Source organism: Kitasatospora sp. NPDC004240 (assembly GCF_053603215.1).
The window spans coordinates 55,786-108,354 of the sequence record NZ_JBSGFD010000006.1 but is presented as its reverse complement, the minus strand read 5'-3'; the positions used below and the strand labels follow the sequence as shown (position 1 = coordinate 108,354).

Below are 52,569 nucleotides of genomic sequence, written 5' to 3'. Positions count from 1 at the left end.
CTGTCCGTCGCCCGCCCGGCCCGCGGGCCCGCGGCAGCTGCCGGGCGCCCCGGCCCACTTCGTCGGCCGCCAGGACGAGCTGGAGCGGATCGCCGCCCTGCTGGACGACCCGGACGGCCGCGCGGTGGTGATCGCCGGACCGCCCGGCATCGGCAAGACCGCGCTGGCCGTCCGGGCCGCCCACGACCTCGCCGGGCGCTTCCCCGACGGCGCCCTCTACCTGGAGCTCGGCGGCGCCCGCAAGCCCCGGCCGGCCGCCGAACTGCTCACCCGGGTGCTGCGCGACCTCGGCGCCCGGGACCTCCCCGCCGACCCCGGCGACCTGGCCGTACGGCTGCGCGAGCTGACCGCCGACCGCCGGATCCTGATCGTCCTCGACGACGCCCACCAGGAGGGTCAGCTGCTGCCGCTGCTGCCCGGCACCGGCCGCAGCCGGCTGCTGGTCACCGGCCGCGGCCGCCGCCTGGCCGCCGACCCCGGACGACTGCTCGACCTCGGCCCGCTCGCCCCGGACGACTGCCACGAGCTGTTCGCCCGGACGGTCGGCCGCCGCCGGGCGGGCGCCGAACCGGCCGCCGTCCGGGCCGTGCTGGCGCACTGCGCCGGGCACCCGCTGGCCGTCCGCAGCGCCGCCGCCCGGCTGGACTCCCGGCCCGACTGGCCGATCCGCACCTTCGCCGACCTGCTGACCGACGCCGAGCGCCGCCCGGAACGGCTCGGGCTGGACGACCCGGAGGTCGGCCGCCACCTGGAGGACGCCCTGCACCCGCTGGTCGACCGGCCGGAGTGGCTGCTGCGCCGGCTGCGGCGGCTCGGCCCGGAGGAGTACGAGCTGGCCGCGACCGCGCACGCGCTCGGCCTCTCCCCCGGGTACGCCGAGACCGTGCTGGAGCTGCTGGTGGACGCCCGGCTGCTGGAGTCCCCGGAGCCGGGCCGCTACCGGCCGGCCGGACTGCTGCGGGTGCTCACCGCGGGCCCGGCGCCGATCCGGGCCACCACCGTGCCGAGGATGCGGTCGGCCGGGAAGTAGCCCCACTGCCGGGAGTCCTCGCTGTGCTCGTGCTCCCCGGTCACCAGGATCCGTCCCGGCGGCACCACCGCCCCCGGGGCGGAGCCGGTGACCGCGAGCAGCTCCGGCGGTACCGGGTCGCCGGCGGCGGCCACCACCCGCTTCACGTACCAGCGGGCGTCGCCGGGGCCGCGCGGCACCGGCCCGGCCCAGCCGGCGCCCGGCTCGGGGCGCTGCAGGACCAGCTGCTCCCCCGCCCCCGGGCGCCGGCGCAGCCGGCTGACCAGCAGCCGGTCGCCGGGCATCAGCACCGGGCTCATGCTCAGGCCCCGGACGGTGACCAGGACGAGCGAGCGGCGCAGGCCCAGCAGCAGCGCGGCACCGGCCGGCAGGGCGAGCCCGGCGACGATCGCGAGCGCGGTCATCACGCCACCGCCCCGGCGTAGCCGGCCGCCTGCAGCCGGAACAGCCGGGCGTACTCGCCGCCGACGGCCATCAGCTCCTCGTGCGAGCCGGACTCGGTGATCCGGCCGCCGGCCAGCACCACGATCCGGTCGGCGCCGCGCACCGCCCCCAGCCGGTGGGAGATCAGCAGGCTGGTGACGCCCTCGCGGTGCCGGCGCAGCTGCTCGTGGATCTCCTGCTCGGCCTCGGCGTCCACCCCGGAGCTGGGCTCGTCCAGGATCAGCAGGTCGCGTCCGGACCGGAAGTAGGCGCGGGCCAGCGCCAGGCGCTGCCACTGGCCGCCGGAGAGCAGGGCGCCGGCGGCGGCCTCCTCCTCGGGCAGGTCCGGGTAGAACACCCGGCTGAGCAGGGTGTCGTAGCCGCGGGGCAGCCCGGCCAGCTTCGGGTGCAGTCCGGCGCGGGCGGCGGCGCCCTCCACGGCGGCCCGGTCGCCGGCCCGCGCCAGGTCGCCGAGGGCGATGTTCTCGGCGGCGGTGAGGTCGTAGCTCATGTAGTCCTGGAACACCGCGCCGAGCCGCTCGCGCAGCGCCTCGTGCGGGACCTCCCGCAGGTCGGTGCCGTCCCAGTGGATGCTGCCCCGGGTCGGCTCGTAGAACCGGCAGAGCAGCTTGACCAGGGTGGACTTGCCGGCGCCGTTGAGCCCGACCAGGGCGAGCGAGCCGCCGTACGGGATGGTCAGGTCGACGCCGCTCAGCACCCAGGGGCCGTCCTCGGTGTAGCGGAACCAGACGTCGCGCAGCTCGATCCCGGCCCGCAGCGGGGGCAGCTGCGCGGGTCCGGCGGCGGCCGGCGGGGCCGGGGCGGTGACCAGGTCGTCGTAGTGCCGCTGGAGCAGGACGCCCTGGTGGACGGCGGCGGCGTCGACGGCGAGCTGGGCGAGGCCGGTCTGCAGGCCGGCCAGCGCGGCGGTGAAGGCGGTCAGCCCGCCGAGGGTGAGCATGCCGTCGGCGACCCGGCCGACCGCCCAGAGCAGGCCGAGCGCGGAGAGCAGCGCGGTGGCCAGGGCGAGCGGCGCCTGCTGGCGCAGCACCCGCAGCTCCAGGGCGCGCTGCTCGCGGTGGACGGAGTGCTGCTCGGCGCTCATCCGGGCGCGCAGGAAGTCGCCGAGCCCGAACAGCCGGACCTCCTTGATCGCCTGCAGGTCGGTGAGCAGCCCCTGGTAGAAGACCTGGCGGCGGATCGCGTTGCCGGTGGTGACCATCAGCCGCACCATCCGGGTGGCGTTGCGGATCCGGGCCACCGCGGCGGGCACCGCGGCCACCGCGGCGGCCAGCGCGAGCAGCGGGCCGATGGCGAGCAGCACGCCGAGCAGGCCGGCCACCGTGACGGCGGTCCGGGCCACCCCGAACAGCGCGCCGAGCACCTGGCCGGGCACGGTGGAGCCGGCCTGCTGGGCGAGCCGGAGCCGGTCCAGGAAGGCCGGGTCCTCGAAGGGGCCGAGGCCGGGGATCCGGTTGACGGCGGCGAACAGCTCGTCCTGGACGTGGGCGGCCAGCGCCCGGGTGATCTGGTCCTCCAGGTAGCCCTGGACGTGCGGCAGGACGGCCTGCAGCACCCCGATCACGGCGAGCGCCGCGAGCGCGGGGGCGACCGCGGCGAGTCCGCGGCCGTCGGCGAGCCCGTCCATCAGGACCTTGAGCTGCCAGGCCAGCCCGGTGGGCACCAGGCCGAGCAGGACGGTCAGGGCGAGGTTGGCGGCGCTGGCCCCGGGGGCCGCGCGGCGCAGCAGCAGCAGGACGCGGCCGAGGGTGCGGATCCGGCCCGCCGGGGCGGCGGTCATGCGGCGGTGAACGCCGGCAGGTCGGCGAGGGTGACCGCGGAGTGTGTGACGTGCCCGTGCTCGTCCAGGAGGGCGAAGCCGGGCAGCAGGTCGACGGCCAGGCCCCGGCCGATCTCGCCGTTCGCCGGCTCGGTGACCGTCCGGGCCACGCCGGTGAGCCGGCCGGCGAGCGCCGCGGCCGCGTCCGGCTCGCCGGAGACCACGGCGAGGACCCGCTCGCGCCCGCCGGGGAAGTGCTCGGCGGCCTCCAGGAAGGAGGGCAGCGCCTCCTCGCAGCTGGGGCAGGTGGTGGAGAAGTAGCCGAGCAGGGCGGGCCGGCCGTGGAAGTCGGAGCCGGCCACCGGGGTGCCGTCCACGGTGATGGCGGTGAAGCCGGGCAGCGGGGTGCCGGGCCGGATCGGGACGGGCGCCGCGCTGTTGCGGTTCAGCGCGCGGCCGAGGTCGGTCTCGAACTGCCGCATCCGGCGCACCAGCAGCAGGGTGCAGAGCATGCTGGCGACGGCGATCAGGCCGACCAGGACGAGGGCGGCGACCAGAACGGGCATGGGAGCTCCAGGGGTTGTGCTCGGGCGAGCCTCAGCGAACGGGGCGGGCGGGCCGGAGCAGCTCGGCGGCCTCGTCCAGGAAGACGACGGTGAGGGTGGGCAGGGCGGCGGCGCCGAGCGCGAGCAGCAGCACGGCGGGCTCCGGCGCTCCCCCGGCGCCGGCGCCGGCCAGCGGGACGGCCAGGGCGGCCGCGAGGAGCGCGAGGTTGCGCACCACGTGGCGCGGGGCGACCGGTGCGGTGGCCCGGCCGAAGCAGGCGCAGGCGATCTGCCGGCCGGCCCGCAGCACCCGGGCCAGCAGGGCGACGAAGACGGCCATCAGCAGGACGGCGCCGACGGCGGCGACCGTCCGCAGCGGCGGGGCCAGCAGCGCGGCGGCGAGCACGGCCTCGGCGGCGGTCAGGGCGGCGGCGAGCGGTGCCACGGCGCGTCCGGTCAGCCCGGTGAGGGCGCGGACGGCGTCGCGGGCGGCGGCCCGGTCGCGGAGCTTGCCGAGCGCGGACGCGGCGAACACCCCGGACAGGGTGAAGGCGCAGCTCAGGACGATGAGTTGGCGGATCACGCGAGGACCTCTCCCCCGACGGGGGTGCCCCCGGCCCGGCCCAGGCGACCGGACCGGGGGCACACCGGTGGGTCAGGCGCAGACGCCGTAGTACTTGTAGTAGCTGGTGCCGACGCAGGTGGGGCTGATGACCCACCAGCGGCAGAACTTGCGGCCCACGCTGTCGCAGTAGCAGTCGTTGGTGGCCCAGTAGCTGCGCGGGGTGCAGGCGGCGGCCGCCTCGGTGCCCGGCACGAGCAGCGCGGTCAGCTTCTCGACGATGCGGTTCACGGTGTTCTCCCTCGGATTCGGACGGACTTCGGGCCGCGGAGCGTCAGGAGCAGGCGCCGTAGAACTTGTAGCCGAGGGAGTGCGCGGTGCAGTTGGCCGCGACGTACATCTTCTTGCAGTACTTGCGGAACATGTTGTCGCAGTAGCAGTCGCTGGTCCAGTACTCCTGGTAGGCGCAGCCGGCCTGGGCCTCGGTGGTCGGGACCAGCAGCGCGGTGAGCCTGGCGGCGATGCGGTTCACGGGGTTCTCCTCGCGACGGGATCCGGCCCAGTGGTCTGGACCAGTGATCGTGATCCTGCCGAGCCCGGCTGCAGCCGCCCTGCCCTCCGTGTGCAGACCGGCGCACGGGGGCGTGCAGCCCGGGTGCAGCACCCCGGCGTACGCGGGCGCGCCCGCGCGGGGGCGCGCCCGTCCGGAATGCGGAAAGTTCTGTCATTTCCGGTGACATGGCTCACGTCATGCTCTACATTTCGTCGCCGTACTGACTGCCGATCACCAGGGGTGCTGCTCGGCGGGTCCGGGGGGTGTGCGGTCCCTCCGGGCTGCGGCGCCACCGGGGTGAGCCCTTGGGACGGAGCCGAACATGTCCGCAGATGCGCAAGCCCCAGAACCTGTCATGCCCGAGCCAGCCGAACCGGTGCCGGCCGTGACGCCGGAGCGCGTGCTGGCCGCGCTCGCGCTGCTCGTGCCGGTCGTGGCGATGCTGTGGGTGTCCTCGTACGACAAGGCGGAGCCCGAACTGGGCGGGGTCCCCTTCTTCTACTGGTACCAGCTGCTCTGGGTGCCGGTCTCGGCCGTCTTCACGGTGGCCGCCTACCTGCTGGTCAACCGGGACGAGAAGGCCCGGCGCGCGGCGAAGGCCGGAGGTGCCCGATGAGCGACGTGAACGTCCCCGCCCTGACCGTCTTCGTGCTGTTCTTCGTCCTGGTCACCGTGATGGGCTTCCTGGCCTCCCGGTGGCGCAAGGCGGACAACGCCCTGCACCTGGACGAGTGGGGCCTCGGCGGCCGCAGCTTCGGGACCTGGGTGACCTGGTTCCTGCTCGGCGGCGACCTCTACACCGCGTACACCTTCGTCGCCGTGCCGGCCGCCGTGTACGCCACCGGCGCCGCCGGGTTCTTCGCGGTGCCGTACACGATCATCGCGTACCCGCTGGTGTTCCTCTTCCTGCCCCGGCTCTGGTCGGTCTCCCGGGTGCACGGCTACGTCACCCCGGCCGACTTCGTACGCGGGCGCTACGGCTCGCGGCCGCTGGCCCTGGTGGTCGCGCTGACCGGCATCCTCGCCACCATGCCGTACATCGCGCTCCAGCTGGTCGGCATCCAGGCGGTGCTGGACGTGCTGGGGGTCGGCGGCGGGGAGAGCACCAACTGGTTCGTCAAGGACCTGCCGCTGTTCATCGCCTTCGGCGTGCTGGCGGCCTACACCTACTCCTCCGGGCTGCGGGCGCCGGCGCTGATCGCCTTCGTCAAGGACACCCTGATCTACATCGTGATCATCGTCGCGGTGATCTACATCCCGATCCGGCTGGGCGGCTACGGCCACATCTTCGACGCGGTGGGCGAGAAGTTCAGCGCGCCCAAGTCGGCCGGCTCGCTGATCGTCCCCGAGAACAAGCAGTGGACGTACGCCACGCTGGCCCTCGGCTCGGCGATGGCGCTGTTCATGTACCCGCACTCGGTGACCGGCGTGCTCGCCTCGAAGTCGCGCAACACCGTGCGCCGCAACATGGCGATCATGCCCGCCTACTCGCTGATGCTCGGCCTGCTGGCCCTGCTCGGCTTCATGGCGATCGCGGCGGGCGTGGGCAAGGGCGTGCCGGGCTTCAACGCCCAGCTGTCCGTGCCGCAGCTGTTCGAGGACATGTTCCCGGACTGGTTCACCGGCGTCGCCTTCGCGGCGATCGGCATCGGCGCGCTGGTGCCGGCCGCGATCATGTCGATCGCGGCGGCCAACCTCTTCACCCGCAACGTCTACAAGGAGTACCTGCGGCCCACCGCCACGGCGGCCGACGAGACCCGGGTCGCCAAGATCGCCTCGCTGCTGGTGAAGGTCGGCGCACTGGCCTTCGTCCTGACCATGGACAAGCAGGCCGCGATCAACCTCCAGCTGCTCGGCGGCATCTGGATCCTGCAGACCTTCGTCACCATCGTCGGCGGCCTGTTCACCCGCTGGTTCCACCACTGGGCGCTGTTCGCCGGCTGGGCGGCCGGCATGGCCTACGGCACCTGGAAGGCGTACGGCATCGCCAGCCCGGCCACCAAGCACTTCGGCGGCTCGGCGGCCGAGATCCCGGGGATCGGCGAGATCGGCTACATCGGGCTCACCGCCTTCGTGCTCAACCTGGTGGTGGCCGTGGCCCTCACCCTGGTGCTGCGGGCCCTGAAGACCCCGGAGGGCCCGGACGAGACCCGGCCGGCCGACTACGGCGCGGACTCCGGCCGCGGCGACGAGCCGGAGAACGCGCCGGAGCCCGTGGCAGCGCACTGATACGCCCCGCGCGCGCCCTGTGATCGCGCCGCCTCCTCCGTGAACACTGGAGGAGACGGCGCGATCATATGTATGAACGACCGCCCGCCGAGGGACCACATGACGGGGACCACCTTCACGGGGACCGACGACCACGGGGACCACGACCACGGGGAGCAGCGGCATGGCAGACGGAACCACCGGCAACACCGGCACCGGCCTCAACGGCGACACCACCCTCACCACCGGAACCACGCTCACCGCCGGAACGACCTTCACCGCCGGCGGCCCGCTCAACGGACGGCACCGCGGGGCCGGCCGGCTGCCGTCCGTACTGATCGCCACCCGGCACGGCGAATCCACCGCCAACGTGGAGTTCCAGCTCGCCGAGGCCACCGGCGCGCTCAGCGTGCCGATCAGCTGCCGGGACGCGGACATCCCGCTGTCCCTCCACGGCCAGCAGCAGGCCCACGCGCTCGGCCGCTGGTGGGCCGCCCTGCCCAGCGCCGACCGCCCGCGCAGCGTCTGGTGCTCGCCGTACGTGCGCACCGCCGAGACCGCCCGGATCGCACTCGCCCAGGCCGCCGGGCTCGGCGCGGTGCCGATCTCGATCGGCATCCGGTACGACGAGCGGCTGCGCGACCGCGAGCTGGGCGTGCTGGAGATGCTGCCCAAGGCGGCGATCGAGGCCAGGTACCCCGAGGAGGCGGCGAGACGCCGCAAGATGGGCGAGCTGTACTACCGCCCGCCCGGCGGCGAGTCCTGGTCGGACGTCGCCCTGCGGATGCGCAGCCTGCTGCGTGACCTGGGCGAGGAGGAGGCCGGGCGCCCGGTGCTGCTGGTGGCGCACGACTGCACCGTCCTGATGCTCCGCTACGCGCTGGACCGGCTCACCGAGGGGCAGCTGCTCGGCCTGGACCAGGTCCGCAACTGCTCCGCCAGCGTCTGGCGGGCCGAGGACGGGCGGCTGCGGCCCGACCTGTGGAACGACACCGGGCACCTGGCCGCGGACGACTGAGCCGGGTCCTCGGGCGCGGGCCGGATGCGCTCGGCCCGCTCGCGATGCGCTCCGGATGCGCTCCGGATGCGCTCTAGATCCGCTCGGCCCGCTCGTCCGGGCCGACGCCCGCGAAGCACCGCCGGTAGGCCAGCGGTGTGGTGCCCAGCCGGCGCCCGAAGTGGTGGCGCAGGGTCGCCGCGTTGCCGAAGCCGGTGCGCGCGGCGACCGCGTCCACCGGTTCGTCGGTGCTCTCCAGCAGCCGTTGGGCGAGCAGCAGCCGCTGGCCGGTGATCCAGCGGTGCGGGGTGGTGCCGGTCTCCTGGTGGAAGCGGCGGGCGAAGGTGCGCGGCGACATGTGCACCCGGGCGGCCAACTGCTCGACCGTGGCCTCCTCGTGCAGGTGGTGGCGGAGCCAGTCCAGCAGCGGGCCGAGCGACTCGCCGCCCCCGTCGGGCATCGGCCGGGCCACGAACTGGGCCTGCCCGCCCTCGCGGTGCGGCGCCACGACCATCCGGCGGGCGATCGCGCGGGCCACCTCGGCGCCCTGGAGCTTGCGCACCAGGTGCAGGCAGGCGTCGATGCCGGCCGCGGTGCCCGCCGAGGTGAGCACCGGGTCCTCGTCGACGTACAGCACGTCCGGGTCCACGTGGGTGCGCGGGTAGCGCTCGGCCAGGTCGGCGGCGAACCGCCAGTGGGTGGTGGAGCGGCGGCCGTCCAGCAGCCCGGCGTCGGCCAGCACGTAGGCGCCGCTGCAGATGGAGAGCACCCGGGCGCCGCGGTCCACGGCCGCCCGCAGCGCCGCGGTCAGCGCCTGCGGGAAGGAGTCCCGCTGCCCGGTCGCGGTCACCACCACCAGGTCGGCCTCGGCCAGCCGTTCGGGGCCGTGCGGGACGTCGACGGAGAACCCGGCGTGCGTGCGGTGCGGCCCGGGGCGGACCCCGGCGATGGCGAAGTCGTACACCGGCAGGCCGTCCGCGCTCCGGTCCAGGCCGAACACCTCGCAGGCCACGCCCAGTTCGAAGGGGTGGACCTCCTCCAGCACCACGGCGACCACGTTCCTCAGCATGCCGCCCAGGATGCCGTCCGGGGCGCGGGGAACGCCAGGGCCGGGATGGCAGTTTTTCGATGCGATCGGTCATTGCTGCCACTCGTGGCCGCCCCGGCGTCGGACGAGAGTGGAGTCATGGACTCCGACACACTCGCAAGCGCGCTCGCCCTGCTCGGCACCGTCGGCGGATTCGGCCTCCTCGGCGTACTGGTCGGGCGCGACCTCGACCGCAACCGCACCGGCCGCGACAACTGGCACCGGCCCGGCGGCTACCCCCGCGACCCGCTGCTGGACGACCGGCTCTCCGCGCCCCGGGCCGCCGGCCTGCCGCGCACCGCCGTGCCCGCCACCGCGCCCACGACCCTGCCCACCGGCCTGAACGCCCGTCCGGGCAGACTGTCCGTATGGACATCGTCATCCGCCGGGCGCTCGACTCGGACCTCGCCGCCGTCGGAGCCGTCACCCACGAGGCCTTCGTCGGTGACGGGCACAGCCCGGCCGACGGCCCGTACGCCGCTCAACTCCTCGACGCCCGCCCCCGGTTCGAGCAGGCCGAGCTCCTCGTCGCGGTCGACCCGGGTGACGGACGGCTGCTCGGCTGCGTGACCTTCGCGGTCGGCGGGACGCCGTTCGCCGACATCGCCGCGCCGCACGAGGGCGAGATCCGGATGCTCGCCGTCGGCCGCGCGGCCCGCGGCCGGGGCGCGGGCGAGGCGCTGGTCCGGGCCTCGATCGCGCGCAGCCGCGAACTCGGCCTGGACGGCATGGCCTTCTCCACCAAGCCGTCGATGACCTCCGCGCACCGGCTCTACGAGCGGCTGGGCTTCCGGCGCGCCCCGGAGCGCGACTGGGAGGTGCGCCCGGGGATCGTCCTCTGGGTCTACACGATGGACCTCTGACGGAGCACGGCCCGCCTCCGACGGACCACGGGACGCCGGGCCGCGGCGCTCCGGTCGGCCGGCTCCACCACGGGGCGCCGGACGGCGGTCACTTGTGCTTGTCGTACCCCGGCGCCACGTAGATGGTGTAGCGCCCGTGCTCCCCGCTCCGGACCACGGTGACCACCCGGTAGCCGGCCGCCTTCAGGGTGGGCTGCACCGCGCGGTCGATGTCCGGGGTCTGGGTGAAGTCCAGGACGACGACCTTCCACTCGTGCGCCTGGATGCCCGCCTGGATGGCCTCGACGCCGACCTGGGCCTTCCCGGTGGCCGGGTCCTTGCGGTAGACGCCGACCAGGTCCTTCCACTGCTGCCAGTTGGCCTGCTCGCGCAGGTAGTACGCGGGCACGTTGTAGTTCTCCACCAGGTACCGGTCGGCGCCCTTGACCACGTACGGCTCCAGCGCGGCCACGAACTCCTTGGAGTCCGACCACTCGCCGAACATCTCCCGGCCCTGGGCCGCCCCCGCCCAGCCGAGCGGGCCGAGTACCAGGGCGGCGACCACGATCCCCGCCGTGACGTGCAGGCGCTCGCGCAGGGCGAGGACCGTCCTGGCCAGCAGGGCGCCCACCACCACGCAGGAGAACCAGGCGCCGAAGTCGACGTGCTTCTGCAGCGACAGCCAGGTGTGGATGCGGATCTGGTTGGCCGGCGCCAGCACGCCGGCGAGCAGCAGCAGCGCGGCGAGCCAGAACTCGGGCCAGGCGTCGCCGCCGCGCCGGCGGGCGGCCACGAACTGAGCGACCATCCCGATCAGCGCCAGCACCAGCAGCGCGCCGACCCACTTGGCGGCCTCCTCGGCCACGTAGGAGTAGGCGTCGTGCCCGGGGGCGCGCTTGAGCGTGGTGTGGTTGAAGCCGTTGACGTACCGCTCACCGGCCAGCAGGGCCGCCGCGGCGAGCGCCAGCACGAAGGTCAGGGTGAGCAGCAGCCCGCGCTTCCAGCGCCACCAGGCCAGCACCGGACCGCCGGGCCCGGCGAGGACCGCGATCCCCGCCACCACCGGGACCCAGAGCAGCGCGGCGTACTTGGTGCAGCCCGCCACCGCCAGCAGCAGACCGGACAGGACCAGGCTCGGGTGGCCGCCGCCGGTGGTCAGCCGCACCGCCAGGTAGCCGGCCCAGGCCAGCAGCGCCAGCGCCATCGAGTCGTAGGTGGCCAGCCCGCCCAGGAACTGGGTCGGGCCGAGCGCGGCGAAGGCCGCCGCCGCGCAGAAGGCCGCGAGCGAGCCGTGCAGCCGCCGGGTGGCCAGGTGCACCGCGACCGTGGCGGAGAGCATGAAGGTCAGGCTCAGCAACCGGGCGCCGGTCAGCCCGCCCGCCATGTCGGCCAGCGAGACGATCACCGGGTAGATCAGCGGGGAGCCCGAGAAGAAGGTCTCGTAGGTGGCCACCGGGCTGCCGTCCACCAGGTTCGCGAACTCCTGGTAGCCGGCGTAGATGTAGGTGCCCTCGTCGACGAAGGCGGTGTTGCTGCCGAGCAGGTGGAAGGAGAGCGCCCCCTGCACCAGCAGCACCGCGAGCAGCGGCAGCAGGTCGGTGCGCAGGGCGGGCCTGGGCATCCGGGCCACCGGCTCGGGCCGCCGGCGGCGGGTGCGGGACGGGCCCTGCGCCTGACCGGGCACCCCGGGGCCGCGGTCGGCCACCCCGGCCGGCCGCGGGGTGAGGACCGGCATGCGGGTGGACTCGGGGCGGATCCAACGGCCGTCCGCGCTCATCAGGTACTGCTCCTCGTTCGGGACGCCGCGCCCGGGCGCGGCGGCGGGCCGGGGCCGCGGTCGGCCCGGCCCGCCCGGGAATTCTCGTGGTGCCGGCCCGGCCGACCGGCCGGTCAGCCGGTCAGCCGGGCGGCCGATCAGCCGGTCAGCCAGGCGGCCGCGGGCGGGAGCGACGGCGGGGAGCTCGGGCCGGCGACGATCTTGACGATGTCGGCCTCCGGCAGCACCTGGCTCCAGGTCTGGATGTCGGCGACGGCGCCGTGCCAGGGGTCGCTCCACTGCGAGTTGGAGCTGAGCCGCCCGATCTGCAGCGTGTCGGCGCCGCTGGCCTTGACCCCGGCCGCCTTCTCGGCGCTCTGGGCCGCGCCGTTGATGTACAGCGTGATCTGGCCGGCCGCCGCGTCGTAGACCCCGGTGAGCAGGGCCCACTGGTTCACCGGCGCCTCGCCCTTGGACCACGCCACCGCGGAACCGCCGCCGGGCAGCTGCACCTTGAAGTACCAGAGGTTGCGGCCGTCGGGGGCGGCCGCCCGCCCGAGCGAGTACGAGTAGTAGGGGCCGTCGCCCTGGCTGACCGCGCTGCGGTTGCCGGTCGGCACGTCGACGAAGACCCGGGCGGAGACCGTGAAGCTCTTGTCGGTGTCGACCACCTGGTCGGCGCTCTGGGCGAAGGAGTTCTGCCCGCTGGGGAGCTTGAGGACCTGGCCGGGGTAGCCGGGCATGGTCCCCTGCTTCGCGTCGGAGCCGAGGCCCAGCGCGACGGTGCCCTTGGCCGCCGGGATGCTGCCGACGGTCGCCGGGCCGGGGATGCTCTTCGGTGTGCCGCTCGCCGTCGGGGCGGGGCTCTTGGGGCTCCCGGTCGCGCCGCCGCTGGCGCTCGCGGTGGGCGAGCCGTTCGCGGACGGGGTCCCGGAGTTGTCCTTCAGCAGCACCAGGCCGGCGGCCGTCCCGCCGGCGAGGACCACGACGGTCGCCACGGCGATGATCATCCGCATGCGGCGCTTCTTCTTCGCGTCCGCCTCGTTGCGGTTCGCCAGCGCCTCCCAGTCGGGGGTGCCGGCGGGGGGCGACGGGAGGGTGGCCTGCTGCCACGGCTGCTGGGGCTGGGGCTGCGGCACGACCGGCTGAGCCTGCGTCGGCCCGACCGGCTGGGGCTGCACGGGCTGCGGCTGCTGGGGCTGCGGGACCGGCTGGCCCTGAGGCTGCGTCGGCTGGGGCTGCGGCGGCTGAGGGACCTGCGGCGCAGCCGGCACGGGCGCACCGGGCGCCGCGGGCGGCGGGCCGAAGCTGGGGGCCGGGCCGAACGCGCCGCTCGGGGACGCCTGCGGGGGCACCCCCGGGGCCGGTGCGGCCCCGCCGGCCGGTGCCTGCTGCGGGGGCCACCCCGGGGTCTGACCCGGCTCGCCACCCGGTACCGGTCGATCGCTCATGTGTCGGAATGCTAGGGCATCAACCCCGCCACGCCCATGGGGGGTGCGGTGACGGAGAGTACGGCCACGCACGATTCGACGACTGTTCGACTACTGGGCGCGCCCGTTGTACGGGAGCTTCCAGCGTTGTGAGACCACGTCGGCGCAGGCCCTCAGGAGCACCGGCGTCCCGTCCGCGAGGGTGCCCCCCGTGGTGCCCAGGCACAGGCCCGACTCCTGGTGGACCAGGCTCTGGCCGGTCCCGGCCGCCCAGCGCTGCCCGGTGCCGCCCGTGCAGCGGGCCAGGGTGATGCCGTTCCCGCTGCCGGACGGGGCCAGGCAGGCCGCGCCGCCGCGCAGCGAACCGTCGTTGCCCACCGTCCAGTTGGTCGACACGGCCAGGTCGCCGCAGGAGCCGACGGTCACCGGGGTGCCGGCCAGGCCGCCGCCGCCGTGGCGCAGGCAGATCCCGGGCGCCCCGGCCGGTACCTCGCCGGCCGGCAGTCCGACCCGGTTGTGGAAGGCGAACGACCCGGCGCGCAGCCCGGTGCCGCCGCTCCAGATCTCGAAGCCCGCCTGCACCCGGCACAGGTACGAGCCCGGCGGGACGTAACCGCGCATCAGGGCGTCGGCGGTGAAGAGCCGCAGGTTGAGCCCGCGGGCGGTGTGGGTGGGCTCGGTCCGCACGTAGCTGATGACGCTGTGCGGCCCGGTGATCGGCGCCTCGTACACGTCCCAGGCGGCGTCGCCGATGATCTGGGCGTCCGTCACCTTCCTCCCGGCCGGCTTGACGCTGTCGGTGGCGTCCAGCCAGATCATCAGCTCGGCGCTGTCGCCCGGGACGCAGTTGTCCGGGCTGGAGCCGTACCAGAGGTCGTAGGAGAGGTTGAACGAGCCGGTCGCCTTGCCCGCCGCCTCCCAGTCGCTGGTGGCGTCGCCGAGGGCACTGACCGGGACGGGCAGTCCGCTCGCGCCGGGCGCGGTGGAGATGTTGGGGTAGGCGCCCGGGGCCAGCGGGGTCTTCGGCACGAAGTCGCGGGTCTCGGCCACCGTGAAGCCGGTGTCGCCGGGGGTGTCCAGGCAGACGGTGCCCGCGGTGTTCCACGGGTTCGGCTCGATGATCTTCGTCCCGCCGTCGACCGGCCGCTTGGGGAAGGGCTCCTGCGGGGACGAGCACAGGCTCTGCGCCGGGCTCTCCGGCGCCGCCGCGGGCACCGTGGCCGACGCCACGGGGCCGGCCTGCGTGCGGTCCGCCCCGTCGGTGCAGCCGACCAGCAGCACGGCCGCCGTGCCGTACGCGACCACCGCCCGCACCCCGCGTACGAGCCGTGCGGCAGCGCCCGCGCCGCCCATCCCTCTAGCCATGAACCGTCCGTACCGTCCGATACCGAGCCGGTCCGTCCGCACGGCCCGGCGAGCGCCTAACCGTACACAGGCCCTCCGCCCCCAACACGATCGGTGCAGGACAGCGGTTCCGGACAGGCCCTCAACCGAACCGGACGCGAAACGGTCAGCGACCGTCCCGTACGATCCTGGGGTCCACGCGGCCCCCCGACCGGCCGCGCGGGACCGCCGATCACACGTCAATACGGTTTCCGGGGGAGAGAGCCACGTGACCGTCACCGAGGGCACCCGCGTCGCGGGGAGCCGGCGGGCACCCGCCTCACGCCGCCGGAGCCGGCGCGACCCGGCCGCGCGCACCCAGTGGGGGCTCCTGCCGCAGCCGCCGGACAACACCGAGAAGTACTCCTACACCCGCAGCCGGCTCTGGGTGCTGACGGTCTTCTCCCTGATCAGCTTCGCCTGCATGGTCGCCAGCGAGATCGGCCTGATCACCGCCACCCCGTGGTTCTGGGTGTTCGTGCCGCCGCTGGGCTTCACCGTCGTCTACTACCTGATATCCCGTTGGGTGCACGGCTTCAACGAGACCTTCGACCTCAAGCGCCACCGCGCGCTGGTGAAGGCCTGGCGGCCGGAGCGCTACCCGACCGTGGACGTCTTCCTGCCCGTGGCCGGCGAGCCGATCGAGGTCCTGCACAACACCTGGACCCACGTCGCCCGGCTGCGCGACCAGTACCCGGGCGAGGTGACGCCCTACGTGCTGGACGACAGCAACAGCCCGCAGCTGGCCCAGATGGCCGTGGACTTCGAGTTCGTCTACGGCACCCGCGACAACCTGGGCTGGTTCAAGAAGGCCGGCAACCTGCAGTTCGGCTTCCGCAACTCCGACAGCGACTTCATCCTCATCCTGGACGCCGACTTCGCGCCCCGGCCGGACCTGCTGGACGAGCTGCTGCCGTACATGGCGGACAACCCGAAGCTCGGCATCGTGCAGTCCCCGCAGTTCTTCCGCATCCTCGACACCCAGAACTGGATCGAGCGCGGCGCCGGCGCGGTGCAGGAGCTGTTCTACCGGACCGTCCAGGTCTCCCGGCAGCGCAGCGACGGCGCGATCTGCGTGGGCAGCTGCGCCGTCTACCGGCGGGCCGCCCTGGAGCAGAACGGCGGCACCACGCTGATCGGGCACTCCGAGGACGTGCACACCGGCTTCGACCTGCGCCGGCTCGGCTGGGACCTCCAGTACGTGCCGGTCGCGCTGGCCGCCGGGGTCTGCCCGGACAACGTGGGCGGGTTCTTCAACCAGCAGTACCGCTGGTGCACCGGCTCGATGAGCCTGCTGGGCAGCCGCAAGTTCTGGGAGACCAAGCTGCGGCCGGTGACCCGGATGTGCTACCTGTCCGGCTTCTTCTACTACATCCACACCGCGCTGTTCACCCTCGTCTCCCCGATGATCCCGATCGTGCTGCTGCTGATGCGGCCCGACCTGATCCGCTGGGAGAGCACCGTGCTGGTCCTGCCCGGGCTGCTCTACGCGACCGTGGTCTTCCCGTACTGGCACCGCAACCCCTACCGGTTGGAGGCCTGGGCGGCCCGGATGATGTACGGGTGGGCGCACGTCTTCGCCATCTGGGACATCCTGCGGCGCAACCGGATGGCCTGGCAGCCCACCGGGTCCAGCGGCGCCAAGAAGAACAAGACCCGGCGCTTCTGGGTCGGCATGATCGGCTGGGGCGGCGGCACCGCCGTCCTCTGGGTCGGCGGTGCCATCTGGCGGATGCTCACGATGGGCCCGCTGAACTTCGCGCTCGTCCTCGCGTCCGGCCTCTTCTACGCCACCATCGTGGGCCGGGTCCTCGTCCAGCCGCGTCCCTCGGAAGCTGTGTGATCACGATGTCCGCCCCCTCCCGGCCGGCCGGCCGGCGCCGGCTGCTGCTCCCGGTCGCGGCCGCCGCGCTGCTGCTGGCCACCGCCTGCGGCCCCCAGGACCCGGGCTTCGCCATGATCGAGGCCGCCGACCCGGGCCCGGCCGCCGTGCCCGCCGCCGGCGCCTCCCCGGGGGCCCCCGGCGGGCCGGCCGCCCCTGGGGCCACCGCGGCCGCCAGACCGAAGGCCGCCCCCACGAACATCCCGTACGACGTCACCCCGCTGCTGCGGCCCGCCCGCAAGTACCTGGGGGCCGCGCTGCCCGACGTCCCGCAGTCGATGGACGCGCTGCCCGCCTACACCTCGGCGATCGGCAAGCAGCCGAACGTGCTGGAGTACTACGCGGGCTGGGGCGACGGCTTCGACACCGTCGGCGTGCGCCGGATCCACGAGGCCGGGGCGCTGCCGTTCATGGCCTGGGAGCCGCACACCCCCTCGATGGCGGCCATCGCGAACGGCGAGACCGACGACTACGTGAAGAGCGTGGCCAAGGCCGCCGCCAAGCTCAACCTGCCGATCGCGATCAGCATCGCGCACGAGATGAACGGCGACTGGTACCCGTGGGGCCGGCAGGCCGCCAGTGCCGAGGACTTCGTCCGCGCCTGGCGCCGCGTCCACGACATCTTCGACCGGGCGGGCGCCACCAACGTGATCTGGGTGTGGAGCCCCAACATCACCGTCCCCGCCCCCAACACCCGGCTGGCGCCGTACTACCCCGGCGACGCCTACGTGGACTGGGCCGGCATGACGGGCTACTTCACCCAGCACGGCCCGAAGACCTTCGAGACCCTGTACGGCCCGACCATGGCCGAGATCCGCGCCTTCTGCAAGAAGCCCTTCTTCATCAGCGAGACCGCCGCCGAGCAGGGCAAACGGCAGCGCGCGGACGTCACCGAGCTCTTCAACGGACTGGCCGCGCACGACGACATCGTGGGCTTCGTCTGGTTCAACATCGTCAAGCGGGCGGACTGGCGGGTCGAGGCCGTCCCCGCGACCCTCACCGACTTCAGGCAGCGCGTCTCCGACCCCCGCTACGGCTTCGACATCCGGAACCCGAGATGACCACTGAGACCGACTCCTTCCCGGGCCCGCGCACACCGGCGGCCGGGGACTCCGGCACCACCGGCGCCGCCCCGGCCGCGGGCGGCCACCGGGACGCCGACCACCGGGACACCGGCCACCACGCCGACGGACAGCACGCCGACGGACACCGGGGCACCGGCCACCGCGCCGACGGGCGGCCGCCGGTCGACGACTCCCGGGTCGTGGAGCTCGCGCCGTACACCATCCCGGAGGTCCCGGCGATCGGCTGGGACCCGGCCCCCAGCCCCCGGCGCCGCTGGATCGCCCGCGCCCTGCTGGCCGGTGTGCTGGCCATCCAGGCGGCGCTCTCGCTGCGTCTGCTGGCCGCCGCACACCCCGACGAGGCGGCCGCCATGGTGGCCGGCCGCCAGCAACTGGCGCACCTCACCGACGGCGCCGCGGTGACCACCGACCTGCTCGGCCGGATCCCCGGCTCGCCCTGGCTGTACCCGCCGCTGGCCGGCTGGACTGCGAACGCCAACGGCATCTGGGGCACCCGGCTGCTCAGCCTGGGCTTCGCCCTGGTCACCACCGTGCTGCTGTACTCGATCACCCGCCGGCTGTTCAACGAGCGGGTGGCGATCTGCAGCGCCGGGGCGTACGCCGTCCTCCAGTCCACCGTGGTCGTCGGCTTCTACGCGGCCCCGGACGCCCCGGCGGTCATGCTGGTGGCCTGCGCGGCCTGGGTGGTGGTGCACACCGCCCGCCGGCCGGTGGCGCTCGTCCTGGTGGCCGCCGTGCCCCTCGCGCTCGCCGCCGCCACCGCGTACGCCGCGGCCGTCGCCGTGCCCGCCCTGCTCGCCCTGGCCCTGGTCACCGCCCGGCCGCACCGGGGCCTCGGCCAGGCGGCGGTGCGCGTCCTGCTGCTGGCCGCGGGCACGGCCGGCGCGCTGCTCGGCGCCGGGCTGCTGGACGAGATCGCCGCGTGGTCCCCGGCCCTCGGCCACGGCGCCCGGCCGCGCACCGAGATCCTCCTCAACGCACTCCAGTGGGGCGGCCTGTTCACGGTGCTCGCCGTCGCCGGGGCGGTCGCCTACGTGCGGCGCGAGCAGATGAACGAGTCACCGGAGAGCGACTTCGTCCCCACCACCAGGGGGCACCGCGCGGCGCTGGGCGCGACCCTGGTCGCGACGGCGCTGCTGGTCCCCGCGATCCACCTGTGGCTGGGCACCCCCGGGGTGCTGTTCCGGCACCTGGGCCTCGGCATGCTGCTCGCCGCGCCGCTGGCCGGGGTGGGCATCACCCGCCTGGTCGGCGCGCACTTCCGCAACCCCCAGCTGGGCATCCTGGTGTGGGTGGTGCTGCTCGCCCTCGGCCTGGAGCAGTCCTCGGCGCGCTACCAGGACGGCCCCGACGACGGCCGGCTGCTCGCCGTGCTGCGGGTGCACGCCGAACCGGAAGGTCGCTACCTGACGGCGGTCGACGGCCTGCCAGAGTACTACCTCGGCAAGGTCAGCCGCCCCGAACAGTGGGTGTCGGCCCGCAAGGGCACCGAGTACCACGCCGCCTCCGGGGTGACCCTGCGCGGCGACGCGGGCAGCGCGGCGGCGATCCGGGACGGCTGGTTCACCCTGGTCGTCCTCGACAGCACCGCGCCGGCCGCCACCGACCGCGCGCTGAGCGCCGCGCTGTCCTCCAGCGGGCACTACCGGCTGATCGCGCAGTTCACCTCGCCGACCGGCGATTCGAGCACCTACAAGGTTTACCTGAAGTACGCCTGAGGGGCGCTCCCGGGGCGTTGACGGGGCGTCCGCCCAGGACGGGCTCCGGGGTCTCCACAGGGCCGTCACAGGGCCTCCCGGAGGCCTTCCGAAGGCCTCCCAGAAGCCTCCCGGAGGCCTCCCGGAGGCCTTCCGGGGTGCCGACACGCCGGGCTGACCAGCGGGACGTACGACACACCGGCCACAACATATGGTGCCGCAAAAGTCAGCCGCCACTACATGTATGCTCACTCCTGCTGTCGACGCAGGGGAACCCGGTGGGAGTCCGGGACTGCCCCGCAGCGGTGTGCGGGCGGCCCACCCGGGGGCCCGTGAGTCCGATGACCTGCCGACCGCGTGCCACACGGCCTCCCCGCAGAGGCCTTGCAGCACGGCAGTACCTTCCGGGCCTCGCGGGCGGGCCGGGGATGTCACCGTCACGCGATGCCGCAGGGCGATCGCGTCGTGCTCCCCTGCCCCGAACGGTCCCGGCCGACCCGATCCACCGCCGCCGATCGCCGCCAGGAGAGAGCGCCTTGACCACCGCTGCCTCAGCCACCCTGCCCACCCAGGGTTCCAGCTCCGCCCCCGCCGACCCGACGGTCTCCGACCCCGGCGGCGCGCTCCTGCGGCTGCTCACCGACCGCAGCGTCGATCTCCTTCAGGTGGACCCCGGCCATGTCGCCGCCGCCGCGCTGCGCGGCCGCCACGCCGGCTCCGACTTCGCCGAGCTGCGCGGGCTGGCCGTGGAGGCCGCCGCGTCGATGATCGCCGAGGACCCCCAGTACTCGAAGCTGGCCGCCCGCCTGCTCGCCCTGGAGATCGTGGACGAGGCCGTCAGCCAGGGCTCGGTCACCTTCGCCGACTCGATCACCGTCGGCCACGCCGAGGGCCTGATCGGCGACACCACCGCCGCCTTCGTCGCCAAGCACGCCGACGCGCTGAACGCGCTGATCGACGCTCAGGGCGACGACCGCTTCGAGTACTTCGGCCTGCGCACCGTGCAGTCCCGGTACCTGCTGCGCCACCCGATCACCCGCAAGGTCGTCGAGACCCCCCAGCACTTCCTGCTCCGCGTCGCCTGTGGCCTGGCGGTCGGCGACAACGAGCAGTCGGTCGCCGAGGTCGCCGAGCTGTACCGGCTGATGAGCCGTCTGGAGTACCTGACCAGCTCCCCGACGCTGTTCAACTCCGGCACCCGCCACCCGCAGATGTCCAGCTGCTACCTGCTGGACTCGCCGCTGGACAACCTGGACTCGATCTACTCGCGCTACGCCCAGATCGCCCGGCTCTCCAAGCACGCCGGCGGCATCGGCCTGTCCTACTCGCGCATCCGCTCGCGCGGCTCGCTGATCCGCGGCACCAACGGCAAGTCCAACGGCATCGTGCCGTTCCTGCGCACCCTCGACTCCTCGGTCGCCGCCGTCAACCAGGGCGGCCGCCGCAAGGGCGCGGCCTGCGTCTACCTGGAGACCTGGCACGCGGACATCGAGGAGTTCCTGGAGCTGCGCGACAACACCGGCGAGGAGGCGCGGCGCACCCACAACCTCAACCTGGCGCACTGGATCCCGGACGAGTTCATGCGCCGGGTCAACGCCAACGAGGACTGGTCGCTGTTCTCCCCCGCCGACGTCCCCGAGCTGGTCGACCTGTGGGGCGCCGACTTCGACGAGGCGTACCGCAAGGCCGAGCTGGCCGGCAAGGCCGTGCGCACCATCCCCGCGCAGACCCTGTACGCCCGCATGATGCGCACCCTGGCGCAGACCGGCAACGGCTGGATGACCTTCAAGGACGCCTCCAACCGCGCCGCCAACCAGACCGCCCTGCCGGGCCGCACGGTGCACTCCTCCAACCTCTGCACCGAGATCCTGGAGGTCACCGACGACTCCGAGACCGCGGTCTGCAACCTCGGCTCGGTCAACCTGGGCGCGCACGTCGCCGACGGCGCCGGCGCCGGCGACCTGCTGAACGCGATGGACTGGGAGCGGCTGGACGCCACCGTGCGCACCGCCGTGACCTTCCTCGACCGCGTGGTGGACATCAACTTCTACCCGACCCCCGAGGCCGGCAACTCCAACAACCGCTGGCGCCCGGTGGGCCTCGGCGTGATGGGCCTGCAGGACGTCTTCTTCAAGCTGCGGATCGACTTCGACTCCGCCGAGGCCGCGCGCCTGTCCACCCTGATCTCCGAGCGCATCATGCTCACCGCCTACGAGCGCTCCGCCGACCTGGCCGAGCAGCTGGGCCGCCACGAGGCGTACGGCGAGACCCGCGCCGCCCGCGGCGAGCTGCACATCGACCACTTCCCGACGGCCGCGCCCGAGTGGGCGGACCGCTGGTCGGCGCTGCGCGAGCGGATCGCCGTCACCGGCCTGCGCAACTCGCTGCTGCTGGCGATCGCGCCGACCGCGACCATCGCCTCCATCGCCGGCGTGTACGAGTGCATCGAGCCGCAGGTGTCCAACCTGTTCAAGCGCGAGACGCTGTCCGGTGAGTTCCTCCAGGTCAACCCGTACCTGGTGCGCGAGCTCAAGGAGCTCGGCGTCTGGGACCAGCAGACCCGGGACGCGCTGCGCGACGCCAACGGCTCGGTGCAGGAGCTGGGATGGCTGCCCGCCGAGGTCCGCTCGCTGTACCGCACCGCGTGGGAGCTGCCGCAGCGCGCGCTGATCGACCTGGCGGCGGCCCGCATGCCGTACATCGACCAGAGCCAGTCGCTGAACCTCTTCATGGCGGCGCCGACCATCGGCAAGCTCAGCTCGATGTACGCGTACGCCTGGAAGGTCGGTCTGAAGACCACCTACTACCTGCGTTCGCGCCCGGCCACCCGGATCGCCCAGGCCGCCTCGGGTGCCGCCCGTACGGCCGCGCCGGTGGCCGCCCCGACCGTGGGAGCCCCGACCCTCACCCCGGAGGAGGAGGCCGCGCTGGCCTGCTCCCTGGAGAACCCCGAGTCCTGCGAGGCCTGCCAGTAATGCCCACCGCCGACGACCGCAAGATGCTGCTCGACCCCGGGTTCGAGCTGACCCTGCGCCCGATGCGCTACCCGTCGTTCTACGACCGGTACCGGGACGCGATCAAGAACACCTGGACCGTGGAGGAGGTGGACCTGCACTCCGACGTCGCCGACCTCGCCAAGCTGAGCGAGGGCGAGCGGCACATGATCGGGCGGCTGGTCGCCTTCTTCGCGACGGGCGACTCGATCGTCGCCAACAACGTGGTGCTGAGCCTCTACAAGCACATCAACTCGCCGGAGGCGCGGCTCTACCTGTCGCGGCAGCTGTTCGAGGAGGCCGTGCACGTCCAGTTCTACCTGACGCTGCTCGACACCTACCTGCCCGACCCGGACGACCGCGCGGCGGCCTTCGCGGCGGTGGAGAACATCCCCTCCATCCACCAGAAGGCGCAGTTCTGCTTCAAGTACATGAACGCGGTCGACCACATCGACTCGCTGCAGACGAAGGAGGACAGGCGGGCGTTCCTGCTCAACCTGATCTGCTTCGCGGCGTGCGTGGAGGGCCTGTTCTTCTACGGGGCGTTCGCCTACGTGTACTGGTTCCGCAGCCGCGGCCTGCTGCACGGGCTGGCGACGGGCACCAACTGGGTGTTCCGCGACGAGTCGATGCACATGGACTTCGCGTTCTCGGTGGTCGACACCGTCCGCGAGGAGGAGCCGGACCTCTTCGACGAGGAGATGGCGAAGCAGGTGACGGAGATGCTGGAGGAGGCCGTCGAGGCCGAGCTCCAGTTCGCCCAGGACCTGTGCGGTGAGGGCCTGCCCGGCATGAACACCGAGTCCATGCGCCAGTACCTGGAGGCCGTGGCCGACCAGCGCCTGGCCCGCCTGGGTCTGCCCATCCGCTACGGGTCCACCAACCCGTTCGGCTTCATGGAGCTCCAGAACGTCCAGGAGCTGACCAACTTCTTCGAGCGCCGCGTCTCGGCGTACCAGGTCGCCGTCGAGGGCTCGGTCTCCTTCGACGACGACTTCTAGGAACGAAGGACGGAACGACGACGGCCCCCGCGGACACCTCCGCGGGGGCCGTCGCCCGTTCCGGGGTTCAGACGGACGGTATCTCCCCGTCCCTGACCGCCGCGACGAACGACTCCCAGGCCTGCCGGTCGAAGACGAACACCGGCCCCGTCGGCGCCTTGGAGTCCCGAACCGCCACTCCCCCGCCCTCGATCCGCGTCTCCACGCAATCGCCGGCCTGGGCGCTATAGCTGCTCTTGTACCAAGCCTGGCCGACGGACTTAAGAACGCTCATGCGTGTCACATCCCTTGTCTGCCACCGCTGCCCCCGCGGACACCTCTGCGGGGGCAGCGCCATTCCGGTCAGAAGGACGACATCGTTCCATCCTTGACCGCCACGATGAAAGATGCCCAGGCCACCGGCGAGAACCTGAGCACCGGCCCGGACGGGTCCTTCGAGTCCCGGACGGGCACGGCGTCAGGCGCATCGACGGCGATCTCCACGCACTCACTCTGCGCACCCGAGTAGGACGACTTGCGCCAGCAATCGCCAGCTGGGTCAACGTTCAACACGGCACTCATGACCTCTCGACCTTCTCCTTGGCAATGCGTTCGATGAGGGTGGCCGATTCCGTCCGAGGCAACGACTCCGCCAAGGCCCGACGGAACAGAGCCGCGTACTTCCGCACTTCATCCGGCTCTTCCATGTACAACGTGCTGAGCAGACTGTCGACATAGACGACGTCGGTCTCGGTGGAATCCGGGAAGCTCAGTATGGTCATCGGCCCGAACAGTGCCGCGTGCACGTCCGAGGCTTCGGGAAGCACCTGAATGTTGATGTTCGGCTGTTCGGCAGCTTCAACGAGGAACCGCAGCTGCTCCTGCATGACATCAACACCCCCGATCTGGTGCCTGAGCGCCGACTCCGACAGCACAGCCCAAACCCGCAGCGGCATCTCGCGTGAAAGCACGGCGCGACGCTCCTGCCGGACCGCGGTCAGAGTCTCAACCTGCTCCGAGGTTGCATCCTCGATCTGAGCCCGAACAACCGCGCGTGTGTAGTCCTTCGTCTGCAGGATTCCGGGTACAACAAGCGTCTGAATGCTGTACATGTCGGCCGCGTCGGCTTCCAACGAGATGTAGTCCGCGTACAGCGGCGACAGGGTGTCCGAGTATCGATCCCACCAGCCGCGAGTCCGCCCTTCGCGGGCCAAATCCTCCAGTTGCGCCCGGGTCGCGGTGTCCGTCACGCCGTACAGGTCCAGCAACAGCCGGAGATCCACCAGCCGGACACCCGACTGCGCGGCCTCGATCCGGCTGATCTTGCTCTCGGCGCAGGCGAGGTGTCTCGCCGAGTGGGCGATCGTCAACTTGGCGGCAACCCGGAGCTCCTTGAGCGTTCGGGCGAGCCGTCGCTGTCGGACCGTCGGATTCCTGTTGACCGGCACGCGCCTGACCTTCCGTCGGGTATGTGGGTTGCCAGTCTGCCGCGCCCTGCCCGCAGCAACAATCTTTGAACCCTTCCAAAGTGGGGACTTGCACTCTGGAAGTCAGCAAGAGCATGCTACTCAACGTAGCCGCCATGTCATCACATAGTGATCATGGCGTCGCTACCCGGGCATTCCTTTGCCCTCAGCCGCTCTCATCGCACCCACACACCCGGAGGTGGCTCCGCCGTGCCCGAAATCGCCACGACCACTCCCCCCGCCCCGACCGAACACACCTGCTGGCTCCCGCGCAGCGTTCGCTCGCCGGGGATCGCCCGGCAGCAGCTCCGCGCGTTCCTCTCCGGTCTCCCGGGCGGCGAACTCCTGCTCCCCACCGGGGAACTGCTGCTCTCCGAGCTGGTCACCAACGCCGTCCGGCACGCCGCCGTCCCGCGCGGGCGCCTCCTCTACCTCCGGCTCCAGCTCGCCGGCGGGCTGCTCCGCATCGAGGTGCACGACGCCTCGACCACGCCCCCCGCCGCTCTCCCCCGCCCGGCCGCCCACGCCGAGTCCGGCCGCGGCCTGCACCTCGTGCGCGAACTCGCCGTCCAGTGGGGCTGGTCGCCGCGTCCCGGCGGGGTGGGCAAGTTCGTGTGGTGCCACGTCGCCGCCGAGTCCGCCCCGTGAGCGTCGTCCGGGCCAGAATCACCGGCCTCATGGCGCCCGTCCTGTTCCCCAGCCTCGACCACGCGCTGCCCGTTCTCTGGGAACGGGTGCGCGCCCTGCCCGTCCGGGAGGCCCACCGGGACTTCGTCCGCCTCTGCATCGGGCCGGGCAACAGCGGCGGCGTCGCCCGCTGCCTCGCCCGCCACGGCCACTGGAGCGTCACCCTCTACATCGGCGACCTCACCACCTGGACCGCCCACCCGATCACCATCACCACCCATCGCCCCTGAGCCGCTCCCCCGGCCCGGCACGAGCGCCGGGCCGGGGAAGCCACAAACCATCAGGTGGTGAGACCGGTCCTACCAGGGTCTTCACATCGGCCTGCCGCCGTGCCGTTGCCTGCCATGCCGGGTCCTGCCCGGTTCGCCGGTGTGAGCGTGGCGCTGCTATTCGCCATGCTCTGCGCGATGGCGCTGGAAGAGGGCCAGGGCAGCGATGGAGGGGGCGTCCTTGAACCGGCTCTCGGCTATGAGCTGCCACACCTCCGCTTCGGAGAACCAGCGGCTGATCAGACCTGCCTCCGTCTCATCGAGGTGGGTCTCGCCGGCGGTGAGGTCCGTTGCAAGGAGAACGTGGAAGCCCTGGTCGCAGAATCCGTATGCCGCGAACAGGTGCCCCAGCGGCGTCATGGCGCCGGCGGTCAGCCCGGTCTCCTCGGCGAGTTCACCGCGGGCGAGGGCGAGCGGGTCCGCCTCCGGCTTGTCCTCCCAGGAGCCTTGGGGGAACTCCCAGTAGCGCCCCTTGACCGCGTACCGGTACTGCTCGACAAGATGGAACCCGCCGTCGGCGTACGGGACGATCAGCGCGAAGTCAGGCTTCTCCACCAGACCGTAGATGCCCTCGGCACCATCGTGCCGCAGAGTCGTGTCCTCGCGTACGGTCATCCAGCGGTTCGTGTAGACGACGGTGGTGCTGGTGGTTACCAGTTCATGCTCGGGCAGTGCCGGTTGAGAGGTCTCCGTATGCATGGCTCGGACGCTAGCCGATCGGCCCACTGCGTTCCGGCGGTTCACGTGGCTTCACAGGGATCGAAGCTGCACGAGTGGTGTTTGAACTTGTTGACGGCTCAGCCCGGACGAGTACGAGGCGAAGCACTAAACCCACCGGGCGACGGTCGAACCAGTGGCCGTCGAACCACCCACACCGTCCTGACCAGGTAATGACCACCTCCCGCGCAGCCGGGGGAAGCTCACTTCCCGGTCTGGGCTTGTTGAGCCCGCTCGACGAGCATGCGCGTGAACTTGTCCAGGTCAGCAGTCTCCGGCCTGGGGCCATAGGAGTCGGAGGGAAACAGCCGGACCTCGACAACGACGGTTCCCGCTCGTACGAGGGCTTCCTTGTCGCTGCCGTTCTCCGTGGCGATCGACTGGTCGCCGAGGGCTTTGACCTCCAGCAGCTTGCGATGCTTGGGAGTGGCTGTGTACGCGGCGGCCGCGTCCCCCTCGGTCGAGTAGGCCGTCGCGGTGAATTCCACGATGGCGGGGATCTTGACGTGGGCCGATTCGGCCGTCCGGTATCTCACGTACGAGAGGCCGACCACGCCGCGGCACAGCTGGTCGATTCCGCTGGTGCACTCTTCGGCCGACTTCGTGTAGCCGGGGGTGGTCGGGTCGATCTCCCAACCGGCGGGCAGGTCCTGCTGGGCGGGCAGAACGGCCTGGACCGCGCGGGCGTCGCTCAGCGGATTGCTCTCGGCCGACGACGGGGCCAGCAGCCGATTGCCTCCGTAGACGGCCGCTACCAGGAGCAAGACGATGACCGCGGAGAGAATCACCAGGGTGGTGCGGTCACCGCTGCGGATGTTGTTGATGATCTGGTCCCGGCCGGCGAGATTACCCCGGACCTTGTTCCCGCTCCCCTGGATGGTGACGCCCCCGCCGGACGCCACGTTCGCCGGCGCCGTCTGCGCCGACCCCGCTGCGGTCTCCGGCGCCGGCATGACGCTGGTCAGGTAGACGACGAACGGTTGGTCTGCGGCCAGCACCGCGACCAAGGCACCGTGAAGAGCTGCCTGGGCGGTGGGGTCCTGCGGGGCCGACTCGAATGCGGCCACCGTCTGGCCCTGGCCCGCGCCGGTCAGCCGGCTGCGGACCAGGTCCCCCACCATGGTCGCCGCAGCGGTTCCGGTACCGGTGGCTGCTGCTGTGCCCGCAGTCGACAACAGCTGAACCACCGTGGACGCAAGATCGTCTAACGCGTTCATCGAAGAAGTCCCCCCATGGACGATGACGTCATGCCCATGCTCCCTGGCGGCGCGCCATCGAAACGCGAAGACATCCAACCGCAACCTTCAACCACAGCCTGCGCCATCACCTTGGAGACACCTCGATCACGCGCTGCCCGTCCTGCGAGAACGGGTCCGCACACTGCTCGACCGGGAGGCCCACCGGGACTTCGTCCGCCTCTGCATCGGACCCGGCAACAGTGGCGGCGTCGCCCGCCGCCTCGCCCGCCACGGCCACTGGAGCGTCACCCTCTACATCGGCGACCTCACCACCTGGACCGCCCACCCGATCACCATCACCACCCATCACCCCTGAGTTCCGGCGGGCCCCTGCGACTCGCAGGGGCCCGCCGACCAAGGCCCCGGCCCGATCGCCGAAGTCTCGTTCAATCGTTCGAAGTTGGACCGGTTTCCAGTACCGGAAACATGCACCTCTTGCCGATGCCCGACCCGGTTCGGGAGCATCGTCACTACCCCGATCCAGGAGGCGACCGTACGTGACCACCTCACCCAAGACCCTCGGAGACTGGTTCTCGGAGTTCAACCGCGAGGCCTTCCGGCTGGAAACACTGGACGACTACAGCCAGTCCGGCGGAGTGAGCGCGTATCACGCCTTCCTCTCCGGCGAGGAACAGCCGGAGGACTTCAAGGCCGCCGACTGGGTCACGACGGTGGCCGATGCCACTCGGGCCGGGAGGCGCATGTACCGGGTGCACGTCCTAGCGCGCCCGCTCACCGAGTACCTCCGGTTCGAGCTCGGCTGGGGGTACCACCGGAACATGGAAGCCGGCGAGGAGTTCTTCATCCTCGACGTCACCGACCGGGAGAATCCCGTCGCCGGGGCGCCGGACTTCTGGCTCTTCGATGACGAGACCGGTGCCGAGATGAACTACGACGGCCACGGGAAGTACCTCGGGGCTGATTTCACCACCGGCGACCGGGTCGCCCTGTTCAAGAAGTACCGTGACATCGCTCTGGCCAACTCCGTCCCGTTCACGGACTGGTGGGCCGAGCACGGCGAGTGAACAGAACACGGCTCGGGGCGGCATGCGGGAACTCCCGCAGGCCGCCGGCGAGGAGACCGCCTACGGCCCGGCGGGCCGTAGGGAGCATCGGCCCGGACCTGTCCTCCGACAACTGGAATCACACCATTGTCCGAGGCGACGAACACAGGAGACCATGTGCTCAAGGGTGAAGACTTCAGCCGGCTCTTCGAGACGTTCGAGCGGACGGCATTCCGGCTCGAAACCTTGGCCGTCTACGACGTGGACGAGGAGCGCGAGGAGTTCGAGGATTTCCTCGCGGGCAAGGGCCTGCCGCCCGAGTGCTCCGACAACCCGTGGGTTCGCTCCATGACGGATCTGGGCAAGCAGGTGGGGCGCGTGCATGTCCTCCGCTCTCCGCTGTCGGACTACCTCCGGTACGAGTTGGCCGCGTACCCCGGCAACATCACGGCCGGCGAATCGATCGGCATCATCGACACGGCCCAGCAGACCGTGGCCGGACTGCCCGACCACGACTTCTGGATGTTCGACGACACCCGGGTCTACCGGATGCACTACACCGACACCGGGCAGTTCATCGGCGCCGAACTGCTGCCCGACGACCGTCTGAACGAATACCTCCGGTACCGGGACATCGCCCAGGCACACGCCGCGCCCTTCGGGGAGTACCAAGCCATCTGAACGGAGAACGACCCAACCACATGGGCAGATCCTGCGGCCAACAGAAAGCCGAAGAGGTGTGATGGACGACAGGTCCGATTCAGCAGCGACCGTGCAGGTGGAATGGCAGGATTCCAGGACAATCCTCCGCAAGGGAACGGACAGGAAGCAGACCGAGCTGGAAACCCTTGAAAGGGGGTCGACCGAGCTCCGGTACTTCCTGCCTGCCATGATCACCGGGCTGCTCTCAACCCCGGAGTACACCAGCGCCAGTCTGGCGATGATCCCCGGCGACCACTCGAAGCTGATCGCCAGGAAGCTGGAGCGGCAGACCGTGCTCCGGGACACCACGAAGCACTTCACCTTCGTCCTGACGGAGCAGGCCTGCCTCTGGCCGCTGGCACCGGCTCAGACCATGGCCGCGCAGCTCGACCACCTCGCAGCGGTCTCGCTCCTGCCGAGCGTTCGGCTTGGAGTGATCCCGTCCGCCGGCCATCTGCCGCTCCCCCCGATGAACGTCTTCACCGTCTACGACTCTGCCCTGGTCACCGCTGAGGTGGCCGCAGGCGTCCTCGTGTTCCGTGATCCCGGTGACGTCCGTGTGCACCTTGACGCCTTCCGCACCTTCGAGGGATATGCGATCTGGGGCGACGACGCACGGGCGCAGCTTCGTGACTGGGCTTTCCGTCATCGGGATGCCCCGTAGGGACAATTCCGCTGGCTACTGCGCAGGAAGTCGGCCAGGCCGACTTCCTGCGCGGCCGACTTCGGCCTGCTCAGACCGGCCCGGGAGGAGTTCTTTCGGGGACGGGAAAGCGTGCGCAATTGGGCTCTCCGGCCTTCTAGCGTTGGGCTCCGCCGTCCGGAATCCCGGGCGGGGTGGGGCCGTTGCGTGCCCCTCCACATCATCGGAAGGTGCAGGCGATGACCGAGCGCGACCTCTACGAACTCGACCTCTCCCGGATCCACTTCAGCCGTGCGTGCGGTGGCAATCAGGGTGGGGGTGACGACACCGAGACGTGCGTGACGCTCGGGGCCGTGCCGGACTCCCCGGGGGTCTTCGCGCTGGGTGACAGCAAGCGGCCTGATCGCGGGCCCCTGCTGTTCACCACGGAGGAGCTGACACGCGCCGGGATCGACCCGGCGCGGTTCGGCCTGTCGGTCTGACATCCCGACCACCCTCCCGGCTGGCCGCACCCGCGTGCGGGCAGCCGGACCTCCAACGCCCGCGAGGAGATGCACCTTTGCAGCACTACCACGGCTACGAGTGGGCCGGGGACGGCCGGCTGATGGCGAAGGAGTCGGAGCGCCGGCCCGTGGACGCCGGACGCGTTCCGGCTCTCCGAACTCCCGCCGATGATGACGGGCTGGTGGCTGCTGCGGCCGGCCTCACAGATCCGGGGCACCTGGCGCACCGCCCCCGCCGCGGCGGACTGGCTCGTCGGGCAGTACGAGGCGCACACTCCGGGCGGCGACCCCTGGCTCCCCACCGAGACCCGGCGGCTGCACGCCATCGAACGACTGGAGAACGCCGCCGATGTCGTCTGGGCCCGCTGGACCTCGGACAGCCGCTGGACCGGCCACTACGTGATCGCCTGCCCCAACGCCGCCCACCCTGGCATCCCCTGCCCGCGCTGACCGGGCGAGAACCCGGCCACTGCCCATCACCGCCACCTGCACCACCGCGCTGAGCGTCATCGCCAGCCAGATCCCGTCCACTCCGAGCAGCCGCGACAGGCCGTACCCGGCGAGGAGTTGGACCCCCAACCCGAGCACCGTCGCCGTGACCAGCACCCGGCCGCGGCCCGACGCCTGGAGCACCCCGCCGAGCGCCACCGCCAGGGCGTACGGGACCAGGTAGAGGCCCATCAGTCGCAGGAAGCCCACCGATTCGGCCACCACGGCCGGGTCGGAGGTGAACAACCGGGTCAGTGGCACCGCCGCCGCCGCGCACAGCACCGCGAAGGCGCCGCCCACCGCGCCCGCCAGCAGCGCCGTGCTCCGCGCGAGCCCGTCACCCGGCAGGCCCCGCCCGAGCCGCCGCCCGGTCTCGATGAACGCCGCCTGCCGCACCGCGTAGAAGGCCATCGTGGCGACCAGCAGCACCCGGTACCCCACCCCGTACCCGGCCAGCGCCGCGACGCCGAAGGAGGAGATCAGCCCCAGCTGGGCCGTTCCGACGGCCATCCGGGCCGTGAAGTCCACGCCGAGCGGCGCGCCCGCCGCCAGCAGTGGCCCGACCGGCGCCGCCTGCGTACGGGCCCGCCCGCCGGCCCGGAACCGCAGCCCCGCCGTCACGGCCAGCGCCACCGCCCGGGAGCCGACCAAGGCCACTGCCGCACCGGTCAGCCCCAGCGGGCCGCGGATCAGCAGCGGGTCCAGCACCAGCAGCAGGGCGTTGGAGAGCAGTGCCATCCGCATCGGGGTGCGGGTGTCCCCGGTGCCCTTGAAGAGGTCGTCGGCCACCTTCTGCGCGAAGAACAGCGGGAACCCGAGGAACGCCACCAGCAGGTAGCCGTCGGCCGCCGCCACGGCCGGCCCGTCCAGGAACAGCCCGGCCAGCTCCGCCCGCCACAGCGCCCCCGGCACCGCGATCAGCACCGAGCCGCCCGCGCAGAGCCGCCAGGCCGTACGGGCGGTGCCCCGCGCCGCCACCGCGTCGCCCGCGCCCGCCGCCCGGGCGGTGAGCAGCGCGGCACCCGAGCCGACCACCAGCACCGGGCCGAGCAGCAGGTTCTCCAGGCTCGCGGCGAGCGTCACGGTCGCCACCGCCGCGCCGCCGAGGCCGGCCACCCAGAAGGTGCTGATCAGCGCCGCGACCACGCCGGACAGCAGCTCCGCGTACACCGGCCCGGCGAGTGCGCCCAGCCGCCTCAGGTCCGCCCTCACGACGCCCATCCCCCTCGATTCGAGCTACCTCGATTCGAGGTAGCTCGATAAGAGATAGCATGACGGAGGCCACCCCACAAGCGATCGGGAGAGCGCGTGCTGACCCTGGCGATCCTCGGCTTCCTCGACGAAGAGCCCCTGCACGGCTACGAGTTGAAGTCCCGACTGACCCGGCTCACCGGCCACGTCAAGCCGGTCAGCGACGGCGCGCTCTACCCCGCCATCACCCGGATGGAGAAGGCCGGACAGCTCCTGCGCCGGGAGGGGCCCGGCAGCGGCGCGGCACCCCGGCAGACCCTCGAACTCACCGACGAGGGCCGGGCGGAGCTGCGGCGACGGCTGCGCGAGCCGTCCGCACTGGAGATCTCCGACCAGCTGCGCTTCTTCACCCTGCTCACCTTCCTCGACCGGCTGCCCGACCCCGCCGACCAACTCGCGGTACTGCGGCGCCGGCTGGCCTTCCTCGACGAACCCACCAGCTTCTTCCACGACCGGAAGGGCAGCCCGGTGGCCGCCGAGCGGGAGCCGAACCGCTACCGGCGGGGCATGCTGCTGATCGCCCGCGCGACCGGCCGCGCCGAACGCGAGTGGCTCACCGGCGCGATCGCCGAACTGGAGGCCGAGGTCGCCGCGAGAGAGGCCGAGGTCGCCGCGAAGGAGCACACCGTTCGCTCGTCCGGATGAACTCCCGGACCATACCGGCCACAGACGTCCGCATACGATCCTCCCCCGAGTACGGTCCGGCCGACAGCCGAACCGAAAGGGGCCCACCGTGACGACCGGAATCCTCGACTACCGGAGCGACGCGATCGTCCAGCTCATGAACATCGCGGAGGAGGACTGGACCGAGCAGGAGCTCAAGGAGGCGCTCCAGCGGGCGATCATGCTGGAACTCTCCACCATCCCGCCCTACGCCACCGCCCTCTGGTCGATCACCGACCCGGACAACAGCAAGCCGGTCCGGCACACCATCCGCGAGATCGTCTTCGACGAGATGTCGCACTTCGGCCTGGTCTGCAACATGCTCACCACCATCGGCGGCACCGTCGTCCTCACCGACCCCGCCACCGTACCGAAGTACCCGGGCCAGCTGCCCGGCGGCGTCAACCCCGGCCTGGAGGTGTTCCTCAGCGGGCTGACCCGGGACTCGGCCTGCCTGTTCGCCGACATCGAGAAGCCCGAGCACCCGCTCGCCTTCGCGGAAGACGGCAACACCATCGGCGCGTTCTACCAGCGCATCGCCGACGTCTTCCCCAATTTCGCCCACCTGATCACGGGGGAGCGGCAGGTGGAGTTCCCGCTCGGATCGAGCCACGGCGCCGGCAACGACATCGTCGCGATGAACACCATCGACGACGTGCTCGCAGCCATCCACGTCATCCAGACCCAGGGTGAGGGCACCGACGCCTCCCCGGAGAACCCCTTCCCCGGCGCCCCGGGCGAACTCGCGCACTACTACGCCTTCAAGGAGATCGCGGTCGGCAAGAAGCTCGTCCGCGACCCCCAGACGGGGAAGTTCGACTTCAACGGTCCCGACGTCCCGCTGCCCGACACCTCCCCGGTCGGGAGGGTCCCCGCGGGCGGCTGGGCCAACTCCCCCGGCAACGAGCCCGACCAGACCACCGCCGCCCTCCTGCAGGAGTTCAACCAGCACTACAGCGACATGCTGCGCTCCCTCCAGGACGCCTGGGGCGCGGGCGGGGCCGGCGAGATCGGCCCGGCCATCGGGGCGATGGGGCTGATGCGCCGCGCCGCCCAGAAGATCAACGGCATCAAGCTCCCCGCCGACCCCCGCTTCACCTACGGCCCGGAGTGGCTGTTCGTCCAGCCGTAGTTCGTCCGGAGCCCCGACACCACGGATCCAGGCATGACGAAGGCCGGCGCGGTCCCACCGCGCCGGCCTTCAACACGCCTTCGGCCGTTACTCGTTCGGCACGGTCGCGTAGCGCGGGGTCTGCTCGGACATCTGCCGCAGGGCGTCCTTGCGGTCGCGCTTGGACAGCTTGTCGATGTAGAGGAAGCCGTTCAGGTGGTCGGTCTCGTGCTGGAGGCAGCGGGCGAAGAAGCCGGTGCCCTCGACCCGGACCTCGTTGCCGTCCTTGTCCTGGCCGGTGACCGCGGCCCAGTCCGGGCGCGGCAGCTCGGCGTACGCGCCGGGGACCGACAGGCAGCCCTCGTTGCCGTCGTCCAGCACCCGGCGGGCGGGCGGGACGTCCTCCAGCACCGGGTTCACGATGTGACCGACGTGGCGCACGCCGTCGTCGTCCGGGCAGTCCCAGACGAAGACCTTGAGGTCGACGCCGATCTGGTTGGCGGCCAGGCCCACGCCCTCGGCCGCGTACATCGACTGGAACATGTCGTCGATCAGCGTGGACAGCTCGCCGTCGAAGGCGGTGACGTCCTGACACTCCTTGTGCAGCACCGGGTTGCCGACGACCGTGATCGGACGGGCGGTGCCCTTGCTCAGGTCCGGCTCCGTGCCGACCACCTTCGCGGGCCTGTCCTCCTCACCGTGCTGGTGCTCGTGGTCGTGCTCGTGCTGGTCCGCCATGTCGCTTCCGCTTCGCTTCCGTGAATCGTCCGGGTGTACCTCACCAGGGTAGTTGCCGCCCTCAGCACACTTCTTCGAGATCGCGGTAGGCCCGGCTGCCCGGGGAGCCGGCGACCCAGCGGTCCAGCAGCGAGCGCACCAGGGAGGCCGGGGCGGCGATCCCGCACTCCCGCTCCACCAGCCAGGACATCCCCGCGGCGCCGCCCTGGCTGAGGTGGCTGAGGTGGCCCGGGTGGGCCGCGTCGCCGTCGTCGTGCGGGTCGTGGTGCGCGGTGTGGCCGTCGTCGGCGGCCATCCGGCTCTCCGAACAGGCCCGGCAGAGCAGCCGCACCGAGGACGTCCAGTCCTCGGCCGCGTACCCGGCCTCGGCGACCAGCCGCTCCAGCGCGTCCCGGTCGGCGGCGGTGGCGGCCTGCAGCAGCACCACGAAGGTCGGCACCGGGGACGGCGCCCACAGCTCGATCTCGTCGAACACCGGGTACGCCACCCCGTCGGTGACCCGCTCGCCGTGCGGGGCGCCGTCGTGCAGCACCACCTCGCCCCAGCGGCGGCCCGAGGAGGGCAGCGGGATGGAGAGCACCTCGATCCGGGCCGGGTCCAGCCGCCGGCCCCAGACCACCTCGGACTCACCGTCCGGGGACAGCCGCACCGGGGTGGTGCCCAGGTCCAGACTGACCGGGCCGTCCGGGCGCTCGCCCGGGCCGCCGGGCAGCCGCAGGCCGTACGCCTGCCAGGCGCGGCGCGCCAGCGGCCAGTCCTGGAGGGCGGTGGCGGTGATGCCGAGGTTCCACCAGTCGGGGGCGCCCTGCTCGCGGTCCAGCAGGGCGACCGCCCGCAGGCCGGCCGAGCGGGCCTGCTCCCAGTCGCGGCGGAACTTGTGCAGCAGGGCGAGGTTGAACCAGGAGTCGGAGAGCCACGGCTCCAGATCGGCGGCCATCACCAGCAGCGCACCGGCGTCCTCGTAACGGCCGTCGCCGATCAGCGTGAAGGCCCGGTCGGTCGTCTGCCGCCAGGTGGCGGACGGCCGGTGCCGTGCCCGGTGGAAGATCCTCACGTTCCGTCCCTGCCGTCGTCGTCCGCTCAGTCCTGCACCGGAAGTCCCGGTGCCCCGGGTCGGTGTTCCACGCTACGACCGCATCCAACCACGCCCGTGGCCGCCCGCGCTCCCCACTGCCCACGGTCGGGCCCGCATCCCGGGCCCGTCCCCTCTCCAGCCTGCCCGCCCCGCCGCGCCGCCTCAACCCCAGGAGCCCCGCCGGTCCCGCCCGATCCCGGGCCGCCGGTCACACACCGTCACCAACGGGCCCCCGCCCGGCCGCGCACCGGCGCATCACCCGGCCGCGGACCGGCGCGTCATCCGGCCGCGCGCCGGCGCGTCACCCTCCGCCGCCCACCCGCGCGAGGGCGTCCACCACCCGCGCGTCGTACACGCGCCCGCGCCCCAGCCGCAGCACCTCCAGCACCTCCAGGCGCCCCACCGCCTCCCCCACGCCCCGGCCGCGGGCGGCGGTCAGCAGGTCGTCGTGGGCGTTGGCCACCCGGATGATCCGGGCCGCCAGCGGCAGGCTGCGGTCGTGGCCGCCGTCCGGCCCGTGGCAGGGGTCGGCCAGCCGGGCGACCTGGTCGGCCACCCTGCGGGGCACCCCGGTCCGGCGGATCACCTCGCTGCCCAGCCGGGCGATCCGCTGCTGCTCCTCGTCGGGCAGCACCGCGGTCGCGCCGTCCGGCACCGGCTCCACCAGCGACAGCTGCCCGATGTCGTGCATCAGCGCCGCGTACTCCAGCAGGGCGAGCTCGCGCGAGCCCATCCCCAGCTCCCGGCCGAGCGCGCAGGCGGTGTCGGCGACCCGGCGGGCGTGGCCGGGGGGCGTGTAGCCGGCCACCTCGGTGGCCTTGGCCAGGCTCGCGATGGTCTGCCCGGTGGTCGCCCTGACGGCGGCGGCCCGCCGGAAGGAGACCTGGGCCAGCAGCAGCGGCGCGCAGAACAGCGGCAGCGCCCAGATCCCCACCTCGCCGGCCGCCAGCCCCACCAGCATCCCGGTGGCGGCGATCGCCGAGCCGATCCCGGGCAGCGCCCGCAGCTCGTCCTCCAGCGCCGCGGGGAACCGCAGCCCGCTGCGGGCCCGCCGCAGCACCGCCGCCAGGGTGGCGTCGCAGAGCGCGGCCAGCGCCGCCACCAGGGCCAGGAACGCCCCGTACGCCGGGCCGGTCGGCGACCAGCGGTCGAGCAGACCGCTGTTGTACAGCGGCTGGAACACGGCGGCGGCGAACCCCACGCTCAGCAGCCGCCGGGCGGTGGTGTCCCGGCGCAGCGGATCCAGGCCGGGCAGCCGCCGGCGGCGGCGCAGCGCGGGCGGCAGCACCGCCCGGGGCAGCACCGCGCCCGGCACCACCGCCAGCAGCAGCCCGGCGCCGGTGACGGCCACCACCTGGAGCACCCCGTGCGAGGTCGGCAGCCCGCGCAGCGGCCCGAGCAGCGCGTACGCCAGCGCCCCGGCCGCCCCGATCGGGGCCTGCTCCCGGTCGCCCGGCAGGGTGATCCGGACGCACTCGCCGAGCGCGATCAGCGCGGTGAAGGCCAGTGCCACCCGGGGCTGGACCACCCCGCAGACGGCGACCGAGCAGAAGGACGCGGCCAGCAGCGCGCCCGCCGCGAGGTGCACCGCGGCGGCGCCGCGCGAGTCCGTCCACCCGGTGAACCGCAGCAGGCCGCCCGCCGTACGCCCGGCCGTCGCCCGGGTCGCCGCGGCCGGGCCGGTCACTGCGGCCCCACGGTGGGCACGCCGCCGCCCTGGGCCGGCACCCCCCGGCCGGGGGCCCGGACCGGCTCGGGCACCCCGAGCGGGATGTCCGGCACCGCGCGGATCGAACCGTCGGCCGGCGGCAGCACCGGCTGCCAGTCGAAGTCGGCGAGCGCGTCGATCAGCGCCCGGACCATCACCGGGTCGAACTGGCTGCCCGAGCAGCGCTCCAGCTCCGCCACCGCCTCGGTCACCGGCCGGCCCCGCCGGTAGGAGCGGGTGGAGGTCATCGAGTCGAAGGCGTCCGCCACCGAGATGATCCGGGCGAATTCCGGGATCCGCTCCCCCGCCAGCCCGCTCGGGTAGCCGCGGCCGTCCATCCGCTCGTGGTGGTGCAGGATCCCGGCGTGCGCCTCGCCGAGGAACGCGATGCCGCGCACCAGCTCGTACCCGTGCACCGGGTGCACCTCGACCGCCCGGCGCTCGGCCTCGCTCAGGGGACCGTTTCTGCGCAGCAGCTCGGTGGCCACGCCCAGCTTGCCGACGTCGTGCAGGATCCCGGCGTACTCCAGCGTGCGCAGCCGCTCGGCCTCCATCCCCAGCTGGCGGGCGATCAGCACGGCGGCCTTGCCGACCCGTTCGCTGTGCCCCCGGGTGTACGAGTCCTTGATCTCCACGGCCTGCACCAGCGCCTGGACGGTGGCCCGGTGGGCGTCGCGCTCCCGGTGGCCCTGGGCGAACACCCAGGCCGAGATCGACAGCGGCAGCAGCGCCAGCAGCGCCGCGAAGGCGCCGTACGGGCCCTGCCAGAGCACCGCGACCATCAGCCCGCCGGCCGCGTGCACCAGCACCGGCAGCCCGAGCACGGCCCGCAGGCCCCGCAGCAGCACGGCCGGGCGCCGGCCCTCGGCCAGCATCAGCATGCCGCCCACCAGCACCCCGTTGACCAGGCAGAACGCGGCCACGGCGGCCAGGCCCGGCAGCAGCGCGGCGGGGAAGCGCGAGCCGAGCAGCAGCTGCGGCCCGGACAGCTGGTGGAAGACCACCGACGCGACGAAGGCGCAGAGCGCGAGCTGGGCGGCGTTCCACAGCTGGCGCAGCCGGCAGTGCGGCTCGGCGTGGCCGAGCAGTCCGGCCGGGACGGCGACCAGGGCGGCGGCGGCCGGGGGCAGCATCAGCACTCCGGCGAACAGCACCGGGAAGAAGGCGTTCACGCTGGGCCGGGACGGGCCGCGCACGGCCGGCGGCGGGCGGCGCAGCAGGGTCCGGACCAGTTTGAGGCAGGGGGTGGGCAGGCCCTGGGCCAGCGACTCCCAGCACACGTGGAGGAAGGCCAGCAGGCCGACCTTGGGCCAGTCGACCGGGGCGCCGAGCCAGCCGGGGGTGCCCAGCGGGACGGCCACCGGCACCAGCGGCAGCAGGCAGCCGAGCGCGGCGACCGGGACCGCGACGAGGTACCGCACGGCGCCCTGCGGCAGGGCTGCGCCTCCACTGTCGGTAGCGATCTCGACCTCCCCGCCGTACCTGACCCGCGCCGCTCAGCACGCCGGGAGGGCCCGGCGGTGAGCGTCCGTCAGAGGATAGGCCGACGCTCCGGCGTGGAGACGCTTGATCGCGGAATGCCGCAGCTGGCGCACCGCCAACTCACTCGAACGAGTGACGGTCGCAGAAGTGACCCGAACAGGGCCCGAAAGCGGCACGCCCGCGTCGCAGGTTGCGTGCCCGCCGCGCGGACGCGACACGGCCCCGGGAGCCGTCGTCCGCTCCCGGGGCCGTGCCCGTGCTCACGTCATGGTGGTGCCGCGCCGCGCCCGTACGGGCGGGGGCGCTACCGCTCCTGACCCACCGCCTCGGCGGGGGCTTGCCGAGTGGCCGGCTCGTCCGCCAGGTCGGCGTGCACCTCGACCGAGGTGTCGACGGCGACCACCAGCGGCTCGCCGGTGCGCTGCCCGGCCCGGATCGAGTCGATCCTGGCCAGCACCTTGCCGCGGAGGTCCGCCGGGGTGTCGTCGCACCCGCAGGAGCGCTTGATCAGTGCCTTGATGGCCTGTTCCAGGCCGTACTTCTCCAAGCACGGCGAGCACTCCTCGAAGTGCACGCGCAGCTTGGCGCAATCACCCTCGGCCATCTCGTTGTCGAGGAATTCGTAGAGGTGGTCGAGGACCTCGCCACACTCGGTGTCGTGCGGATCGCCGCAGCTCATCAGCCCGAGCCCTTCGCTTCCTGCCCTGCCCCGCTGCCGGCCGGGACGAGCCCGCGCTCACGGGCGTAATCCTCCAGCATGCCGCGCAGCTGACGGCGGCCGCGGTGCAGCCGGGACATCACCGTACCGATGGGGGTACCCATGATGTCCGCGATCTCCTTGTACGCAAAGCCCTCGACGTCCGCCAGGTAGACGGCGATGCGGAACTCCTCCGGGATGGCCTGGAGGGCGTCCTTCACATCGCTGTCGGGGAGGTGTTCGAGCGCCTGGGTCTCGGCCGAGCGCAGTCCGGTCGACATGTGCGACTCGGCGCGGGCCAGCTGCCAGTCCTCGATCTCCTCGGCGGCGGTGCGCTGGGGCTCCCGCTGCTTCTTGCGGTACGAGTTGATGAACGTGTTGGTGAGGATGCGGTACAGCCAGGCCTTGAGGTTGGTGCCCTCGCGGAACTGGTGGAAGGACGCGTACGCCTTGGCGAACGCCTCCTGGAGCAGGTCCTCCGCGTCGGCCGGGTTGCGGGTCATCCGCAGGGCGGCCGAGTACATCGGGTCCAGGTAGCCCAGGGCGTCGCGCTCGAAGCGCTCCCGCCGGGCCTCCTCGCTCTCCTCGGCCGACACCCGGAAGGTGTCCTCACCGATCGCCTCGGCCAGCTCCTCACCGGTGAGCGCTTCACCCGCGGGCAGGCCCTCCCCCAGGCCCTCGCCCGGCTCGGCCTCGTGCTCGGTCCCGACGACCGGACCCACCTCCTCGGCATGGCGAACACGGCCCACTGCGGGCCGCCCCGAAATGGAGGATATCGGGCTGACGGGCTTCTCGCCCGCGACAATCCAGTCCGACCACGCGGGTGCCAAGGCCGTGGCGGCCTCGCGCTCCTCGGGCCGCTCGGGGCACGCGATCGAACCCATCTGTGCTGCCTCTCACCGGGACTCAAGCTGACGAGGGTGTCAACCAACCCGGCGCCGTCCGCATTCCCGCCCCGCCCGCCACATTCACCCGAACGGCGCAACAGACCCGGCGGATCCGTGAAAGCCGTGGTCAGCAGCCCCGGCCCGCCCCGGGGCGCCCGGACCCGAGCAGCTCCGCCAGCCAGCCGGCGACCCCGTCGGTGATCAGCTCCAGCACCTCGTCCGCCCCCAGCGGCGCCCGCTGGGGCACCGCGAACCCGTGCCCCGCGTACGGCACCGGCAGCAGCCGGTGGCCCTGCGGCAACTCCGGGAACTCCTCCGGCCCGCCGAAGGGGTCCGCCCCGCCCTGGACCACCAGCGTGGGCAGCCCGGACCCCAGCAGCTCCTCGGCCCGGCTCTTCTCCGGCCGGCCCGGCGGGTGCAGCGGGAAGGCCAGCGCCAGCACCCCGACCGCCCCGGTGTCGGCGCCCGTCCGGCAGGCCACCCGGGCGCCGGCGCTGCGGCCGCCGACGACCAGCGGCAGGCCCCGCCCGGCCAGCCGCTCCGTCACCGGCCGCCAGGCCGTGTCCAGGGTCTTCGGCGCCGGGCCCAGCCGCTTGTCGGCCACCCGCCAGGGCTGCTCGACCAGCGCCACCGAGACGCCCAGCGGCGGCAGCGCGGCGGCCAGCGCCCGCAGGTCCGCGGCCTCGATGCCGCCCCCGGCACCGTGGCCGAGGGCGAGCAGGCCCTTCGGGGCCGCCGCGGGGTGGTCGGTGATCCGGGCGTCCCCGGCGGGCGTGGCGACGAGCTCGGTGGTCATGGGGCGCTCCGGAAGGGCGTACGGGAGGGGCGTACGGGGGGCGGCGGGCGGGGGCGGCGGGCGGGTCAGAACAGGGTGGTCACCGGCTCGGTCCACGGCCGGGTCAGCTCCGGGTGGTCGTTGCGGATGTTGCCGACGTCCGGCGAGACCGGGGTGGCCAGCAGGGCACCGGGCGGCGGGGGTATCAGCAGCCGGCCCAGCCGCTCCGGGTCGTCCACCCGCGGGTCCAGCCAGTCGTCGTACGCCTCGCGGTCGAGGAACAGCGGCATCCGCGGGTGGATCGGGGCCAGCAGCTCCTCGGCGTCCGTGGTGACCACGGTGAAGGTCACCAGCCAGCCCTCCGGGTGGTCCGCGGGCACCGCCCGGTCGCGCCAGAACTCGTACAGCCCGGCCAGGGCGAGCGGGGCGCCGTCCGCGCGGTGCACGAAGAACGGCCGCTTGCGGGGCCTGCCGCGGCCCTCCTGCACGGTCTGCCACTCGTAGTAGCCGTCCACCGGCAGGATGCAGCGGCGGGAGGCGAAGGCCTGGCGGTACGCGGGCTTCTCGTGGACGGTGTCGGCGCGCGCGTTGATCATCTTCACCGCCGTCTCCGGCGAGGACGCCCACTGCGGCACCAGGCCCCAGCGCAGCACCCGCAGCTGCCGCACCGGCTCCGGCGCCCCCCTGGGCATCCGTTCCAGCACCACGAAGGCGCGCTGCGTCGGCGCCACGTTCCAGCTCGGGGCCAGCGTCTCGGCCGGATCCCACTGCTCCACGCCGAACAGCTCGACGATGTCCTCGGGTCCGGTGCCGGCGGCGAAGCGACCACACATGCCGTCAGCTTGCCACGCGAGAACCGGCCCCTGTCGCCCGGCCGTCCTCCCGTGGGAGGCTGCGGGGCCCGGGACGGCCCAGGCCTCCCGGCGAGAACGGCCCGCGGGGCGGGCGGGACAGGAGGACGGCGTGGACGGACAGCACCTCGGCGAGCTGTGGGACCGGGTCGCCGGCACCCAGCCCGCCCCGCCCGGCTGGCTCGCCCTGGCCACCGGCGCGGTCGCCCTGCTCGCCGTGCTGCTCCGCCCGGTCTGGCGGCTGACCCGCAACGCGGTGACCATCGCCCACGAGGGCGGCCACGGCCTCGTCGCCCGGCTCACCGGCCGCCGGCTCGCCGGGATCCGCCTGCACTCCGACACCTCCGGGCTCACCCTCTCCTACGGCCGCCCCAGCGGCCCCGGCATGGTGTTCACCGCCGCCGCCGGCTACACCGCGCCCGCCCTGCTCGGCCTCGGCGGGGCCGTGCTGCTCGGCCTGAACCGGATCACCCTGCTGCTGTGGCTGGTGATCCTGCTGCTGCTCGCGCTGCTGGTGCGGATCCGCAACGCCTTCGGCGTGTTCTCCGTGCTGCTCACCGGCGCCGCCTTCGTCCTGGTCTCCTGGTTCGGCAGCCCCGAGCTCCAGGCCGGCTTCGCCTACCTCGGCATCTGGTTCCTGCTGCTCGGCGGCGTCCGCCCGGTGCTGGAGCTCCAGCAGGAGCGCCGCCGCGGCCGCGCCCCCGACTCGGACGCCGACCAGCTGGCCCGCCTCACCGGCGTCCCGGCGCTCGCCTGGGTGGCCCTCTTCCTGATCACCGCCCTGGCCTGCCTCGCCGTCGGCGCGGCCCGCCTGCTGCTGCCGTTCACCACCGGCTGACCGCGCGCCCCTCCCACCGGGCGGGCGCCGGACGGGCCACCGGGCGGGCGCCGGACGGCCGGGCACCGCCGGGGCGGCCACCGAACCCCGCGCACCCGTTGACCACGGCCGTCCCGGCATGCGGCCACGGGCGGGGACAGTTCCCGTACGGCCCCTAAACTTGCCCCATGACCGAGACCCTGTGGCCCGCCCCCGTCGCGACCACCTCCGTTGACGCCACCGTCACCATCCCCGGCTCCAAGTCGGTCACCAACCGGGCCCTGCTGCTGGCGGCGCTCGCCGACGAGCCCGGCTGGGTGCGCCGTCCGCTGCGCAGCCGCGACTCCCAGCTGATGGCCGACGGCCTGCGCGCCCTGGGCGTCGGCATCGAGGAGCAGGTCAACAACGACAGCGGCGGCACCGGCGGCGGCGAGGCCTGGCGGGTCATCCCGGCCAAGTCCCTGCGCGGCCCGGCCGCCGTGGACGTCGGCAACGCCGGCACGGTCATGCGCTTCCTGCCCCCGCTGGCCGTCCTCGCCGACGGCCCGGTGCACTTCGACGGCGACCCGCGCTGCTACGAGCGCCCCCAGCACGGCGTGATCAACGCCCTGCGCGCGCTCGGCGCCCGGATCGACGACGGCGGCCGCGGCTCCTTCCCGCTCACCGTGCACGGCACCGGCGCGCTGGACGGCGGCCCGGTGGAGCTGGACGCCTCGTCCTCCTCCCAGTTCGTCTCGGCGCTGCTGCTCTCCGGCGCCCGCTACAACAACGGCGTCGAGATCCGCCACGTCGGCGGCCCGGTCCCCTCGCTGCCGCACATCCGGATGACCGTCGAGATGCTGCGCCTGGCCGGCGTCCAGGTCGACGCCCCCGAGGACGGCGGCGAGAAGGACGTCTGGCGGGTCACCCCGGGCGCCCTGCTCGGCCGCGACATGGTGGTCGAGCCCGACCTGTCCAACGCCGCGCCGTTCTTCGCGGCCGCGCTGGTCACCGGCGGCCGGGTGGCCGTCCGCGACTGGCCGAAGCACACCACCCAGCCCGGCGACCAGCTGCGCGAGATCTACACCCGGATGGGCGGCAGCTGCCGCTTCACCGACGAGGGCCTGGAGTTCACCGGCACCGGCCGGATCCACGGCATCGAGGCCGACCTGCACGACGTCGGCGAGCTCACCCCGGTGATCGCCGCGGTCGCCGCCCTCGCCGACTCCGAGTCCCACCTGTACGGCATCGCGCACCTGCGCCTGCACGAGACCGACCGCCTCGCCGCGCTCGCCAAGGAGATCAACGACCTCGGCGGCGACGTCACCGAGACCGAGGACGGTCTGCGGATCCGCCCGCGCGCCCTGCACGGCGGCGTCTTCCACACCTACGAGGACCACCGCCTCGCCACCGCGGCCGCCGTCATCGGCCTGGCCGTGGAGGGCGTCCAGGTGGAGAACGTGGCCACCACCGCCAAGACCCTGCCGGACTTCCCGAACATGTGGGCCGAGCTGCTCGGCGAACCGGCCGGCAGCTGAGCGGGGGCCGAGCACCATGCGCCGCTACGGCAAGGACGCCGACGAGGACGACATCCGCAACCGCCCCGCCCGCCGGGGCTCCCGGCCGCGGACCCGGATCAGGCCCAAGCACGAGGACGCCGCCGAGGCGATGGTCCTGACCGTCGACCGGGGCCGGCTGACCTGCCTGGTCGACGCCGGCACCCGGCAGGAACGCCAGATCGTCGCCATGAAGGCCCGCGAGCTGGGCCGCAAGGGCGTCGTGGTCGGCGACGTCGTCAACCTGGTCGGCGACCTCTCCGGGGACGCCGACACCCTGGCCCGGATCGTCCGGGTCGAGGAACGCACCTCCGTCCTGCGGCGCACCGCCGACGACGACGACCCGTACGAGCGGATCGTCGTCGCCAACGCCGACCAGCTGGCCATCGTCACCGCGCTGGCCGACCCGGAGCCGCGGCCCCGGCTGATCGACCGCTGCCTGGTCGCCGCGTACGACGCGGGCATGGAGCCGCTGCTGGTGCTCACCAAGTCGGACCTGGCGCCCGCCGGGCCGCTGCTGGAGGCGTACGCGCCGCTGGGCATCGAGTACGTGGTCACCCGGCGGGACGAGCTGGCCACCACCGGCGCCGAGGCGGTCCGCGAGCGCCTGCGCGGGCTCTCCACGGTGTTCATCGGCCACTCCGGGGTCGGAAAGACCACGCTGGTCAACGCCCTCGTCCCGGAGCGCCAGCGGAGCACCGGCCACGTCAACGCGGTCACCGGCCGCGGCCGGCACACCACCGTCTCGGCGCTCGCCCTGCGGCTGCCACCGCCCCCGGGCGTCAAGCCGGGCTCGAAGAAGGCGCTGGACCCGGGCTGGGTGATCGACACCCCGGGCTTCCGCTCCTTCGGTCTCTCCCACATCGACCCGTCCCGGGTGATCCACGCCTTCCCCGACCTGGAGCCCGGCACCGAGGAGTGCCCGCGCGCCTGCAGTCACGACGAGCCGGACTGCGCCCTGGACGCCTGGGTCGCGGACGGCCACGCCGATGAGGCCCGGCTGTACTCGCTGCGCCGCCTGTTCGCCAGCAAGGAGGCCCGCGAGGGCGACTGACGAACCGTTCCGGCACCCGCCGGCCCGCCCGTACGCCGCCGCGCGGGCCGGCGGGGCCGGAATTCTCGCCGTTTTCCCGTGTACGAGGTGTCGCCGCGGCACCTCGTGGCGATCATAGGAAAGTCGGGCCGGTTCACGGCCCGTCCGCCGATCGACAGGGAGAGCACGCGATGGCATGGGCCCTGGTGATCCTGGCCGGCCTGCTGGAGACCGGCTTCGCGATCAACCTCAAGCTCAGTGAGGGCTTCACCAAGCTCTGGCCCACCATCAGCTTCTGCGTCTTCGCCCTCGGCAGCTTCGGCCTGCTCACCCTCTCCCTGAAGACCCTCCCGGTCGGCCCCGCCTACGCGGTCTGGACGGGCATCGGCGCCGCCGGCACCGCGATCTACGGCATGGTCTTCCTCGGCGAGTCCACCTCGACCCTCAAGCTGGTCTCGATCAGCCTGGTCATCGCCGGCGTCATCGGCCTGCAGCTCAGCGGTTCGAGCCACTGAAGGCCGCCCGGGAGTGGCCCGGAGTCGCCGTGTCCGCTCCGCGAGCCCGACTGTCCCGATCGGGGAGGGCTCGCTAGGGTTCGGACATGGCCGACTACCACGACGATCTCCGACTCGCCCACGTCCTCGCCGACTCGGCCGACTCGGTCACCCTGGAGCGCTTCCGCGCACTCGACCTCAAGATCGAGACCAAGCCGGACCTCACCCCGGTCAGCGACGCCGACAAGGCCGCCGAGGAACTGGTGCGCGGGGTGCTCCAGCGCGCCCGGCCGCGCGACGCCGTCCTCGGCGAGGAGTTCGGCCTCCAGGGCACGGGCCCGCGCCGCTGGGTGATCGACCCGATCGACGGCACCAAGAACTACATCCGCGGCGTCCCGGTCTGGGCCACCCTGATCGCCCTGCTGGAGGACGGCCCGGACGGCGTCGAGCGCCCGGTGGTCGGCATCGTCTCGGCCCCCGCGATCAACCGCCGCTGGTGGGCCGCCAAGGACCTCGGCGCCTTCGCCGGCCGCAGCCTGGCCAAGGCGAGCCGGATCCACGTCTCCGGGGTCTCCCGGATCGAGGACGCCTCGTTCTCCTACTCCTCGCTCTCCGGCTGGGAGGAGCGCGGCCGCCTCGACCCGTTCCTGGACCTCACCCGGGCCTGCTGGCGCACCCGCGCGTACGGGGACTTCTGGTCGTACATGATGGTCGCCGAGGGCGCGGTGGACATCGCCGCCGAACCGGAGCTGTCGCTGTGGGACATGGCGGCCAACTGCGTCATCGTCGAGGAGGCCGGCGGCCGCTTCACCGGCCTGGACGGCATCCCCGGCCCCGGCGGGGCCGACGCGGTGGCCTCCAACGGCCTGCTCCACGAGGAGGCCCTGCGCCGGCTGGCTGTCTAGCCCGCGCCCCTTCGCCTCCGGGGCGCCCGGGCGGCCGTGATGGCGTGGGCGCCCGAAAGACCGTGTCCGTGAGCCGAAGGGCCGCGCCGGTGCCGAAAGGGATGGAGCGAGGACGCCGCGAGGAACGAGCGGCGTTGGAGCGTGGGGGCACCTCCCGGCCGTCAGGCTGGGGGACGTCGGCACCGGACCGGAGCGGCCCGGAGGCGAGCGGGCGCCCGAAAGACCGCGTCCGTGAGCCGAAGGCCGCGCCGGTGCCGAAAGGGATGGAGCGAGGACGCCGCGAGGAACGAGCGGCGTTGGAGTGACGACTGTCGGCACCGGACCGGAGCGGCCCGGAGGCGAGCGGGCGCCCGAAAGAGGTGCGCGGGCCCCGGGAGACCGCTCCTCAGCTCTCCCGGGGCCCGCCGTTCATCGGGGCGGCGTCACCGCTTGCGCAGCTCCCGCACCGCCGTCTCCAGGCGCTGCCCGTAGTCGGCGTCCGCCTTGCGGAAGTTCTCGACCGCCCGCTCGACGATGTCCTCGCGGTCGGCGGAGACCTTGGCGATGAAGCCGGCCAGGTTGGCGATCAGCCGCTGCTTCTCGTCCTCGGAGAACAGCCGGTAGAGGGTGCCGGCCTGCACGAAGTCGTCGTCCTCGGCGTGCGAGGGCGCCTCGTGGTTGCCGGTGTACCCGGTGACCGGGGTGGCGGCCCACAGCGCGCGGCCGGTCTGCGCCGGGCCGCCGAAGCTGTTCGGCTCGTAGTTCTTGCGGCGGCCGTGGCGGCCGTCGTACAGGTGGCCGTCGCGGTGGTTGGTGAGCGCCTCGGTGGCGTGCGGGCGGTTCACCGGCAGGTGGTCGGCGTTGATGCCGACGCGGTAGCGGTGGGCGTCCGCGTACGCGAACAGGCGGCCCTGGAGCATCTTGTCCGGGGACGGGCCGATGCCGGGCACGAAGTGCGCCGGGGAGAAGATCGACTGCTCGACCTCGGCGAAGACGTTGTCGGGGTTGCGGTTGAGCTCCAGGCGGCCGATCTCGATCGGCGGGTAGTCCGCGTGCGGCCACACCTTGGTGAGGTCGAACGGGTTGAAGCGGTAGTGCGCCGCGTCCGCCGCCGGCATGATCTGGACCTGCACCGTCCAGCTGGGGAACTCGCCGCGCTCGATGGACTCGCGCAGGTCGCGCTGGTGGCTGTCGGGGTCCTCGCCGGCGAGGCGGTTGGCCTCGTCCTGGGTGAGGTTCCTGATCCCCTGGTCGGTCTTGAAGTGGTACTTCACCCAGAAGTGCTCGCCGGCCTCGTTCTGCCACTGGTAGGTGTGCGAGCCGTAGCCGTTGAGGTGGCGGTAGGTGGCGGGGATGCCGCGGTCGCCGAAGAGCCAGGTCACCTGGTGGGTGGACTCGGGCGACAGGCCCCAGAAGTCCCAGACGTTGTCGGCCTCCTGCGAGCCGGTGTACGGGTCGCGCTTCTGGGTGTGGATGAAGTCGGGGAACTTCACGGCGTCCTTGATGAAGAACACCGGGGTGTTGTTGCCGACGAGGTCGTAGTTGCCCTCCTCGGTGTAGAACTTCAGCGCGAAACCGCGGGGGTCGCGCACCGCGTCGGCCGAGCCCAGGTTGCCCGCCACGGTGGAGAACCGCAGGAAGGTCTCGGTCTGCTTGCCCACCTCGGAGAGGAACGCGGCCCGGGTGTAGGCGGTCACGTCGGCGGTCACCGTGAAGGTGCCGTACGCGGCGGCGCCGCGGGCGTGCACCACGCGCTCCGGGATCCGCTCGCGGTTGAAGTGCGCGAGCTTCTCGAAGAGCTGCTGGTCCTGGATCAGGGCCGGGCCGCCGACGCCGGCGGTCTCGGTGTTCTGGTTGTCGGCGACGGGCGCGCCGGACTCCGTGGTGAGGGTGGGCCGCAGGTCGTCCTGGGTCGTCATGGAAGTGCCTCCGCGTGATCCGGTCGTGACGACTCGATCCTAACTTGGACTTTGTCTAAGTCAATACTGGGCCCAGACTCGGAGCTTCGCCTACTCTGTACGCATGAGTGACCTGCTGGAACGACTTCGCGGACGCGGCTGGCGTCTGACCTCGCAGCGCCGCGTCGTCGCCGAGGTCCTCGACGGCGAGCACGTCCACCTCACCGCGGACGAGGTGCACGCCCGCGCCGTGGAACGCCTCCCCGAGATCAGCAGGGCCACCGTGTACAACACGCTGGGCGAGCTGGTGGGCCTCGGCGAGGTCCTGGAGGTCGCCACCGACGGCCGCGCCAAGCGGTACGACCCCAACGCGCACCACGCCCACCAGCACCTGGTCTGCTCCGGCTGCGGCGCGATCCGCGACGTCCACCCCGAGGGCGACCCGCTGGCCGCCCTCCCGGCGGCGCAGCGCTACGGCTTCCAGGTCTCCGGCGCCGAGATCACCTACCGCGGGCTCTGTCCGGACTGTACGAAGGCCTGACCGGCCGCCCGCACCCCGAACGACCGCACCCGGAACGACCGGCCCTCCCGAACGCCCGGCGCTCAGGCGCCCGGCCCGACGGTCAGGCGCTCAGCTCGGCGTGCAGCGCGCCGAGCAGCCGCCCCGCCCGCTCGGCCACCTCGGCCGGGCCGTAGTCCGCCGCCCGCCGGCACCAGTTCTCCGCCTGCACCGGCTCCCCGCGCCGCAGCGCCAGCAGCGCCAGCCGCAGCGCGGCCCGCCCGTGGCCGGCGTCCGCCGCCCGGGTGTACCAGAGCATCGCCTCGGCCTCGCTGTCCTGCCGGGCCAGCAGCAGCCCCAGGTTGAACGCCGCGCTGCGGCTGCCGGCCTCGGCGGCCCGCCGGTACCAGCTCTCCGCGATCTCCAGCGCGCCCCGCTCGGCCGCCCGCACGCCCATCCGCACCTGCGCCCGCCGGTGGCCGGCGTCCGCGGCCAGGGCGTACCAGTGCTCCGCCTCGGCGTCCGCGTCGCCGCGCCGGTCCAGCATCGAGGCCAGCCGGAACGCGCCCTCGGCCGAGCCGCCCGCCGCCGCCTGCCGGTAGCGCTCCAGCGCCCCGGACTGGTTGCCGCGCTGCTCCTGGACGACGGCCAGTTGCAGCGCCGCCTCGCCGTGCCCCTCGGCGGCGGCCCGCGCGTACCACTCCTGCGCCTGCCGCTGCTCGCCGCGACCGGCGTGCAGCACGCCCAGGTTGAAGGCGCCGTCCACGCTGCCGGCCTCGGCGGCCTTGGAGAACCACGGCTCGGCGCCCGACTCGTCGCCGCGCTGGAGCAGCACCACGGCCAGCGCGTTGCAGGCCTCCCGGTGCCCGGCGTACGCGGCCTTGCGGTACCACTGCTCGGCCTGCTGCCCGCGGCCGGCGCCGGCGCAGAGCAGGCCCAGGTTGAAGGCGCCGTTCTGGTCCCCGGCGTCCAGGGCGCTGCGGTACCAGCGCTCGGCCTCGGCCGCCTCGCCGCGGGAGGCGTGCAGCGCGCCCAGCGCGTTGGCGGCGTTGCCGTCGCCCGCCTCGGCGGCCTCCTGCCACCACTCGGCGGCGGCGCCGAGGTCGCCCGAGTCGCGCAGCAGGAAGCCCAGCGCGCAGGCCGCCCGCGGCTCGCCGTTCTGCGCGGACTGCCGGTACCAGCGGGCCGCCTCCTCCAGCAGCGACTGGTCGGTGCGGGAGCGTTCCTCCAGCAGCACGCCGAGCCGCAGCGCCGCGCGGGCGTGGCTGCGGGCGGCGGCGGTGCGGTACCAGGTCTCGGCGGTCTCCTTGTCGCCCGCGGCCTCGCGCATCCGGGCCAGCCGGTAGGCGGCCTCCCGGTGGCCGGCGTCGGCGGACACCTTGAACCAGCGCTCGGCGCGCACGTCCCGCCGGTGCTCCATCAGGTCGCCCAGCGCGTACGCCCCGAGCGGGTGGCCGTGGTCGGCGGCGAAGTGCAGCCAGTACTCGGCGGCCTCCTCCTCGCCCTGGTCGCGCAGCTGGAGGCCGAGCGCGTGCGCGGCGGGCGCGCTGCCGGCCACCGCGGCCTGACGCCACCACTGGGCGGCCTCGGCCCGGTGGCCCTGCTGGTGCAGCAGCACGCCGAGGTTGTTGGCGGCGGCGCGCAGCCCGGCGGCGGCCGCGGCGCGCAGGTAGGGTTCGGCGTCCTCCAGGTCGCCGCGGCGCAGCAGCAGCGCGCCGAGCCGGCTGGCGGCCTCGGCGTCGCCGTCGTCGGCGGCCTGCCGGTTGCGGGCCTCCAGGGCGGCCTGCTCGCGGGCGGCGAGCGCGGTCTCGAAGCTGGTGCTGTCGAGGGTGTCCGGGTCGGCGTCCTCCCGGCGGGCGGGTCCGTCGGCGGCGCCGTACGGGCCGATCGCGGCGGTGAAGTGGCGGGCGGAGACGTGTACCAGGCTGTCCGGGCCGTAGCCGAGGGGCCGGCGCTCCGTCAGGCCGCTGGTGCGCTGGGCAGGCAGGGCGCCGGGGTGGGTGCCGGAGGCGTTCTCGGGGCTCTCCGCCCAGGTGTCGGTGTCCGCCTCGGTGGCTGCGGCGGGCCTGGATCCGTTCTTTCCGATCAGCCTCATGCCGACTCCCGCTCCCCCAGAGTGCCGCGGCATCCGCCCCCGGCCCCCGGCCGGGAGGAGCTCCATGGGGCGCGCCGCACCGGACGGCCTGTCAGCGGCCGCGCAACGTCCCCCATGTGTCCCATCGTCGCATCACCCGCAACCCGCGTACACCTGCCCCGGCCGATTTCGGCGGGGCGGACCCGAAGCCGACGGAATTGCTTCGGCGCTTTGTCGATTTCCCGACACTTCGGCCCCACAAACCACGTTGCCGTCGTCCTTGGCGACGGTCGATAGTACCGGAGCCAGGTGTACGGCCCCCGTGAGAAAACGCCAGAGGCCCGGAGGATGATCCTCCGGGCCTCTGGGCCACTGAGTAGCGGGGACAGGATTTGAACCTGCGACCTCTGGGTTATGAGCCCAGCGAGCTACCGAGCTGCTCCACCCCGCGTCGGTGAACCAACCATAACACGATCACCGGGGGCGGAGGAAAACCGTGCCCGGCCCGGGGATCCCCGGGCCGGGCACGGCCGCGCTACGGCGTCGCGCCCGCCGAGGGCGAGGCCCCGCCGGTCGGCGCCGGGGCGGTGGACCCCGTCGGCGCCGGGGCCGGCTGGGCCGGCTTCTGCTGGGCGGCGAGCGCCGCGTCCAGCGCCGCCTGGAGCGCCTTCTGCGCCTCGCCGTACTTGGCCCAGTCGCCCGCCTTCAGCGCCTCCTGCCCGGCGGTGTAGGCGCGCTGGGCCTCCTGGAGCGCCTTCTGCAGCGCCGCCGGGTCACCCGCGCCGGCCGGCGGGGCGGTCGGCGCCGGGGTGGTGGGCGCGGACGGGTTGGCCGTCGGCGGGGTGGTCGGGGTCGGGGTCGGCGTCCCGGCCCCCGGCGTCGGGGTGGTCGGCGTCGTCCCGGGCACCGTCGGGGTGCCGGGCGCGGCGGTCGCGGCCGCGCCGAACACCTTGGCCAGCGCCTTCTCCAGGTTGTCCTCGACCGCGATGACGGCGTTCTCGTTGCCGTACGTCGCCAGCACCTTCTTCAGCACCGGCACCTTGGCGCTGCGGCCGATCAGGTAGACCGGCTCGACGTTGAGCAGGCCGCCGCCGACCGGGAGGGTCAGCAGGTTGCCGTACTCGACGTCCGACTCGGTGCCGTTCT

General features: G+C 73.2%; 52 protein-coding genes, 1 tRNA gene and 1 riboswitch (1 of these 54 only partly in view). Of the genes, 25 read left to right on the top strand and 28 right to left on the bottom strand.

Annotated features, from left to right (window positions below; translation table 11 throughout):
* The coding region (locus ACWEQL_RS03305) for an NB-ARC domain-containing protein (RefSeq protein WP_452148435.1) at nucleotides 1-1,030 on the top strand (1,030 nt) is incomplete at its 5' end.
* Here ACWEQL_RS03305 and ACWEQL_RS03300 read toward each other — a convergent pair.
* The 6 genes from ACWEQL_RS03300 to ACWEQL_RS03275 form a co-directional block, all read right to left on the bottom strand.
* On the bottom strand, nucleotides 937-1,434 hold the full coding sequence (locus ACWEQL_RS03300; RefSeq protein WP_452148434.1) for a S26 family signal peptidase: 498 nt from the start codon (nucleotides 1,432-1,434) through the stop codon (nucleotides 937-939). The genes ACWEQL_RS03305 and ACWEQL_RS03300 overlap by 94 nt on opposite strands.
* On the bottom strand, nucleotides 1,434-3,254 hold the full coding sequence (locus ACWEQL_RS03295) for an ABC transporter ATP-binding protein (RefSeq protein WP_452148433.1): 1,821 nt from the start codon (nucleotides 3,252-3,254) through the stop codon (nucleotides 1,434-1,436). Before ACWEQL_RS03295 ends, ACWEQL_RS03300 begins: the two co-directional genes overlap by 1 nt.
* Nucleotides 3,251-3,799, bottom strand: coding sequence for a TlpA disulfide reductase family protein (locus tag ACWEQL_RS03290; protein ID WP_452148432.1), 549 nt, complete (start codon nucleotides 3,797-3,799; stop codon nucleotides 3,251-3,253). The genes ACWEQL_RS03295 and ACWEQL_RS03290 overlap by 4 nt, the downstream gene beginning before the upstream one ends.
* A 31-nt stretch (nucleotides 3,800-3,830) precedes the next feature.
* Nucleotides 3,831-4,361: a MauE/DoxX family redox-associated membrane protein gene (locus ACWEQL_RS03285; protein WP_452148431.1), complete on the bottom strand. Its 531-nt coding sequence runs from the start codon at nucleotides 4,359-4,361 to the stop codon at nucleotides 3,831-3,833.
* 72 nt (nucleotides 4,362-4,433) lie between these two features.
* The gene (locus tag ACWEQL_RS03280; RefSeq protein WP_452148430.1) at nucleotides 4,434-4,631 is read right to left on the bottom strand and encodes a hypothetical protein; all 198 of its coding nucleotides are present in this window, start codon (nucleotides 4,629-4,631) and stop codon (nucleotides 4,434-4,436) included.
* Between the two features lie 43 nt (nucleotides 4,632-4,674).
* Nucleotides 4,675-4,872 carry a hypothetical protein gene (locus ACWEQL_RS03275; protein WP_452148429.1) on the bottom strand — a complete coding sequence of 66 codons (198 nt, stop codon included), beginning with the start codon at nucleotides 4,870-4,872 and terminating at the stop codon, nucleotides 4,675-4,677.
* Between the two features lie 376 nt (nucleotides 4,873-5,248).
* Here ACWEQL_RS03275 and ACWEQL_RS03270 point away from each other — a divergent pair, with 376 nt between their 5' ends.
* The 3 genes from ACWEQL_RS03270 (at nucleotide 5,249) to ACWEQL_RS03260 (ending at nucleotide 8,119) form a co-directional block, all read left to right on the top strand.
* Nucleotides 5,249-5,509 (top strand): DUF3311 domain-containing protein, encoded by a 261-nt coding sequence (locus tag ACWEQL_RS03270; protein WP_452148428.1) that lies wholly within the window; start codon nucleotides 5,249-5,251, stop codon nucleotides 5,507-5,509.
* A complete protein-coding gene (mctP, locus tag ACWEQL_RS03265; RefSeq protein ID WP_452148427.1) occupies nucleotides 5,506-7,122 on the top strand; it encodes a monocarboxylate uptake permease MctP in 1,617 nt (538 codons plus the stop codon). Before ACWEQL_RS03270 ends, mctP begins: the two co-directional genes overlap by 4 nt.
* Nucleotides 7,123-7,285: 163 nt before the next feature.
* The gene (locus ACWEQL_RS03260) at nucleotides 7,286-8,119 is read left to right on the top strand and encodes a histidine phosphatase family protein (protein ID WP_452148426.1); all 834 of its coding nucleotides are present in this window, start codon (nucleotides 7,286-7,288) and stop codon (nucleotides 8,117-8,119) included.
* Nucleotides 8,120-8,192: 73 nt separating this feature from the next.
* On the opposite strand, the gene ACWEQL_RS03255 is transcribed toward ACWEQL_RS03260, so the two are convergent.
* Nucleotides 8,193-9,167, bottom strand: coding sequence for a helix-turn-helix domain-containing protein (locus ACWEQL_RS03255; protein WP_452148425.1), 975 nt, complete (start codon nucleotides 9,165-9,167; stop codon nucleotides 8,193-8,195).
* Between the two features lie 386 nt (nucleotides 9,168-9,553).
* On the opposite strand from ACWEQL_RS03255, the gene ACWEQL_RS03250 reads away from it, so the two are divergent.
* Nucleotides 9,554-10,048 (top strand): GNAT family N-acetyltransferase, encoded by a 495-nt coding sequence (locus tag ACWEQL_RS03250; RefSeq protein WP_452148424.1) that lies wholly within the window; start codon nucleotides 9,554-9,556, stop codon nucleotides 10,046-10,048.
* Nucleotides 10,049-10,136: 88 nt separating this feature from the next.
* Here ACWEQL_RS03250 and ACWEQL_RS03245 read toward each other — a convergent pair whose 3' ends face one another.
* The 3 genes from ACWEQL_RS03245 to ACWEQL_RS03235 all read right to left on the bottom strand — a co-directional run bounded on the left by ACWEQL_RS03245 (nucleotide 10,137) and on the right by ACWEQL_RS03235 (nucleotide 14,578).
* Nucleotides 10,137-11,804, bottom strand: coding sequence for an ArnT family glycosyltransferase (locus tag ACWEQL_RS03245; protein ID WP_452148423.1), 1,668 nt, complete (start codon nucleotides 11,802-11,804; stop codon nucleotides 10,137-10,139).
* A gap of 137 nt (nucleotides 11,805-11,941) precedes the next feature.
* Entirely contained in the window at nucleotides 11,942-12,922 is a 981-nt protein-coding gene (locus ACWEQL_RS03240) for a LamG domain-containing protein (protein ID WP_452148422.1), read from the bottom strand.
* A 402-nt stretch (nucleotides 12,923-13,324) separates the two neighbouring features.
* Entirely contained in the window at nucleotides 13,325-14,578 is a 1,254-nt protein-coding gene (locus ACWEQL_RS03235) for a GH12 family glycosyl hydrolase domain-containing protein (RefSeq protein WP_452148421.1), read from the bottom strand.
* A 442-nt stretch (nucleotides 14,579-15,020) separates the two neighbouring features.
* Between ACWEQL_RS03235 and ACWEQL_RS03230 the strand changes: the two genes are divergently transcribed.
* From ACWEQL_RS03230 to ACWEQL_RS03210, 5 genes are all read left to right on the top strand, one after another.
* Complete coding sequence (locus ACWEQL_RS03230) at nucleotides 15,021-16,439, top strand: glycosyltransferase family 2 protein (protein ID WP_452148440.1); 1,419 nt, start codon at nucleotides 15,021-15,023, stop codon at nucleotides 16,437-16,439.
* Nucleotides 16,440-16,444: 5 nt separating this feature from the next.
* Nucleotides 16,445-17,539 carry a glycoside hydrolase family 26 protein gene (locus ACWEQL_RS03225; RefSeq protein ID WP_452148439.1) on the top strand — a complete coding sequence of 365 codons (1,095 nt, stop codon included), beginning with the start codon at nucleotides 16,445-16,447 and terminating at the stop codon, nucleotides 17,537-17,539.
* Nucleotides 17,536-19,281 (top strand): ArnT family glycosyltransferase, encoded by a 1,746-nt coding sequence (locus tag ACWEQL_RS03220; RefSeq protein WP_452148420.1) that lies wholly within the window; start codon nucleotides 17,536-17,538, stop codon nucleotides 19,279-19,281. The genes ACWEQL_RS03225 and ACWEQL_RS03220 overlap by 4 nt, the downstream gene beginning before the upstream one ends.
* A gap of 219 nt (nucleotides 19,282-19,500) precedes the next feature.
* Nucleotides 19,501-19,628, top strand: a riboswitch (cobalamin riboswitch).
* 60 nt (nucleotides 19,629-19,688) lie between these two features.
* Nucleotides 19,689-22,235, top strand: coding sequence for a ribonucleoside-diphosphate reductase subunit alpha (locus ACWEQL_RS03215; RefSeq protein WP_452148419.1), 2,547 nt, complete (start codon nucleotides 19,689-19,691; stop codon nucleotides 22,233-22,235).
* A complete protein-coding gene (locus ACWEQL_RS03210) occupies nucleotides 22,235-23,254 on the top strand; it encodes a ribonucleotide-diphosphate reductase subunit beta (protein ID WP_452148418.1) in 1,020 nt (339 codons plus the stop codon). The genes ACWEQL_RS03215 and ACWEQL_RS03210 overlap by 1 nt, the downstream gene beginning before the upstream one ends.
* 67 nt (nucleotides 23,255-23,321) lie before the next feature.
* Here ACWEQL_RS03210 and ACWEQL_RS03205 read toward each other — a convergent pair whose 3' ends face one another.
* From ACWEQL_RS03205 to ACWEQL_RS03195, 3 genes are all read right to left on the bottom strand, one after another.
* Nucleotides 23,322-23,528, bottom strand: coding sequence for a DUF397 domain-containing protein (locus ACWEQL_RS03205; RefSeq protein ID WP_452148417.1), 207 nt, complete (start codon nucleotides 23,526-23,528; stop codon nucleotides 23,322-23,324).
* A 68-nt stretch (nucleotides 23,529-23,596) separates the two neighbouring features.
* Nucleotides 23,597-23,815, bottom strand: a complete 219-nt coding sequence (locus ACWEQL_RS03200) for a DUF397 domain-containing protein (RefSeq protein ID WP_452148416.1) — start codon at nucleotides 23,813-23,815, stop codon at nucleotides 23,597-23,599.
* Complete coding sequence (locus tag ACWEQL_RS03195; RefSeq protein ID WP_452148415.1) at nucleotides 23,812-24,681, bottom strand: DUF5753 domain-containing protein; 870 nt, start codon at nucleotides 24,679-24,681, stop codon at nucleotides 23,812-23,814. Before ACWEQL_RS03195 ends, ACWEQL_RS03200 begins: the two co-directional genes overlap by 4 nt.
* A gap of 228 nt (nucleotides 24,682-24,909) precedes the next feature.
* Here ACWEQL_RS03195 and ACWEQL_RS03190 point away from each other — a divergent pair, with 228 nt between their 5' ends.
* Nucleotides 24,910-25,347, top strand: coding sequence for an ATP-binding protein (locus ACWEQL_RS03190; RefSeq protein WP_452148414.1), 438 nt, complete (start codon nucleotides 24,910-24,912; stop codon nucleotides 25,345-25,347).
* A 29-nt stretch (nucleotides 25,348-25,376) separates the two neighbouring features.
* Nucleotides 25,377-25,616 carry a hypothetical protein gene (locus tag ACWEQL_RS03185; protein ID WP_452148413.1) on the top strand — a complete coding sequence of 80 codons (240 nt, stop codon included), beginning with the start codon at nucleotides 25,377-25,379 and terminating at the stop codon, nucleotides 25,614-25,616.
* 156 nt (nucleotides 25,617-25,772) lie between these two features.
* Here the strand turns inward: ACWEQL_RS03185 and ACWEQL_RS03180 are convergent, their stop codons facing one another.
* Together ACWEQL_RS03180 and ACWEQL_RS03175 are read right to left on the bottom strand one after the other, a co-directional pair.
* Nucleotides 25,773-26,354, bottom strand: a complete 582-nt coding sequence (locus ACWEQL_RS03180) for an NUDIX domain-containing protein (RefSeq protein WP_452148412.1) — start codon at nucleotides 26,352-26,354, stop codon at nucleotides 25,773-25,775.
* Between the two features lie 221 nt (nucleotides 26,355-26,575).
* Nucleotides 26,576-27,589: a hypothetical protein gene (locus ACWEQL_RS03175; RefSeq protein WP_452148411.1), complete on the bottom strand. Its 1,014-nt coding sequence runs from the start codon at nucleotides 27,587-27,589 to the stop codon at nucleotides 26,576-26,578.
* Between the two features lie 22 nt (nucleotides 27,590-27,611).
* Between ACWEQL_RS03175 and ACWEQL_RS03170 the strand changes: the two genes are divergently transcribed.
* The 5 genes from ACWEQL_RS03170 to ACWEQL_RS03150 all read left to right on the top strand — a co-directional run bounded on the left by ACWEQL_RS03170 (nucleotide 27,612) and on the right by ACWEQL_RS03150 (nucleotide 30,441).
* Nucleotides 27,612-27,926 (top strand): hypothetical protein, encoded by a 315-nt coding sequence (locus ACWEQL_RS03170; RefSeq protein ID WP_452148410.1) that lies wholly within the window; start codon nucleotides 27,612-27,614, stop codon nucleotides 27,924-27,926.
* Between the two features lie 181 nt (nucleotides 27,927-28,107).
* Nucleotides 28,108-28,635 (top strand): DUF6879 family protein, encoded by a 528-nt coding sequence (locus ACWEQL_RS03165; protein ID WP_452148409.1) that lies wholly within the window; start codon nucleotides 28,108-28,110, stop codon nucleotides 28,633-28,635.
* 156 nt (nucleotides 28,636-28,791) lie between these two features.
* Entirely contained in the window at nucleotides 28,792-29,295 is a 504-nt protein-coding gene (locus tag ACWEQL_RS03160) for a DUF6879 family protein (protein ID WP_452148408.1), read from the top strand.
* 61 nt (nucleotides 29,296-29,356) lie between these two features.
* Nucleotides 29,357-29,980 (top strand): Scr1 family TA system antitoxin-like transcriptional regulator, encoded by a 624-nt coding sequence (locus tag ACWEQL_RS03155; RefSeq protein ID WP_452148407.1) that lies wholly within the window; start codon nucleotides 29,357-29,359, stop codon nucleotides 29,978-29,980.
* A 218-nt stretch (nucleotides 29,981-30,198) separates the two neighbouring features.
* Entirely contained in the window at nucleotides 30,199-30,441 is a 243-nt protein-coding gene (locus ACWEQL_RS03150) for a DUF397 domain-containing protein (RefSeq protein WP_452148406.1), read from the top strand.
* A 222-nt stretch (nucleotides 30,442-30,663) separates the two neighbouring features.
* Here ACWEQL_RS03150 and ACWEQL_RS03145 read toward each other — a convergent pair whose 3' ends face one another.
* Nucleotides 30,664-32,163, bottom strand: coding sequence for an MATE family efflux transporter (locus tag ACWEQL_RS03145; RefSeq protein WP_452148405.1), 1,500 nt, complete (start codon nucleotides 32,161-32,163; stop codon nucleotides 30,664-30,666).
* Between the two features lie 96 nt (nucleotides 32,164-32,259).
* On the opposite strand from ACWEQL_RS03145, the gene ACWEQL_RS03140 reads away from it, so the two are divergent.
* Entirely contained in the window at nucleotides 32,260-32,847 is a 588-nt protein-coding gene (locus ACWEQL_RS03140) for a PadR family transcriptional regulator (protein WP_452148404.1), read from the top strand.
* Between the two features lie 88 nt (nucleotides 32,848-32,935).
* Nucleotides 32,936-33,997: a ferritin-like domain-containing protein gene (locus ACWEQL_RS03135; protein ID WP_452148403.1), complete on the top strand. Its 1,062-nt coding sequence runs from the start codon at nucleotides 32,936-32,938 to the stop codon at nucleotides 33,995-33,997.
* 87 nt (nucleotides 33,998-34,084) lie between these two features.
* Here ACWEQL_RS03135 and def read toward each other — a convergent pair whose 3' ends face one another.
* The 8 genes from def to ACWEQL_RS03095 all read right to left on the bottom strand — a co-directional run bounded on the left by def (nucleotide 34,085) and on the right by ACWEQL_RS03095 (nucleotide 42,171).
* The gene (def, locus tag ACWEQL_RS03130; RefSeq protein ID WP_452148402.1) at nucleotides 34,085-34,714 is read right to left on the bottom strand and encodes a peptide deformylase; all 630 of its coding nucleotides are present in this window, start codon (nucleotides 34,712-34,714) and stop codon (nucleotides 34,085-34,087) included.
* Nucleotides 34,715-34,775: 61 nt separating this feature from the next.
* Complete coding sequence (locus tag ACWEQL_RS03125; RefSeq protein WP_452148401.1) at nucleotides 34,776-35,768, bottom strand: tetratricopeptide repeat protein; 993 nt, start codon at nucleotides 35,766-35,768, stop codon at nucleotides 34,776-34,778.
* A gap of 322 nt (nucleotides 35,769-36,090) precedes the next feature.
* A complete protein-coding gene (locus ACWEQL_RS03120; protein ID WP_452148438.1) occupies nucleotides 36,091-37,377 on the bottom strand; it encodes an HD-GYP domain-containing protein in 1,287 nt (428 codons plus the stop codon).
* A gap of 95 nt (nucleotides 37,378-37,472) precedes the next feature.
* Nucleotides 37,473-38,918, bottom strand: a complete 1,446-nt coding sequence (locus tag ACWEQL_RS03115) for an HD-GYP domain-containing protein (protein ID WP_452148400.1) — start codon at nucleotides 38,916-38,918, stop codon at nucleotides 37,473-37,475.
* A gap of 365 nt (nucleotides 38,919-39,283) precedes the next feature.
* On the bottom strand, nucleotides 39,284-39,658 hold the full coding sequence (rsrA, locus tag ACWEQL_RS03110) for a mycothiol system anti-sigma-R factor (RefSeq protein WP_452148399.1): 375 nt from the start codon (nucleotides 39,656-39,658) through the stop codon (nucleotides 39,284-39,286).
* Complete coding sequence (locus ACWEQL_RS03105) at nucleotides 39,658-40,560, bottom strand: sigma-70 family RNA polymerase sigma factor (protein WP_452148398.1); 903 nt, start codon at nucleotides 40,558-40,560, stop codon at nucleotides 39,658-39,660. Before ACWEQL_RS03105 ends, rsrA begins: the two co-directional genes overlap by 1 nt.
* A gap of 130 nt (nucleotides 40,561-40,690) precedes the next feature.
* The gene (locus ACWEQL_RS03100; RefSeq protein ID WP_452148397.1) at nucleotides 40,691-41,359 is read right to left on the bottom strand and encodes an alpha/beta hydrolase family protein; all 669 of its coding nucleotides are present in this window, start codon (nucleotides 41,357-41,359) and stop codon (nucleotides 40,691-40,693) included.
* Nucleotides 41,360-41,424: 65 nt separating this feature from the next.
* Complete coding sequence (locus tag ACWEQL_RS03095; protein ID WP_452148396.1) at nucleotides 41,425-42,171, bottom strand: SOS response-associated peptidase; 747 nt, start codon at nucleotides 42,169-42,171, stop codon at nucleotides 41,425-41,427.
* Nucleotides 42,172-42,301: 130 nt separating this feature from the next.
* Between ACWEQL_RS03095 and ACWEQL_RS03090 the strand changes: the two genes are divergently transcribed.
* The 5 genes from ACWEQL_RS03090 to hisN all read left to right on the top strand — a co-directional run bounded on the left by ACWEQL_RS03090 (nucleotide 42,302) and on the right by hisN (nucleotide 46,973).
* Nucleotides 42,302-43,027: a M50 family metallopeptidase gene (locus ACWEQL_RS03090; protein ID WP_452148395.1), complete on the top strand. Its 726-nt coding sequence runs from the start codon at nucleotides 42,302-42,304 to the stop codon at nucleotides 43,025-43,027.
* 167 nt (nucleotides 43,028-43,194) lie between these two features.
* Nucleotides 43,195-44,523 carry a 3-phosphoshikimate 1-carboxyvinyltransferase gene (gene aroA / locus ACWEQL_RS03085; protein ID WP_452148394.1) on the top strand — a complete coding sequence of 443 codons (1,329 nt, stop codon included), beginning with the start codon at nucleotides 43,195-43,197 and terminating at the stop codon, nucleotides 44,521-44,523.
* 16 nt (nucleotides 44,524-44,539) lie between these two features.
* Entirely contained in the window at nucleotides 44,540-45,595 is a 1,056-nt protein-coding gene (gene rsgA, locus ACWEQL_RS03080; protein ID WP_452148393.1) for a ribosome small subunit-dependent GTPase A, read from the top strand.
* Nucleotides 45,596-45,765: 170 nt separating this feature from the next.
* Nucleotides 45,766-46,089 (top strand): DMT family transporter, encoded by a 324-nt coding sequence (locus ACWEQL_RS03075; protein ID WP_452148392.1) that lies wholly within the window; start codon nucleotides 45,766-45,768, stop codon nucleotides 46,087-46,089.
* A gap of 86 nt (nucleotides 46,090-46,175) precedes the next feature.
* The gene (gene hisN, locus ACWEQL_RS03070) at nucleotides 46,176-46,973 is read left to right on the top strand and encodes a histidinol-phosphatase (RefSeq protein ID WP_452148391.1); all 798 of its coding nucleotides are present in this window, start codon (nucleotides 46,176-46,178) and stop codon (nucleotides 46,971-46,973) included.
* A gap of 422 nt (nucleotides 46,974-47,395) precedes the next feature.
* Here hisN and ACWEQL_RS03065 read toward each other — a convergent pair whose 3' ends face one another.
* Nucleotides 47,396-48,871 (bottom strand): catalase, encoded by a 1,476-nt coding sequence (locus tag ACWEQL_RS03065; protein ID WP_452148390.1) that lies wholly within the window; start codon nucleotides 48,869-48,871, stop codon nucleotides 47,396-47,398.
* 103 nt (nucleotides 48,872-48,974) lie between these two features.
* Here ACWEQL_RS03065 and ACWEQL_RS03060 point away from each other — a divergent pair, with 103 nt between their 5' ends.
* Nucleotides 48,975-49,391 carry a Fur family transcriptional regulator gene (locus ACWEQL_RS03060; protein ID WP_452148389.1) on the top strand — a complete coding sequence of 139 codons (417 nt, stop codon included), beginning with the start codon at nucleotides 48,975-48,977 and terminating at the stop codon, nucleotides 49,389-49,391.
* Nucleotides 49,392-49,473: 82 nt separating this feature from the next.
* On the opposite strand, the gene ACWEQL_RS03055 is transcribed toward ACWEQL_RS03060, so the two are convergent.
* The 3 genes from ACWEQL_RS03055 to ACWEQL_RS03045 all read right to left on the bottom strand — a co-directional run.
* Nucleotides 49,474-51,444: a sel1 repeat family protein gene (locus tag ACWEQL_RS03055; RefSeq protein ID WP_452148388.1), complete on the bottom strand. Its 1,971-nt coding sequence runs from the start codon at nucleotides 51,442-51,444 to the stop codon at nucleotides 49,474-49,476.
* A 356-nt stretch (nucleotides 51,445-51,800) separates the two neighbouring features.
* Nucleotides 51,801-51,874: transfer RNA gene (locus tag ACWEQL_RS03050), tRNA-Met, on the bottom strand.
* An 84-nt stretch (nucleotides 51,875-51,958) separates the two neighbouring features.
* Nucleotides 51,959-52,569, bottom strand: partial view of a UPF0182 family membrane protein gene (locus tag ACWEQL_RS03045; RefSeq protein WP_452148387.1) — the 3' portion only. The gene runs 2,413 nt beyond the window's last position; only the last 611 of its 3,024 coding nucleotides appear in the window; the start codon falls outside the window, past its right edge; it ends in the stop codon at nucleotides 51,959-51,961.

What these genes read in the sequence shown, in the direction of transcription:
- aroA (WP_452148394.1), top strand. Translation starts at nt 43,195, where the DNA reads ATGACCGAGACCCTGTGGCCCGCCCCCGTCGCGACCACCTCCGTTGAC.
- rsrA (WP_452148399.1), bottom strand. Translation starts at nt 39,658, where the DNA reads ATGAGCTGCGGCGATCCGCACGACACCGAGTGTGGCGAGGTCCTCGAC.
- ACWEQL_RS03155 (WP_452148407.1), top strand. Translation starts at nt 29,357, where the DNA reads ATGGACGACAGGTCCGATTCAGCAGCGACCGTGCAGGTGGAATGGCAG.
- ACWEQL_RS03235 (WP_452148421.1), bottom strand. Translation starts at nt 14,578, where the DNA reads ATGGCTAGAGGGATGGGCGGCGCGGGCGCTGCCGCACGGCTCGTACGC.
- ACWEQL_RS03300 (WP_452148434.1), bottom strand. Translation starts at nt 1,434, where the DNA reads ATGACCGCGCTCGCGATCGTCGCCGGGCTCGCCCTGCCGGCCGGTGCC.
- mctP (WP_452148427.1), top strand. Translation starts at nt 5,506, where the DNA reads ATGAGCGACGTGAACGTCCCCGCCCTGACCGTCTTCGTGCTGTTCTTC.
- ACWEQL_RS03225 (WP_452148439.1), top strand. Translation starts at nt 16,445, where the DNA reads ATGTCCGCCCCCTCCCGGCCGGCCGGCCGGCGCCGGCTGCTGCTCCCG.
- ACWEQL_RS03060 (WP_452148389.1), top strand. Translation starts at nt 48,975, where the DNA reads ATGAGTGACCTGCTGGAACGACTTCGCGGACGCGGCTGGCGTCTGACC.
- ACWEQL_RS03185 (WP_452148413.1), top strand. Translation starts at nt 25,377, where the DNA reads ATGGCGCCCGTCCTGTTCCCCAGCCTCGACCACGCGCTGCCCGTTCTC.
- ACWEQL_RS03150 (WP_452148406.1), top strand. Translation starts at nt 30,199, where the DNA reads ATGACCGAGCGCGACCTCTACGAACTCGACCTCTCCCGGATCCACTTC.
- ACWEQL_RS03230 (WP_452148440.1), top strand. Translation starts at nt 15,021, where the DNA reads ATGGTCGCCAGCGAGATCGGCCTGATCACCGCCACCCCGTGGTTCTGG.
- ACWEQL_RS03215 (WP_452148419.1), top strand. Translation starts at nt 19,689, where the DNA reads ATGTCACCGTCACGCGATGCCGCAGGGCGATCGCGTCGTGCTCCCCTG.
- ACWEQL_RS03095 (WP_452148396.1), bottom strand. Translation starts at nt 42,171, where the DNA reads ATGTGTGGTCGCTTCGCCGCCGGCACCGGACCCGAGGACATCGTCGAG.
- ACWEQL_RS03210 (WP_452148418.1), top strand. Translation starts at nt 22,235, where the DNA reads ATGCCCACCGCCGACGACCGCAAGATGCTGCTCGACCCCGGGTTCGAG.
- ACWEQL_RS03245 (WP_452148423.1), bottom strand. Translation starts at nt 11,804, where the DNA reads ATGAGCGCGGACGGCCGTTGGATCCGCCCCGAGTCCACCCGCATGCCG.
- ACWEQL_RS03180 (WP_452148412.1), bottom strand. Translation starts at nt 26,354, where the DNA reads ATGCATACGGAGACCTCTCAACCGGCACTGCCCGAGCATGAACTGGTA.
- ACWEQL_RS03075 (WP_452148392.1), top strand. Translation starts at nt 45,766, where the DNA reads ATGGCATGGGCCCTGGTGATCCTGGCCGGCCTGCTGGAGACCGGCTTC.
- ACWEQL_RS03105 (WP_452148398.1), bottom strand. Translation starts at nt 40,560, where the DNA reads ATGGGTTCGATCGCGTGCCCCGAGCGGCCCGAGGAGCGCGAGGCCGCC.
- ACWEQL_RS03205 (WP_452148417.1), bottom strand. Translation starts at nt 23,528, where the DNA reads ATGAGCGTTCTTAAGTCCGTCGGCCAGGCTTGGTACAAGAGCAGCTAT.
- ACWEQL_RS03170 (WP_452148410.1), top strand. Translation starts at nt 27,612, where the DNA reads ATGACGTCATGCCCATGCTCCCTGGCGGCGCGCCATCGAAACGCGAAG.
- hisN (WP_452148391.1), top strand. Translation starts at nt 46,176, where the DNA reads ATGGCCGACTACCACGACGATCTCCGACTCGCCCACGTCCTCGCCGAC.
- ACWEQL_RS03175 (WP_452148411.1), bottom strand. Translation starts at nt 27,589, where the DNA reads ATGAACGCGTTAGACGATCTTGCGTCCACGGTGGTTCAGCTGTTGTCG.
- ACWEQL_RS03250 (WP_452148424.1), top strand. Translation starts at nt 9,554, where the DNA reads ATGGACATCGTCATCCGCCGGGCGCTCGACTCGGACCTCGCCGCCGTC.
- ACWEQL_RS03290 (WP_452148432.1), bottom strand. Translation starts at nt 3,799, where the DNA reads ATGCCCGTTCTGGTCGCCGCCCTCGTCCTGGTCGGCCTGATCGCCGTC.
- ACWEQL_RS03255 (WP_452148425.1), bottom strand. Translation starts at nt 9,167, where the DNA reads ATGCTGAGGAACGTGGTCGCCGTGGTGCTGGAGGAGGTCCACCCCTTC.
- def (WP_452148402.1), bottom strand. Translation starts at nt 34,714, where the DNA reads ATGGCGGACCAGCACGAGCACGACCACGAGCACCAGCACGGTGAGGAG.
- ACWEQL_RS03100 (WP_452148397.1), bottom strand. Translation starts at nt 41,359, where the DNA reads ATGACCACCGAGCTCGTCGCCACGCCCGCCGGGGACGCCCGGATCACC.
- ACWEQL_RS03270 (WP_452148428.1), top strand. Translation starts at nt 5,249, where the DNA reads ATGCCCGAGCCAGCCGAACCGGTGCCGGCCGTGACGCCGGAGCGCGTG.
- ACWEQL_RS03220 (WP_452148420.1), top strand. Translation starts at nt 17,536, where the DNA reads ATGACCACTGAGACCGACTCCTTCCCGGGCCCGCGCACACCGGCGGCC.
- ACWEQL_RS03055 (WP_452148388.1), bottom strand. Translation starts at nt 51,444, where the DNA reads ATGAGGCTGATCGGAAAGAACGGATCCAGGCCCGCCGCAGCCACCGAG.
- ACWEQL_RS03260 (WP_452148426.1), top strand. Translation starts at nt 7,286, where the DNA reads ATGGCAGACGGAACCACCGGCAACACCGGCACCGGCCTCAACGGCGAC.
- ACWEQL_RS03200 (WP_452148416.1), bottom strand. Translation starts at nt 23,815, where the DNA reads ATGAGTGCCGTGTTGAACGTTGACCCAGCTGGCGATTGCTGGCGCAAG.
- ACWEQL_RS03295 (WP_452148433.1), bottom strand. Translation starts at nt 3,254, where the DNA reads ATGACCGCCGCCCCGGCGGGCCGGATCCGCACCCTCGGCCGCGTCCTG.
- ACWEQL_RS03065 (WP_452148390.1), bottom strand. Translation starts at nt 48,871, where the DNA reads ATGACGACCCAGGACGACCTGCGGCCCACCCTCACCACGGAGTCCGGC.
- rsgA (WP_452148393.1), top strand. Translation starts at nt 44,540, where the DNA reads ATGCGCCGCTACGGCAAGGACGCCGACGAGGACGACATCCGCAACCGC.